General features: G+C 66.3%; 59 protein-coding genes and 1 tRNA gene (1 of these 60 running past the window's edge). 35 read left to right on the forward strand and 25 right to left on the reverse strand.

Features of this window, described 5'->3' with window-relative positions; genetic code table 11:
* The 5 genes from HPC46_RS24360 to HPC46_RS24380 form a co-directional block, all read right to left on the reverse strand.
* Positions 1-685 (reverse strand): DUF222 domain-containing protein (locus HPC46_RS24360; RefSeq protein WP_179474744.1); only part of this gene is annotated, 685 nt, incomplete at its 3' end.
* Positions 686-740: 55 nt separating this feature from the next.
* Positions 741-1178, reverse strand: coding sequence for a carboxymuconolactone decarboxylase family protein (locus HPC46_RS24365; protein WP_179474746.1), 438 nt, complete (start codon positions 1176-1178; stop codon positions 741-743).
* 2 nt (positions 1179-1180) lie between these two features.
* On the reverse strand, positions 1181-2035 hold the full coding sequence (locus tag HPC46_RS24370) for an NAD(P)-dependent oxidoreductase (RefSeq protein WP_179474748.1): 855 nt from the start codon (positions 2033-2035) through the stop codon (positions 1181-1183).
* Positions 2032-2781, reverse strand: a complete 750-nt coding sequence (locus HPC46_RS24375; protein ID WP_179474750.1) for an SDR family oxidoreductase — start codon at positions 2779-2781, stop codon at positions 2032-2034. Before HPC46_RS24375 ends, HPC46_RS24370 begins: the two co-directional genes overlap by 4 nt.
* A gap of 25 nt (positions 2782-2806) precedes the next feature.
* Complete coding sequence (locus tag HPC46_RS24380; RefSeq protein WP_179474752.1) at positions 2807-4273, reverse strand: aldehyde dehydrogenase; 1467 nt, start codon at positions 4271-4273, stop codon at positions 2807-2809.
* Between the two features lie 175 nt (positions 4274-4448).
* Here HPC46_RS24380 and HPC46_RS24385 point away from each other — a divergent pair, with 175 nt between their 5' ends.
* The 10 genes from HPC46_RS24385 to HPC46_RS24430 all read left to right on the forward strand — a co-directional run bounded on the left by HPC46_RS24385 (position 4449) and on the right by HPC46_RS24430 (position 13805).
* Positions 4449-5042, forward strand: a complete 594-nt coding sequence (locus HPC46_RS24385) for a TetR/AcrR family transcriptional regulator (protein ID WP_179474754.1) — start codon at positions 4449-4451, stop codon at positions 5040-5042.
* The gene (locus HPC46_RS24390; RefSeq protein WP_179474756.1) at positions 5039-6253 is read left to right on the forward strand and encodes a cytochrome P450; all 1215 of its coding nucleotides are present in this window, start codon (positions 5039-5041) and stop codon (positions 6251-6253) included. Before HPC46_RS24385 ends, HPC46_RS24390 begins: the two co-directional genes overlap by 4 nt.
* Positions 6253-7077 (forward strand): SDR family oxidoreductase, encoded by an 825-nt coding sequence (locus tag HPC46_RS24395; protein WP_179474758.1) that lies wholly within the window; start codon positions 6253-6255, stop codon positions 7075-7077. Before HPC46_RS24390 ends, HPC46_RS24395 begins: the two co-directional genes overlap by 1 nt.
* Positions 7074-8429, forward strand: a complete 1356-nt coding sequence (locus HPC46_RS24400; protein WP_179474760.1) for a lanosterol 14-alpha demethylase — start codon at positions 7074-7076, stop codon at positions 8427-8429. Before HPC46_RS24395 ends, HPC46_RS24400 begins: the two co-directional genes overlap by 4 nt.
* Positions 8430-8437: 8 nt before the next feature.
* Entirely contained in the window at positions 8438-8647 is a 210-nt protein-coding gene (locus tag HPC46_RS24405) for a ferredoxin (RefSeq protein WP_005139096.1), read from the forward strand.
* Between the two features lie 2 nt (positions 8648-8649).
* Positions 8650-9189, forward strand: coding sequence for a nuclear transport factor 2 family protein (locus tag HPC46_RS24410; protein ID WP_179474762.1), 540 nt, complete (start codon positions 8650-8652; stop codon positions 9187-9189).
* A gap of 170 nt (positions 9190-9359) precedes the next feature.
* Entirely contained in the window at positions 9360-10493 is a 1134-nt protein-coding gene (locus HPC46_RS24415; protein ID WP_179474764.1) for an NDMA-dependent alcohol dehydrogenase, read from the forward strand.
* 85 nt (positions 10494-10578) lie between these two features.
* On the forward strand, positions 10579-12492 hold the full coding sequence (locus HPC46_RS24420) for an oxidoreductase (RefSeq protein WP_179474766.1): 1914 nt from the start codon (positions 10579-10581) through the stop codon (positions 12490-12492).
* A gap of 19 nt (positions 12493-12511) precedes the next feature.
* Positions 12512-12943 (forward strand): nuclear transport factor 2 family protein, encoded by a 432-nt coding sequence (locus HPC46_RS24425; RefSeq protein ID WP_179474768.1) that lies wholly within the window; start codon positions 12512-12514, stop codon positions 12941-12943.
* On the forward strand, positions 12936-13805 hold the full coding sequence (locus HPC46_RS24430; RefSeq protein WP_179474770.1) for an SDR family NAD(P)-dependent oxidoreductase: 870 nt from the start codon (positions 12936-12938) through the stop codon (positions 13803-13805). The genes HPC46_RS24425 and HPC46_RS24430 overlap by 8 nt, the downstream gene beginning before the upstream one ends.
* Before the next feature lies 1 nt (position 13806).
* Here the strand turns inward: HPC46_RS24430 and HPC46_RS24435 are convergent, their stop codons facing one another.
* Together HPC46_RS24435 and HPC46_RS24440 are read right to left on the reverse strand one after the other, a co-directional pair.
* Positions 13807-15756, reverse strand: coding sequence for a glycosyltransferase family 39 protein (locus HPC46_RS24435; protein ID WP_179474772.1), 1950 nt, complete (start codon positions 15754-15756; stop codon positions 13807-13809).
* A 4-nt stretch (positions 15757-15760) separates the two neighbouring features.
* Positions 15761-16981, reverse strand: a complete 1221-nt coding sequence (locus HPC46_RS24440; RefSeq protein ID WP_179474774.1) for a glycosyltransferase — start codon at positions 16979-16981, stop codon at positions 15761-15763.
* Positions 16982-17090: 109 nt separating this feature from the next.
* Here HPC46_RS24440 and HPC46_RS24445 point away from each other — a divergent pair, with 109 nt between their 5' ends.
* Complete coding sequence (locus HPC46_RS24445) at positions 17091-17495, forward strand: HIT family protein (RefSeq protein WP_179474775.1); 405 nt, start codon at positions 17091-17093, stop codon at positions 17493-17495.
* Here the strand turns inward: HPC46_RS24445 and HPC46_RS24450 are convergent.
* Together HPC46_RS24450 and phoP are read right to left on the reverse strand one after the other, a co-directional pair.
* Positions 17492-18931: a sensor histidine kinase gene (locus tag HPC46_RS24450; protein ID WP_179474777.1), complete on the reverse strand. Its 1440-nt coding sequence runs from the start codon at positions 18929-18931 to the stop codon at positions 17492-17494. The two genes, HPC46_RS24445 and HPC46_RS24450, sit on opposite strands and share 4 nt — an antisense overlap.
* Before the next feature lie 39 nt (positions 18932-18970).
* Positions 18971-19693: a two-component system response regulator PhoP gene (gene phoP, locus HPC46_RS24455; RefSeq protein WP_179474779.1), complete on the reverse strand. Its 723-nt coding sequence runs from the start codon at positions 19691-19693 to the stop codon at positions 18971-18973.
* Positions 19694-19821: 128 nt separating this feature from the next.
* Here phoP and HPC46_RS24460 point away from each other — a divergent pair, with 128 nt between their 5' ends.
* Both HPC46_RS24460 and HPC46_RS24465 read left to right on the forward strand, forming a co-directional pair.
* Positions 19822-20568: a hypothetical protein gene (locus HPC46_RS24460; RefSeq protein ID WP_179474781.1), complete on the forward strand. Its 747-nt coding sequence runs from the start codon at positions 19822-19824 to the stop codon at positions 20566-20568.
* A 45-nt stretch (positions 20569-20613) separates the two neighbouring features.
* A tRNA-Thr gene (locus HPC46_RS24465) sits at positions 20614-20685 on the forward strand.
* 101 nt (positions 20686-20786) lie between these two features.
* Here HPC46_RS24465 and HPC46_RS24470 read toward each other — a convergent pair.
* Positions 20787-21194, reverse strand: coding sequence for an HNH endonuclease signature motif containing protein (locus HPC46_RS24470; RefSeq protein WP_179474783.1), 408 nt, complete (start codon positions 21192-21194; stop codon positions 20787-20789).
* A gap of 104 nt (positions 21195-21298) precedes the next feature.
* On the opposite strand from HPC46_RS24470, the gene HPC46_RS24475 reads away from it, so the two are divergent.
* Positions 21299-21619, forward strand: a complete 321-nt coding sequence (locus HPC46_RS24475) for an EthD family reductase (protein ID WP_179474785.1) — start codon at positions 21299-21301, stop codon at positions 21617-21619.
* A 15-nt stretch (positions 21620-21634) separates the two neighbouring features.
* Here HPC46_RS24475 and HPC46_RS24480 read toward each other — a convergent pair whose 3' ends face one another.
* Both HPC46_RS24480 and HPC46_RS24485 read right to left on the reverse strand, forming a co-directional pair.
* Positions 21635-22081 carry a hypothetical protein gene (locus HPC46_RS24480; protein WP_179474787.1) on the reverse strand — a complete coding sequence of 149 codons (447 nt, stop codon included), beginning with the start codon at positions 22079-22081 and terminating at the stop codon, positions 21635-21637.
* 141 nt (positions 22082-22222) lie between these two features.
* Complete coding sequence (locus HPC46_RS24485) at positions 22223-22798, reverse strand: TetR/AcrR family transcriptional regulator (protein ID WP_179474789.1); 576 nt, start codon at positions 22796-22798, stop codon at positions 22223-22225.
* A 51-nt stretch (positions 22799-22849) separates the two neighbouring features.
* On the opposite strand from HPC46_RS24485, the gene HPC46_RS24490 reads away from it, so the two are divergent.
* Positions 22850-23734, forward strand: coding sequence for an SDR family NAD(P)-dependent oxidoreductase (locus HPC46_RS24490; RefSeq protein ID WP_179474790.1), 885 nt, complete (start codon positions 22850-22852; stop codon positions 23732-23734).
* Positions 23735-23983: 249 nt separating this feature from the next.
* Here the strand turns inward: HPC46_RS24490 and HPC46_RS35790 are convergent, their stop codons facing one another.
* Positions 23984-24415, reverse strand: coding sequence for a hypothetical protein (locus HPC46_RS35790; RefSeq protein ID WP_179474791.1), 432 nt, complete (start codon positions 24413-24415; stop codon positions 23984-23986).
* Between HPC46_RS35790 and HPC46_RS24500 the strand changes: the two genes are divergently transcribed.
* Positions 24399-25709 carry a cadherin-like domain-containing protein gene (locus HPC46_RS24500; RefSeq protein WP_179474792.1) on the forward strand — a complete coding sequence of 437 codons (1311 nt, stop codon included), beginning with the start codon at positions 24399-24401 and terminating at the stop codon, positions 25707-25709. The genes HPC46_RS35790 and HPC46_RS24500 overlap by 17 nt on opposite strands.
* Before the next feature lie 12 nt (positions 25710-25721).
* Here HPC46_RS24500 and HPC46_RS24505 read toward each other — a convergent pair whose 3' ends face one another.
* Entirely contained in the window at positions 25722-26141 is a 420-nt protein-coding gene (locus tag HPC46_RS24505) for a hypothetical protein (protein WP_179474793.1), read from the reverse strand.
* A gap of 142 nt (positions 26142-26283) precedes the next feature.
* Here HPC46_RS24505 and HPC46_RS24510 point away from each other — a divergent pair, with 142 nt between their 5' ends.
* Entirely contained in the window at positions 26284-27888 is a 1605-nt protein-coding gene (locus tag HPC46_RS24510) for a S53 family peptidase (RefSeq protein ID WP_407665558.1), read from the forward strand.
* The gene (locus tag HPC46_RS24515; protein WP_179474795.1) at positions 27879-29765 is read left to right on the forward strand and encodes a zinc ribbon domain-containing protein; all 1887 of its coding nucleotides are present in this window, start codon (positions 27879-27881) and stop codon (positions 29763-29765) included. The genes HPC46_RS24510 and HPC46_RS24515 overlap by 10 nt, the downstream gene beginning before the upstream one ends.
* A gap of 18 nt (positions 29766-29783) precedes the next feature.
* Here HPC46_RS24515 and HPC46_RS24520 read toward each other — a convergent pair whose 3' ends face one another.
* Complete coding sequence (locus tag HPC46_RS24520; RefSeq protein WP_179474796.1) at positions 29784-31085, reverse strand: ammonium transporter; 1302 nt, start codon at positions 31083-31085, stop codon at positions 29784-29786.
* Positions 31086-31197: 112 nt separating this feature from the next.
* Complete coding sequence (locus HPC46_RS24525; RefSeq protein ID WP_179474797.1) at positions 31198-31698, reverse strand: DUF427 domain-containing protein; 501 nt, start codon at positions 31696-31698, stop codon at positions 31198-31200.
* A gap of 26 nt (positions 31699-31724) precedes the next feature.
* Here HPC46_RS24525 and HPC46_RS24530 point away from each other — a divergent pair, with 26 nt between their 5' ends.
* The gene (locus HPC46_RS24530; RefSeq protein ID WP_179474822.1) at positions 31725-32141 is read left to right on the forward strand and encodes a YkvA family protein; all 417 of its coding nucleotides are present in this window, start codon (positions 31725-31727) and stop codon (positions 32139-32141) included.
* A 98-nt stretch (positions 32142-32239) separates the two neighbouring features.
* The gene (locus HPC46_RS24535) at positions 32240-34558 is read left to right on the forward strand and encodes a xanthine dehydrogenase family protein molybdopterin-binding subunit (RefSeq protein ID WP_179474798.1); all 2319 of its coding nucleotides are present in this window, start codon (positions 32240-32242) and stop codon (positions 34556-34558) included.
* Here HPC46_RS24535 and HPC46_RS24540 read toward each other — a convergent pair.
* Both HPC46_RS24540 and HPC46_RS24545 read right to left on the reverse strand, forming a co-directional pair.
* Positions 34555-35031 (reverse strand): (2Fe-2S)-binding protein, encoded by a 477-nt coding sequence (locus HPC46_RS24540; RefSeq protein WP_179474799.1) that lies wholly within the window; start codon positions 35029-35031, stop codon positions 34555-34557. The genes HPC46_RS24535 and HPC46_RS24540 overlap by 4 nt on opposite strands.
* On the reverse strand, positions 35024-35899 hold the full coding sequence (locus tag HPC46_RS24545; protein WP_179474800.1) for an FAD binding domain-containing protein: 876 nt from the start codon (positions 35897-35899) through the stop codon (positions 35024-35026). The genes HPC46_RS24540 and HPC46_RS24545 overlap by 8 nt, the downstream gene beginning before the upstream one ends.
* Positions 35900-36095: 196 nt before the next feature.
* Here HPC46_RS24545 and HPC46_RS24550 point away from each other — a divergent pair, with 196 nt between their 5' ends.
* Both HPC46_RS24550 and HPC46_RS24555 read left to right on the forward strand, forming a co-directional pair.
* Positions 36096-37667 (forward strand): LCP family protein, encoded by a 1572-nt coding sequence (locus tag HPC46_RS24550; RefSeq protein WP_179474801.1) that lies wholly within the window; start codon positions 36096-36098, stop codon positions 37665-37667.
* A 10-nt stretch (positions 37668-37677) separates the two neighbouring features.
* Positions 37678-38589, forward strand: a complete 912-nt coding sequence (locus tag HPC46_RS24555) for an NAD(P)-dependent oxidoreductase (RefSeq protein ID WP_407665559.1) — start codon at positions 37678-37680, stop codon at positions 38587-38589.
* On the opposite strand, the gene HPC46_RS24560 is transcribed toward HPC46_RS24555, so the two are convergent.
* The gene (locus HPC46_RS24560) at positions 38572-39402 is read right to left on the reverse strand and encodes an SDR family oxidoreductase (protein ID WP_179474803.1); all 831 of its coding nucleotides are present in this window, start codon (positions 39400-39402) and stop codon (positions 38572-38574) included. The two genes, HPC46_RS24555 and HPC46_RS24560, sit on opposite strands and share 18 nt — an antisense overlap.
* 445 nt (positions 39403-39847) lie before the next feature.
* Here HPC46_RS24560 and HPC46_RS24565 point away from each other — a divergent pair, with 445 nt between their 5' ends.
* From HPC46_RS24565 to HPC46_RS24585, 5 genes are read left to right on the forward strand one after another with little or no spacing between them, the layout of a single operon-like run.
* A complete protein-coding gene (locus HPC46_RS24565; protein WP_179474804.1) occupies positions 39848-40162 on the forward strand; it encodes an intersectin-EH binding protein Ibp1 in 315 nt (104 codons plus the stop codon).
* Between the two features lie 51 nt (positions 40163-40213).
* The gene (locus HPC46_RS24570) at positions 40214-40600 is read left to right on the forward strand and encodes an intersectin-EH binding protein Ibp1 (RefSeq protein WP_179474805.1); all 387 of its coding nucleotides are present in this window, start codon (positions 40214-40216) and stop codon (positions 40598-40600) included.
* Between the two features lie 28 nt (positions 40601-40628).
* Complete coding sequence (locus HPC46_RS24575; RefSeq protein WP_179474806.1) at positions 40629-41066, forward strand: hypothetical protein; 438 nt, start codon at positions 40629-40631, stop codon at positions 41064-41066.
* A 31-nt stretch (positions 41067-41097) separates the two neighbouring features.
* Complete coding sequence (locus HPC46_RS24580; RefSeq protein WP_005139050.1) at positions 41098-41262, forward strand: hypothetical protein; 165 nt, start codon at positions 41098-41100, stop codon at positions 41260-41262.
* A gap of 3 nt (positions 41263-41265) precedes the next feature.
* On the forward strand, positions 41266-42723 hold the full coding sequence (locus HPC46_RS24585) for an alpha,alpha-trehalose-phosphate synthase (UDP-forming) (protein WP_179474807.1): 1458 nt from the start codon (positions 41266-41268) through the stop codon (positions 42721-42723).
* On the opposite strand, the gene HPC46_RS24590 is transcribed toward HPC46_RS24585, so the two are convergent.
* Both HPC46_RS24590 and HPC46_RS24595 read right to left on the reverse strand, forming a co-directional pair.
* Complete coding sequence (locus tag HPC46_RS24590) at positions 42724-43638, reverse strand: 3-oxoacyl-ACP reductase (RefSeq protein WP_179474808.1); 915 nt, start codon at positions 43636-43638, stop codon at positions 42724-42726.
* Positions 43639-43651: 13 nt separating this feature from the next.
* Positions 43652-43843 carry a ferredoxin gene (locus HPC46_RS24595; RefSeq protein ID WP_005139047.1) on the reverse strand — a complete coding sequence of 64 codons (192 nt, stop codon included), beginning with the start codon at positions 43841-43843 and terminating at the stop codon, positions 43652-43654.
* Between the two features lie 175 nt (positions 43844-44018).
* Here HPC46_RS24595 and HPC46_RS24600 point away from each other — a divergent pair, with 175 nt between their 5' ends.
* Genes HPC46_RS24600 through fadD17 form a run of 3 tightly spaced genes read left to right on the forward strand, consistent with a single transcriptional unit; the run spans position 44019 to position 47866 of the window.
* Positions 44019-45203: an acyl-CoA dehydrogenase gene (locus HPC46_RS24600; protein WP_179474809.1), complete on the forward strand. Its 1185-nt coding sequence runs from the start codon at positions 44019-44021 to the stop codon at positions 45201-45203.
* 33 nt (positions 45204-45236) lie between these two features.
* Complete coding sequence (locus HPC46_RS24605) at positions 45237-46334, forward strand: acyl-CoA dehydrogenase family protein (protein WP_179474810.1); 1098 nt, start codon at positions 45237-45239, stop codon at positions 46332-46334.
* Between the two features lie 8 nt (positions 46335-46342).
* A complete protein-coding gene (gene fadD17 / locus HPC46_RS24610) occupies positions 46343-47866 on the forward strand; it encodes a long-chain-fatty-acid--CoA ligase FadD17 (protein WP_179474811.1) in 1524 nt (507 codons plus the stop codon).
* On the opposite strand, the gene HPC46_RS24615 is transcribed toward fadD17, so the two are convergent.
* Positions 47863-49419: an acetolactate synthase large subunit gene (locus HPC46_RS24615; protein WP_179474812.1), complete on the reverse strand. Its 1557-nt coding sequence runs from the start codon at positions 49417-49419 to the stop codon at positions 47863-47865. The two genes, fadD17 and HPC46_RS24615, sit on opposite strands and share 4 nt — an antisense overlap.
* Before the next feature lie 99 nt (positions 49420-49518).
* Here HPC46_RS24615 and HPC46_RS24620 point away from each other — a divergent pair, with 99 nt between their 5' ends.
* The gene (locus tag HPC46_RS24620; protein ID WP_233716644.1) at positions 49519-50223 is read left to right on the forward strand and encodes a helix-turn-helix domain-containing protein; all 705 of its coding nucleotides are present in this window, start codon (positions 49519-49521) and stop codon (positions 50221-50223) included.
* Here HPC46_RS24620 and HPC46_RS24625 read toward each other — a convergent pair.
* Positions 50174-50566, reverse strand: a complete 393-nt coding sequence (locus tag HPC46_RS24625) for a VOC family protein (protein ID WP_179474813.1) — start codon at positions 50564-50566, stop codon at positions 50174-50176. The two genes, HPC46_RS24620 and HPC46_RS24625, sit on opposite strands and share 50 nt — an antisense overlap.
* 261 nt (positions 50567-50827) lie before the next feature.
* Between HPC46_RS24625 and HPC46_RS24630 the strand changes: the two genes are divergently transcribed.
* Genes HPC46_RS24630 through HPC46_RS24640 form a run of 3 tightly spaced genes read left to right on the forward strand, consistent with a single transcriptional unit; the run spans position 50828 to position 52466 of the window.
* Positions 50828-50983, forward strand: coding sequence for a hypothetical protein (locus HPC46_RS24630; protein ID WP_179474814.1), 156 nt, complete (start codon positions 50828-50830; stop codon positions 50981-50983).
* Between the two features lie 11 nt (positions 50984-50994).
* The gene (locus tag HPC46_RS24635) at positions 50995-51951 is read left to right on the forward strand and encodes an amidase domain-containing protein (RefSeq protein WP_179474815.1); all 957 of its coding nucleotides are present in this window, start codon (positions 50995-50997) and stop codon (positions 51949-51951) included.
* A complete protein-coding gene (locus HPC46_RS24640; RefSeq protein ID WP_179474816.1) occupies positions 51951-52466 on the forward strand; it encodes a hypothetical protein in 516 nt (171 codons plus the stop codon). Before HPC46_RS24635 ends, HPC46_RS24640 begins: the two co-directional genes overlap by 1 nt.
* Here the strand turns inward: HPC46_RS24640 and HPC46_RS24645 are convergent.
* Together HPC46_RS24645 and HPC46_RS24650 are read right to left on the reverse strand one after the other, a co-directional pair.
* Entirely contained in the window at positions 52463-53584 is a 1122-nt protein-coding gene (locus tag HPC46_RS24645) for an NAD(P)H-dependent flavin oxidoreductase (RefSeq protein ID WP_179474817.1), read from the reverse strand. The genes HPC46_RS24640 and HPC46_RS24645 overlap by 4 nt on opposite strands.
* The gene (locus tag HPC46_RS24650) at positions 53584-55236 is read right to left on the reverse strand and encodes a medium/long-chain-fatty-acid--CoA/3-oxocholest-4-en-26-oate--CoA ligase (protein ID WP_179474818.1); all 1653 of its coding nucleotides are present in this window, start codon (positions 55234-55236) and stop codon (positions 53584-53586) included. The genes HPC46_RS24645 and HPC46_RS24650 overlap by 1 nt, the downstream gene beginning before the upstream one ends.
* Before the next feature lie 68 nt (positions 55237-55304).
* On the opposite strand from HPC46_RS24650, the gene HPC46_RS24655 reads away from it, so the two are divergent.
* On the forward strand, positions 55305-55313 hold the start of the coding sequence (locus tag HPC46_RS24655; protein WP_179474819.1) for a crotonase/enoyl-CoA hydratase family protein. Its footprint extends 792 nt past the window's final position; only the first 9 of its 801 coding nucleotides appear in the window; it begins with the start codon at positions 55305-55307; its stop codon lies beyond the right edge, outside the window.

Genomic DNA, 55313 nt, shown 5'->3' on the forward strand with positions numbered 1-55313 from the left:
ACATGCCGGGCGCGGCGTACTTGGCGTTCCACGCGTCAAGCTCGGCCTGCAGTTCCGGGTCGGCGACCAGCTTGCCCTCACGCATGCCATCGGCACGTTGCCGGCCCCACGTGAAGCCGCGTTTGCGGGCCCGGTCCTCATCAGAGAACGTGCCGTCAGGATTGAGATGCAATGCCATCCGGTGGGCGATGCGCTCCAGCTGATCCGGGCGCACGTTGACCGCATGGGTGGCCAGCGAGCGTTCGGCCTTCTCCCGTTGCGCCGGAGACACGTGATCGGGCAGATCCCGAAAGAACCTCTGAATCACCCGCAGATGCTCACCATCGAGCTGCCCGGCATGCCACGCCTGCGACGTTTCCGGCAACACCGGCGCCAATGGCTCCCCGGTCAACGTCGTGCGCGGCGCCAACTGCCCGGCATCACGCATCCGCCGCCGCGCCTCGGTCGGGCTGACCCGCAACACATCGGCCAACGCGATCCCCACCGGCGGACACCCCTGGAACTGCTCCAACCGGGACACCCAGGACAGCGACACCGCCGCGAGCAGCCGCCGCACCGTCTCGAGCTTCTCGACCGCCACAAATCGCTGCGCCGGGGACAACGCCTCGATATCGACCGCACCCAAGGCCTCGGCCTCACCGGCGAGCGCCTCTAGCTGGCTACTCGAACATACGTTCGAACTCATGAATCAGAGACTACTCCAGACCACCGACAAAAAGCGGCGCGCCCGGGACGTGAAGTCAGTCGTCCAGCGTCTTGCCGCTGTGCATCTTCAGCGCGTCGTTGACGTTGGCCTTCTTGTCTTCGCCCTTACCCGCCTCGGCGGCCTTCTTGCGTTTGGCCGTGACCTTGGTGACAACGCCGTCGAGCTTCGAACCCAGTGGGAAGCCGAGGTAGTGCGTCAAGAAGATCGCCATCTCCTTGAGTTCCTCGGGGGTGAGTTCCTCATTGTGCAGGGCGGCATTGGCCTGGATCTCGGCGAGGTCGGAGATGCCGAGCGCGGTGACAACGGTCAGCGTCATGATCCGCTTGTCCCGCATGGTCAATCCCGGCCGCGTCCAGATCGTGCCGAACAGGTGGTCCGCCGTGAGCGCGAAGTAGTCCCCCGGCGAGTCCGGCATCTCCCAGCCGTAGACCTCGTTCATCTTGTCCAGGCCCTTGCGGCGCAACTCGTCCATCGTCACTCCTTCGTGTAGGGAACACCGAGCCCGGCGGCCAGGTCCCGTAGTGCGATCTCGGCCAGCGGCAGCTCGACGCCTGCGGATTCACCCAGAGCGAGAGCCAGTTTCAGGTCTTTTTCGGCCAAGCCGCGGGTATGCATGAACATGTCGTAGACGAAGTGTTCCGGCTCGAGCGGTTTGGTGTCGTCGCGGACCATGATCGCACCGGGGCCACCACTCTGGGCGTCGCTGTGCCGCACCACGCGACCGAGTTTCTGCAGGTCGATCCCGGCCGCTTCGGCAAGCTTGGCCGCCTCACACGCGGCGGCAAAGCCGATGAAGGTCAACATGTTACGAGCCAACTTCATCCGGGTTCCAGCTCCGGGCTCACCCGCACGGACCACCATCGAGGCCCATTGCTTGAAGACGGGCTTGACGATGTCGTACGCCTCGTCGTCCGCACCGACCATCACGGCCAGCTCGCCCTTGTCGGCAGCGCCGGCGCCGCCACTGACCGGGGCGTCGACGATGTGAATACCCCTGGGCCGCAACTGCTCAGCCAGTTCGGCGGCGGTGCCCGGCTCGATCGTCGAATGGATCGCGATGACCGTTCCAGGCTTGGCGTGTTCGGCGAGCTGGCCCACCACATCGCGCACCTGCTCGTCGTTGAGCACGGTCACTTCGATGACATCCGCCGCGGCAACATCAGCCACATTGTCTGCCAATGTGGCGCCGAGTTCGGCCAGCGGCGTCATGGCCTCGGTCCGCACATCGAAAACGATGAGCCCACCCGGCCACTCGACCAGCCGCTTGGCCATCGGCGCACCCTGGTTTCCCAGACCGATGTAGCCGACCTTGACGTCACTGGAGCTCATCGGAAAATCTGTCCGCCGTCGACATTGAAGATCTGGCCGGTGATCCACTTCGCCTGATCCGACAGTAGGAACAGGCACATGCCCACCAGATCGTCGACTTCACCCATGCGCGACAACGGAATTCCCTTGACGATGTCGGCAACCATCTCCTGAGGAGTAGTAGTGCGGTTAGCCTCGGTGTTGATCGGGCCGGGCGCGATCGCATTGATGCGGATGTTCTGGCCGCCGAGCTCGGTGGCCAGCTGCTGGGTGAGGCTGTTGACGCCTGCCTTGGCCAGGCCGTAGAAGTTCGAGTACAGCCATGCCGCCGTGGACGATTGGTTGATGATCGCGCCGCCGCCACGCTTGGCCATCTTCCGGTACACCGCGCGGGTACACACCAGCGCGCCGTCGAGGTTCACGCTCATGAACTTCTTGTAGTAGTCCCAGTCGACGGTGATCAGGAAGTCCAGCTTCATCCCACCGAAGATCGCGGCGTTGTTGACCAGGTAGTCGATGCCGCCGAACTCGGCCAGCGTCGCGTCGGCCATTGCCTTGGCCGAAGCCGGGTCGCTGACGTCGACGGGCAGCGCCAGCGCGGTGCCGCCCTCACCTTTGATCCCGTCGGCGACCTTCTGCGCGCCTTCGATATTGATGTCGGCGACAACCACCGCCGCGCCCTCACGGGCGATCGCTTCGGCATAAGCCTGACCGATACCGCCACCAGCGCCGGTGACGATGGCAACCTTCTCGTCGAACTGTCCCATGTGCATTCCTCTCTCGGCCACCGGATTAGACCGCTGTGGCAATGACTTTCAGCTCGAGATATTCCTCGAAGCCGGCCAGACCCATCTCGCGGCCGACCCCGGACTGCTTGTAACCGCCGAACGGTGCATCCGCGGAGTACCACACCCCGCCGTTGACGTTGACCGTGCCGACCCGCAACCGGTCGGCGACGGATTGCGCGCGCTCCAGATCGCCGCCGAACACGGTGCCCGACAAGCCGTATGGCGAATCGTTGGCGATGCGGATCGCATCCTGGTCGCCGTCGTGGGCGATGACCGTCAGCACCGGGCCGAAGATCTCCTCGCGCGACACACGGGCGCTGTTGTCCAGGCCGGCGATGACCGTCGGCTCGATGAAGTATCCGGTGTCGCGATCGGCCGGCCGGCCACCACCACACGCAAACCTGCCGCCCTCGGCGATCGCAAGGTCGAGATAGGACTGCACCCGATCGCGCTGACGCTCGGAAATGACCGGCCCGCAGATGGTTCCGGGGTTGGTCGGGTCACCGGGCTTGAGGCCGCCCATGGTCGCCGCCGCCGCTTCGACCGCTTCGTCGTAGCGTGCCCGCGGCACCACCAGGCGGGTGGTGATCGCGCAGCCCTGGCCGGCATGCATCGAGGCGGTGAACGCCGCCATCGAGCACGCCCCGGCCAGGTCGGCGTCGTCAAGCACCAGGAATGCCGACTTGCCGCCGAGTTCTAAGAAGACCTTCTTGATGGTGGCCGCGCCGGCGGCCATCACCGCGCGGCCGGTGTTGGTGGAGCCGGTGAACGACACCATGTCCACCCGCGGGTCGCTGGACAGCAGCGCCCCGACCGCGTGGTCGTTCGAGGTGACGATGTTGACCACGCCCGGCGGGATATCGGTGTGCTCGGCGATCAGTTCACCGAGTACCGCTGCGCACCAAGGGGTATCGGGAGCAGGCTTGAGCACGATCGTGTTGCCGGCGGCCAGCGCGGGGCCGAGCTTGGCCAGGTTGATCTGGTGCGGAAAGTTCCACGGGGTGATGGCGCCGACGACGCCGACGGCCTCGCGCGCGATGGTGCGCGCAGTCTTGATGCCCATCGGCGAGGCGACGCCGAGATCTTGGCGCCACGAGTAGTTCTCGGCGGTGTCGGCGCAGAAGGACAGGTCCTCGACCGGCCCCTCCAGTTGGGCGGCGGAGGTCAGCATGCGCGGCGCACCCACCTCGGCCATGGTCATCTCGCGCAGCTCCTCGACGTGCTCTTTCATCGCTTCGCGGAGCTGGCGGATGCTGCGCACCCGAAGTTCGGTGTTGGTGGACCAGTCGGTGGTGTCGAAGGCGCGGCGCGCGGCGTCGATGGCCCGGCCCATGTCCTCGGCGTCACCGTCGGCCGCAGTGCCCAGGACTTCCTCGGTGGCCGGATTGATCGTCGGATATCTGCCGTTGCCACCCGGCACCAGCTTCCCGTCGATGAAGAGATCGCTGTTCCCATCGGCCGCAATCGCCATCCCGATTCCCGTCTGCTTCGTTGGACACGTGTCCGAGATTCTGTCTTCCGCACCATAACCTCCGACGCGTCCGTGGTGCAAGGTTCTTCCGGCAAGCCGGTGTCAGTATGGCCGTTGAACTGGTAATTCCCGGATTCTCTTGCCTATCCTGCCCGCATTCCGATAACTTGGACATGTGTCCAGCGATGCTGTCCTTGCCGTCACCCCAGATGGTGATGACGCGCCGCGCAATCGCCGCCAGGAAGAAACCTTCCGCAAGGTGTTGCGCGCCGGCATGGAGATGCTGCGTGAAACGTCGTACGCCGACCTGACCGTGCGGTCCGTCGCGGCGCGCGCGAAGGTGGCACCGGCCACGGCGTACACCTACTTCTCGTCCAAGAACCATCTGATCGCCGAGGTGTACCTCGACTTGATGCGTCAGGTCCCCTACTTCACCGACGTCAACGACACCCGCCTGCACCGCGTCCGGCAGACGCTGCGCAGCCTGGCACTGGTGATCGCCGACGAGCCCGAGTTCGCCGCGGCGTGCACCACCGCCATGTTGAGCAACGACGCCGGAGTGCATCCGGCGCGGGACCGCATCGGCGCCGAAATTCACAAACGGATCAAGTCGGCATTGGGGCCGGACGCCGATCCACAGATCGTGTCCGCATTGGAGATGACGTACTACGGCGCGCTCGTACACGCCGGCAGCGGAACCATGAGCTACCGACAGGTCGCTGACCGGATCGGCTATGTCGCGGGACTTATCTTGGGAGAGAACCAATGAGCGTGCAGAGTCCAGACGTGGTGCTGGATCCCTACAACTACGACTTCCACGAGGATCCCTACCCGTACTACAAGCGGCTGCGCGACGAGGCCCCGCTGTACTACAACGACGACCTGAAGTTCTGGGCGCTGTCCCGGCACCAGGATGTGTTGCAGGGCTTCCGTAACAGCACGACGCTGTCCAACAAGTACGGGGTCTCGCTGGACCCGGCATCCCGCGGCCCGCACGCCTCCAAGACGATGTCGTTCTTGGCCATGGACGATCCGGCTCACCTTCGACTGCGCACCTTGGTCTCAAAGGGGTTCACCCCTAGGAGAATTCGCGAGCTCGAGCCCCGCGTCACCGAGATCGCCGTCAAGCACCTCGACACCATGCTCGAGAAGGCCGCCGCCGGTGAAACCGTGGACTACGTCGATGAGTTCGCCGGCAAGCTCCCGATGGACGTCATCTCCGAACTCATGGGCGTGCCCGAAGCCGACCGTGTTCAGGTCCGCGCCTGGGCCGATGGTGTGATGCACCGCGATGAAGGCGTCACCGACGTGCCGCCGGAGGCCGTCGAGGCGTCGCTCAACCTGATCGTCTACTACCAGGCCATGGTGGAAGAGCGGCGCAAGAGTCCGACCGATGATTTGACGACGGCCCTGCTGGACGCCGAGATCGACGGTGACCGGCTGACCGACGACGAGGTACTGGGCTTCATGTTCCTGATGGTGATCGCCGGCAACGAGACGACCACCAAACTGCTTGCCAACGCCGCGTTTTGGGGACACAAGAACCCCGACCAGCTGGCCCCGGTCTACGACGACTTCGCCCAGATCCCGCTGTGGGTCGAGGAAACGCTGCGCTACGACACCTCCAGCCAGATCCTGGCCCGCACCGTCGCCGGCGAGCTGACCCTCTACGACACCGTCATCCCCGACGGCGACGTGCTGCTGCTCCTGCCGGGATCGGCCCACCGCGACGAGCGAGCGTTCGCCCACCCCGATGACTACATCATCGGCCGGGACATCGGCGCCAAGCTCCAGAGCTTCGGCAGCGGTGCGCACTTCTGCCTCGGCGCCCATCTCGCCCGCATGGAGGCGCGAGTTGCCCTGGAAGAGTTGTTCAAACGCATCCGCGGCTACGAAGTCGACGAGGCCAACTCGGTACGCGTCCACTCCAGCAATGTCCGCGGATTCGCACACCTACCCATCACAGTAAAGGCGCGTTGATGCCCCGTTTCGCTCCCCTTCCCGACCGCAGGCCAGCCATCGTCGCCGGCGCCTCGTCCGGTATCGGCGAAGCCACCGCCATCGAACTCGCCTCCCACGGGTTCCCGGTCGCACTCGGCGCACGCCGGGTCGAGAAGCTCGACGACATCGTCGGCAAGATCAACGCCGACGGCGGCGAAGCGGTCGGCTTCCACCTCGACGTCACCGACCCCGACTCGGTGAAATCGTTTGTCGCGCAGTCGACCGAGGCGCTCGGCGACATCGAGGTGCTGGTTGCCGGCGCCGGCGACACCTACTTCGGCAAGCTCGACGAGATCACCAGCGACGAGTTCGACTCACAGCTGCAGATCCACCTGGTCGGCGCCTTCCGGCTGGCCAACGCCGTGCTGCCCGGGATGATGGCACGCCAGCGCGGCGATCTCATCTTCGTCGGCTCTGATGTCTCGCTCCGGCAGCGCCCGCACATGGGTGCCTACGGTGCGGCCAAGGCCGCGCTGGTCGCCATGGTGACCAACTTCCAGATGGAGCTCGAAGGCACCGGCGTGCGCGCCTCGATCGTGCACCCCGGCCCGACCAAGACCTCGATGGGCTGGAGCCTACCCGCAGAGAAAATCGGTCCGGCACTTGAGGATTGGGCCAAGTGGGGGCAGGCCCGGCACGACTACTTCCTGCGCGCGGCCGACCTCGCCCGCGCCATCACGTTCGTCGCGGAGACGCCCCGCGGCGGCTTCATCGCCAACATGGAGCTCCAGCCCGAAGCTCCACTGGCCGACAACAAAGACCGTCAAAAGCTCGCTCTCGGCGAGGAAGGAATGCCGTCATGACGATCACAAAAGAAGTACAACGGGTTTCGGGCGGCGATGAAGAACACGGCCACCTCGAGGAGTTCCGCACCGACCCGATCGGGCTGATGCAGCGCATCCGCGACGAATGCGGCGACCTCGGCTGGTTTCAGCTCGCCGACAAACAGGTGATCCTGCTGACCGGCTCGGAGGCCAACGAGTTCTTCTTCCGCTCTTCCGATGCCGACCTCAACCAGGCCGAGGCCTACCCGTTCATGACGCCGATCTTCGGCGAGGGTGTGGTGTTCGACGCCGACCCCGAGCGCCGCGCGGAGATGCTGCACAACACCGCCCTGCGCGGCGAGCAGATGAAGGGTCACGCCGCGACCATCGAGGCCGAAGTCCGCAAGATGATCGCGAACTGGGGCGAGGAAGGCGAGATCGATCTGCTGGAGTTCTTCGCCGAGTTGACGATCTACACCTCGACGGCGTGCCTGATCGGCCTCAAGTTCCGCAACCAGCTCGACTCGCGGTTCGCGAACTACTATCACCTGCTCGAGCGCGGCACCGACCCGCTGTGCTACGTGGATCCCTACCTGCCGATCGAGAGCTTCCGCATCCGTGACGAGGCGCGCGCCAGCCTGGTGAAGTTGGTCCAAGAGGTCATGGACGGCCGAATTGCCAACCCGCCCACCGACAAGAGCGATCGCGACCTGCTCGACGTGTTGGTCTCCGTCAAGGACGAGGACGGCAATCCGCGCTTCTCGGCCAACGAGGTCACCGGCATGTTCATCTCGCTGATGTTCGCCGGGCACCACACCAGTTCGGGCACCTCGTCGTGGACGCTCATCGAGCTGCTGCGCAACCCGCAGTTCTACGCCAAGGTGCAGCAGGAGCTCGACGAGGTGTATTCCGACGGCCAGGAGGTGAGTTTCCATGCGCTGCGCCAGATTCCGAACATCGACAACGCGCTCAAGGAAACCCTGCGGCTGCATCCGCCCCTGATCATCCTGATGCGGGTCGCCCAGGACGAGTTCGAGGTGCAGGGTTACCGGATCCACAAGGGCCAGATGGTGGCCGCGTCGCCGGCGATCTCCAACCGCCTGCCTGAGGACTTCCCGAACCCGGACGCGTTCGACCCCGACCGCTACGAGAAGCCGCGCCAAGAGGACATCGTCAACCGCTGGACCTGGATCCCGTTCGGCGCCGGCAGACACCGGTGCGTCGGTGCCGCGTTCGCGCAGATGCAGATCAAGGCGATCTTCTCGGTTCTGTTGCGGGAGTACGAGTTCGAGATGGCGCAGCCGCCCGAGTCGTACCAGAACGACCACTCCAAGATGGTGGTTCAACTGGCCAGGCCCGCGAAGGTCCGCTACCGCAAGCGCACGTCGTAGGAGTCGTCATGGGTTGCTACCGCATCGAACTCGACGAGGACCTGTGCCAGGGCCACGCCATGTGTGAACTGGAGGCGCCGGACATCTTCACAGTGCCCAAGCGCGGCCCTGTCGAGATCGTCGACCCCGAACCGCCTGACGACATGCGCGACGACGTCGAACGAGCCATCGAAATGTGTCCCACCCGAGCACTATCCCTCGTAGAGAAAGAGAACTGACAATGGCGTCACGAGAACAACTCGACGACTGGGTCCAGCGCTGGCTGCAGGCCAACAAAGACTCCGAGAAGGCCGGCGATTGGACGAACCTGGCGGAGTTCTACACCGACGACGCAACCTACGGCTGGAATATCGGGCCCAAGGAAGACGTCATGTGCGTCGGCAAGGACCAGATCCGCGACGTCGCGCTCGGCCTGGAGATGGAAGGCCTGGAGAACTGGGTCTACGAGTACCAGAAGGTTCTCGTCGACGAGAAGCAGAACGAGATCGTCGGCTTCTGGAAGCAGATCGCGAACAAATCCGACGGCACCCGTGACGAGATCTACGGCATCGGCGGCAGCTGGTTCCGGCTGAACGACAACCTGCTCATCGAGTGGCAGCGCGACTTCTTCGACTTCGGCCACGTCCAGAAGGCCTTCGTCAAGCTCATCTCCTCCGGCGACCTGACCCCGACCATGCAGAAGCGCATCGAGCGCAGCGTTGCGGGCGAGAAGCTGCCCGGCTACTACCCCCTCGGTGAGGCCCCGGTTCCGATCTGGTGAATACTCGACAGGCGTCAAGTTTTCGGCCCCGGCGGTGACTTAGACGGTGACGGAGGTCATAATGGTCCGCAGGACAGGAACACGTTCTAATTTTGGCCTAGATTGACCATCCGGCACGGCCGGCCGCCCTGGAAAAGACCGGGGTCGGGTTTTGCGAGTGGAGGTTCGCTGTGAAGACTAAAGGTGCTCTCATCTGGGAGTTCAACCAGCCGTGGTCGATCGAGGAAATCGAGATCGGCGATCCGGTCAAGGACGAAGTCAAAATCCAGATGGAAGCTTCGGGCATGTGTCACTCGGACCATCACCTGGTCACCGGCGACATCCCGATGGCTGGATTTCCCGTTCTCGGCGGCCATGAAGGCGCCGGCGTCGTCACCGAGGTAGGCCCGGGCGTCGACCACATCGCCCCCGGCGATCACGTCGTGCTGTCGTTCATCCCGTCCTGTGGTGAGTGTCCGGCCTGTCAGGAGGGGCTGCGCAACCTCTGCGACCTGGGTGCGGGACTGCTGGGCGGCACCGCGGTGTCCGACGGCACGCATCGCATCCACGCCGTGAAGAACGGCCAGCCGGTCATCCCGATGACCCTGCTCGGCACGTTCAGCCCGTACATGGTGGTGCACAAGAGCTCCGTGGTGAAGATCGATCCGTCGATCCCGTTCGAGGTCGCCTGCCTGGTGGGCTGCGGCGTGACCACCGGCTATGGCTCGGCCGTCCGCAGCGGTGACATCCGGCCGGGCGAAGACGTGGTGATCGTCGGTGTGGGCGGCGTGGGCACCGGCGCCCTGCAAGGTGCCCTGAATGCCGGCGCGCGCAACATCTTCGCCGTCGACCCGGTCGAGTTCAAGCGCGACAACGCGCTCAAGTTCGGCGCCACGCATGCCTATCCCGACATCTTCAGTGCGATGGCGGGCGTCGCGGAGGTCACCCAGGGTCGGATGGCGCACAAGACCATCGTGACCGTCGGCGAACTCAAGGGCGAGGACATCGACCACTACATGAACATCACCGCCAAGGGCGGCACCGTGGTGGCGACGGCCGTGGCCAACATGGCCAGCAACGACGTGAAGCTGAATCTGGCGATGCTCACCCTGATGCAGAAGCGCCTGCAGGGCACGATCTTTGGTGGCGGCAACCCGCACTACGACATCCCGCAACTGCTGTCCATGTACAAGGTGGGCCGCCTCAACCTCGACGACATGGTCACCCGGCAGTACAAGCTGGAGCAGATCAACGACGGCTACAAGGACATGCTCGAGGGCCGCAACATCCGCGGCGTCATCCGCTACACCGACGAAGACCGCTGACCTACTTGTCCCTTACGGACCTTCCGGGCCGTGCCCGCCTTGCCCAATGGCGCGGGCACGGCCCGGAATTCATTGACCCGCGACCATGACCGGCTTCCCGAACCTGTTGCGTCCCGGCCAGATCGGCTCGATGACTCTGCGCAACAGGCTCGTGATGTCTCCGATGGAGACCATGTACGGCAGCCCGGACGGGCTTCCGTCGGAACGCACCCGCGACTACTTCGCCGCCCGCGCCAAAGGCGGCGTCGGACTGATCACCGTGGGCGCCACCGGGATCGACCACCTGCAACCCGAGACTCCCGGCGGCTTGCACCTCGGCACCGACGAGGCCGTCAGCGCGCACCGAGCGTTGGTCGAGGCCGTCCACGAGCACGGCGCCAAGATCCAGCCGCAGATCGTGCACTCCGGCCCCGACGGGCTCGGCCCGGAGATGCACGGAGTCACGTCCTTCGGCCCGTCGGTGATCCCGTCCTATCTGACCGGCCGCCCGTCGGCCGAGGTGACCGGCGCGCAGCTGATGGCGATCATCGACCTGTTCAAGGCCGCGGTGCGCCGTGCCGCCGAGGCGGGCTACGACGGTATCGAGCTGCATGCCGCGCACGGTTACATGTTCCTGGGTTCTTTTCTTGCCCCGCAACGCAACCGGCGCACCGATGACTACCGCGGCGACTCCACGCAAGGCCGGATCCGGGTGGTGCTGCAAACGCTGGCGGCCATCCGGTCCGAAATCGGCGATACCTTGCCGATCACCCTGCGGATATCCGGCTACGAGCGGGTCGCCGGTGGCCGCCCGAGCTACGAAACCGCCCTGGTGGCACCACAACTGGTAGCCGCAGGAGTGGATGCCTTCCACGTCAGCGGCGGCGTGATCGACCGCCTGGTCACCGGCATGGTCAACGCGGCCGACGACGGTGACGCGCTCAACGTGGGCGCCGCCGCCGCGGTCAAGCAGGTGGTCGATGTACCGGTGATCGCCGTGGGCCGCATCCACGATCCGGCGCGGGCCGAGCAGATCCTGGCCGACGGCCGGGCAGATTTCATCGCCATGGGACGGCCGATGCTGGCAGACCCCGAGCTGGTGGCCAAGCTGCAGACCGGTCAGGCCGACCGGGTGCGCCGTTGTATATCGTGTGAGAACTGCATCGACGCAATGGAACAACGGTTCTCGGTCGATTGCGCGGTCAACCCCCGTACGGGTAAAGAACGGGAGCTGGCGCTGCGCCCGGTCACGCAGGGCAAGCGCGTCATCGTCATCGGCGGCGGCCCGGGTGGCTTGGAGGCCGCGCGAGTGGCAGCGGAGCGCGGTCACCGGGTCACGTTGTTCGAGCGGACCGCACACCTGGGTGGCGCGCTGGTGTTGGCGTCGATCGTGCACCCGGAGAATGAACCGTTCCTGCGGTATCTGCGTGGCGAAATCGCTCGCAGCACAGCGTCTGTCGAGCTGTCACATTCGGTCGACGCCGACGAGATCGCCGCCCTTGATCCCGAGGCGGTGGTCGTGGCCACCGGGGCCAAAGCGCATACCAGCCCGGCCCTGGACGAATTGCTTGCCGGCCAGAGCGGGCCGCCCGTGGGCCGGCGGGTCATCATCGTCGGCGGTAGCCTCGCGGCGATCCAGATCGCCGAATTTCTCGCAGTACGAGACCGATTCGTCACCGTGCTGGAGGCGGGTCGCACCATCGCCCCTGAGGTCGGCCTCAAACGGCGCACCGAACACATGGACCGGCTCGATCGCCTGGCCGTTCCGATTCACGTCCGCACGGAGGTCCACGAGATCACTGACGGCGGGGTGTCGTTCACCCCGTACGGCGGCACTCGGCGAGACCTGGCCGCCGACAGTGTGATCGTCACCGGTCGCCCCGAGGCCGACACCGCACTGTTCGACGCGCTCACCGACCGGTTGCCCGGCGCCAAGGTGCACGCCGTCGGGGACTGCACCGGACTGGGACTCATCCGCAAAGCCACCGAAGATGGCGCTCGCGCCGCGTGCAGTATCTGACAACGAGAGAGAGGGAGCTATGACCACCACCGAACAGACGCCGGCACTGACCGCCTCGCAGTCATCCTGGAAGTGCGTGATGTCGCACGACCGCGAAGGCTGGCTGGCCCTGATGGCCGACGATGTCGTGATCGAGGATCCGATCGGGCAGGCCATCACCAATCCCGACGGCAACGGTGTGCGGGGTAAGGCGGCTGTCGCCGATTTCTATGACGCCAACATCGCGGTCAACAACCTTCGCGTCACGTGCGAGGAGACCTTCCCATCCAGCTCACCCAACGAGGTGGCCCACATCCTGGTGCTACGCAGCCAGTTCGAGGGCGGTCTGACGAGCACGGTGCGCGGTGTGTTCACCTATCACGTCAACGACGCCGGCCTTATCGCCAACATGCGCGGCTACTGGAACATGGACGGCATGCAGTTCGGCCAGTCTTCGCCCGAAGGTGAATGACCGGCCGCTAGCGGGATTCGGCGCGGTTGTCGTCGGCGGCTCGCGAGGTATCGGTGCAGCCGTCTCGGCATTGCTGGCCGAGTGCGGTGCGGGTGTGGTGGTCAACGGCCGCGATGCGGCCGCCGCTGAAGTAACCGCTGACACCATCGTTCAGGCCGGCGGACGGGCCGTGCCACACACCGGTTCCGGCGCCGACGAGGCGGTCGCCGAGGACCTGATTGCGCTGTGCGAGAAGGAATTCGGTGCTGTCGACGCGTTGGTCAACTGCGCCGGTGCGCCCGAGCCGCCCGGATCGTCGATCCTGAGTGTCACACCGGCCGAGTTTCGCGAGCTCCTCGACGTCCACCTGGGTACCACGTTCGCGACCTGCCGAGCGGCAGCACCGAGAATGGTGGCCCGTGGCCGCGGCGCCATCGTCAACACCAGTTCCTTTGCGTTCCTCGGCGATTACGGAGGTACCGGCTACCCGGCCGGCAAGGGCGCGGTGAACGGGCTGACCATGGCGATCGCGGCGGAGTTGGCCGAACACGGGGTGCGCGCGAACGTGGTGTGCCCGGGTGCGAAGACCCGACTGTCCACCGGACAGGACTTCGAGGACCAGATCGCATCCCTGCACCGACGAGGCATCCTCGACGACGTCAGCGCGCAGGGTGCGCTGGACGTCGCGCCACCCGAGTACGTCGCCCCCCTGTACGCCTACCTGGTCAGTGACCTGGCCCGGCACATCACCGGCCAGATCCTGATCGCCACAGGCGGTTTCGTTGGCCGCTTCGACCGGCCATCCCCCGCGTTCATCAACTATCGCGATCACCACGACAACCCGCCATGGTCTATCGACGAGATCGCGGAGATGCTGGCCTGAGCTACGCCGTCAGGTCGTAGACCAGCACCCTGCCCACACGCTGGGGTGTGAAGTTGCGCTGAACCCATTGCTGGATAAGCGCATTGGTGTCCAAGTGTCCCCACTTGTCCTCGTGGATCGGGTTGGTGACGATGAAGTAGTGAATCCGCTTCGACAACGCGAGGCGCAGGAATGCATCGGGCGTCGGCGAGGGATCGGTGCCGTTGAAGCCGCCGACCGGCATCACCGGGTAGCCGCTGGCGAGTTGATAGCCTGCCGCACAGACTGATCCGACCGTGGCCGCCACCCAGGTGTAGCGCCCGGCGTTGGCATCGAGCAGGTCGACCAGTCGACGGTCGGGTACGCCCGAGTCGAGCAGCGTGCATCCCACCAAATGCGTCCCGCCACCGGGAGCGCCCGCCGGCAACAGGAATCCGGGACCGCTGGCAGCAGTGATCTCGGCCCGCTGGACGGGCCCGACGCCCTTGGTCATCGCGGTGACGAGGCGGGGAACCGGCCCGGCGATGGGCATCGCGCCCTCGTTGCCGCGGACCACTGTGGTGACGCTGTAGGCGGCCGGGCCGCCGAGAGCGACCAGCGCCGCGAGTGCTAGGACCGCGGGTCTCGGAATCGCTGAACCGGCCACCGCGGCCATCAGTATGCACGCGCCGATCGCGACTGCCCACCACAGCCACGGGTGGTAGCCGGGCACATGCCGCAGCACCAGCACCGATGTCACCGCGGTCGACACGACTGCGGCAACCAATACCCCTTTGGCCCAATACCGTTCACGCTCCTGCCAGAACACCGTCGCACCGATGCCGACGATCGCCGCGATCGAAGGTGCCAATGCCACCGTGTAATACGGATGGAAGATGCCGGCCATGAAGCTGAACACCGCCGCGGTGGTCAGGAGCCACAGCACCCACACTCCGGTGGCTGCCCGCTGGGGACCGCGCCGCGCGAGTAGCGCGATCGCAAAGACCAGGGCCGCGGGTAGCAGCCAGCCGATACCCCCGATCTGTTCGGGTTCGAACAACCGGCCGATGCCGGGCTGGCCCCACGGGTGCACCGACGTCCGACCGCCCAGGTGAACCGGTGAGATGAAGCCCGGCGAGCCGGTGCTGCCCGGCTCGTCGCCGTTGAGCCTGCCGATGCCGTTGTACCGCAACGTCAGCTCGAGGACCGAATTGGTCTGCGTCCCGCCGATCCACGGCCGCTTGTTCGCCGGCCACAGCTGCACCAGCAGCACCCACCAGCCCGCAGCCAGCACAGCGGCACCCAGCCCGAGCAGCAGCTGCCGGGCCCGGTCGAGCAGCGCTCGCGGCCCGCCCAGCAGATAGGTGATCGCCAGCGCCGGCATCACCAGCACCACCTCGAGCTGTTTGGTCAGGTAGCCCAGCCCCAGGCATGCGCCGCAGAGCAGCAGCCAGCGCAACCGCCCGTCGTCGACTGCGCGCAGCAGCGCCCAGACGGCGGCGATCATCAACAGGACCAGTAGGGCATCGGGGTTGTTGAACCGGAAGATCGTCACAGCCACCGGGGTCAACGCCAGAACGGTGCCGGCGATCAATGCGGCCGCCTCGCCGAACGGCCGGCGCACGGTGTCCCACAACAGCGCGACCGAACCGACCCCGACGAGTGCCTGCGGTACCAGGATGCTCCACGAGTTGAGCCCGAACATGCGGATCGCCAGCGACGGAAGCCACAGCGACAGTGGGGGTTTGTCGACGGTGATCGAGTTGGCGGCATCCGAGGAGCCGAACAGGAACGCCTTCCAGGATTGGGCGCCCGCCTGTGCGGCCGCGGAGTAGAACGCGTTGGCCCAGCCCGAGCCGTCCAGGCCCCACAGGTAGAGCGCCGCCGTTCCCGTCAGCAGCGCCAGCAGCGCCCACCGGAGCGGGCTCAGCTGTGTGGGGCGCGGAACAGCCTGAGCGGTGCCGATTTTCGGCAGGTCGGTCGCGACGGTCATCGCATCAGCGGGCCGATGCGCCGAACACCCGGCGCAGCGCGACGAAGCGCACGAAGGTGGCGACGAGATTGGCCACGACCAGAACCGAGAGTTCGACACCCTTGCCGACGGTCGGATCGAAGCGGTGCAGCAGGTAGAGCGACCCACTGGTGATCGCCAGTCCGAAGCCGAACACCAGCAGGCCGTGTACGTGGTGGCGTGCGGCACCGGCGCGCCCGCGGATGCCGAAGGTGAAGGCGCGGTTGGCAGCCGTATTGGCCAACGCGGTCAGCAGCAGTGCCGTCAGGTTGGCAGCCTGCGCGCCGAGTGCGGGGTGCAGCGAAAGGTACAGCAGTGCAAAGGCAATGGTGCTGGCGACGCCGATCAGTCCGAAGCGCACCATCTGGCCGACCATGCCACGGGGCACCCCGGGCACCAGCGGCTCACGGCCCAGGGCGGCCTGCAGGTCCCGAAGCGGCAGCGTGCCGGTGGTCAGCGCCCGGCCTACTCGCCAGCAACCCTTGAGGTCCTCGATCGCGGTGGCCACGATGTCCACCCGGGAATCCGGGTCGTCGATCCAATCAACCGGTACCTCGTGGATCCGCAGGCCGGCCCTCTCGGCCAGCACCAGAAGCTCGGTGTCGAAGAACCAACCGGTGTCGACGATCAACGGCAGCAGCCGGCGGGCGACGTCGGTGCGCATCGCCTTGAAGCCGCACTGGGCGTCGGAGAACCGGGCGCCGAGAAGCCCGCGCAGCAGCAGGTTGTAGCCGCGGGAGACAACTTCACGCTTGACGCCGCGCACCACCCGCGACGATGCGGCCAGCCGGGAACCGATCGCGATGTCGGAGTGCCCGGACACCAGCGGAGCCACCAATGGCATCAGCGCCGACAGATGAGTGGAGAGATCGACGTCCATATAGGCGACGACGTCGGCCGGTGAGGCCGCCCACGCGGCGGCCAACGCTCCGCCGCGACCCTTGCCGTCGAGATGGATCACCTCGACATCGGGCAGCTCGTCGGCGAGCTGGTGAGCAATCGCCAGGGTGTTGTCGGTGCTTGCGTTGTCGGCCACCATGATTCGCGCACGGTAGGGAACCTCGTCGCGCAGGAACTCATGGAGCCGGCGGACGCAGGCGGCCAGGTCGTCCTGCTCGTTGTACACCGGGATGACGATGTCGAGAATGTAGCGACCCCCGAGGCTGATCTGCGCGGTGCGCTGCGCGGCCGGCAGGGTGTCGGTCATGCACACGATGCTCGCGGCCCAAGCTGCCGTCACACTGGGCCGGGTCTGAGGAGTTCCTGTGAGCCAGCTTCGTGAATCGGCGCAGTCGGCTCCTCATATGCTTGGCGCCATGGCCTCCGTCTTCACCATGATCATCAACCGCGAACTGCCGGGACGATTCGTCTACGAAGACGACGAGGTCGTCGCGTTCCTGACGATCGAGCCGATGACGCCGGGCCACACGCTGGTCGTACCCCGGGCCGAGGTCGACAACTGGCAGGACGTCGACCCCGCCTTGTTCAACAAGGTGATGGCGGTGTCGCAGCGGATCGGTAAGGCCGTATGCGCGGCGTTCGGCGCCGAACGGTCCGGGCTGATCATCGCCGGACTGGAAGTCCCGCACCTGCACGTGCACGTGTTCCCGGCGCGGAATCTGTCGGACTTCGGATTCGCCAACGTCGATCGCAATCCGTCACCGGCGTCGCTGGACGATGCACAGGCCAGGATCAAGGCAGCGCTGGCCGAACTCGACTAGACCGCGGGGGCGACCGGCGCCGGCACGTCGACGATGCGCGGCAGGCTGACCCGGAAGCAACAGCCCTGCCCCGGCGCGGTCCGCACCGTGACTCGGCCGCCGTGCGCGTACACCAGCGAGTCGACGATCGACAGGCCCAGCCCGGTGCCGCCGCTGGTGCGGGTGCGCGAGGAGTCGGTGCGATAGAACCGCTCGAACACGCGTTGGGCGTCCTCAGGTGTCATGCCCGGACCCTCGTCGACGACCTCGAGCACCGCATCGTCGTCCTCGGTGCCCACCCGAACGGCGATCCGCGCGGTCTCCGGGGTGTGCTGCAACGCGTTGGCCATCAGGTTGCCGAGCACCTGACGCAGCCGGGCCTCGTCGCCGAGGACTTCGGGGGTGCCGGGGCCGTCGAAGACCTCCATGCTGATGGTGCGCTTCGGGGCGATGGATTGGGCGTCGTGCACGGCGTCGGTGGCGAGCAACAGGAGGTCCACCCGGCGCTGCTCGAGCGGACGCTGAGCATCGAGGCGGGCCAGCAGCAGCAGGTCGTCGACCAGCAACCCCATCCGCCGGGATTCGCTCTCGATGCGCGACATCAGCATTTCGACGTCGCGGGCGGCGCCTTGGCGGTAGAGCTCGGCGAATCCGCGGATGGTGGTCAGCGGGGTGCGCAGCTCGTGGGAAGCGTCGGTGATGAATCGCCGCATGCGTTCCTCGGACGTCCGCGCCTGTTCGGCAGACTCCACCGATGACGCCATCGCGGACTGGATCTGCGAGAGCATTCCGTTGAGGGCCAGCGACAGCCGGCCGACTTCGGTACGCGGATCCCGTTCCGGCACACGGCGATCGAGCTGTCCGGCAGCAATCGCGGCGGCGGTCTTCTCGACTTCGACAAGAGGCCGCAGGCTGCGGTGCACCACCCAGTAGCCGGCGACGCCGAGGATCACCAGCACCGCGGTGCCGATGGCGACCTGCGACCAGGCCAGGCTGCGCACAGTGGACTGGATGTCGGACATGTCGATGGCGACGGTGGTCAATTCACCGTTGGGCCCCTGCACCGACACCGCACGCCATTGGACGTGGGAGTGGTCCAGCGAGCCGACGGTCACCGGCGAGGAGCCCACGTCGTTGTCGTCGGGGAGAGCCGGCTCGGCGTCGCGGTCGTTGACGGCCATCCAGACGTGGCCGTCGGCGTCGACCCCGCGCACATAGAAGTTCGACGGCGGGCGGGCCGGGTTGGGGCCCTCATCGGGTGGGGGCATCCGGCGCGGGGCCTGGGCCCAGCCCCGGGAGGCGTCGAGCAGGGTCTGGTCGGCACGGTTGACGAGATCGTGCTGCAGGGTGGAAGTGACGGCGATCCCGGAGGCCAACAGTCCGCAGCCCACGAGGAGCAACATGGCGGCCACCAGGCCGACTCTCAGTGGCAGCGCTCGGTGGTAGCGGCTGGGCATTTCTCTATTGTTCGCGCCGTCCGGCGTGTCCCGCGGCGATTACCGCGGCTCCCGCAGCACGTATCCGACCCCGCGCAGGGTGTGCAGGAGGCGCTTTTCCCCGGTGTCGATCTTGCGGCGCAGGTAGGAGACGTAAGACTCGACGACGTTGACGTCACCGCCGAAGTCGTAGCGCCACACGTGGTCGAGGATCTTGGGCTTGGACAGGACGGTCCCGGCGTTGATCACGAAATATCGGAGCAGCGTGAACTCCGTCGGTGACAGCGAGACCGGCTCGCCGGCCTTCCATACCTCGTGGGTGTCCTCGTCGAGTTCGATGTCGGCGAAGCTCAGGCGTGAATTGCGCGGTTCTTCGATGCCCTTGCCGGCGCGGCGCAGGATGACGCGCAGCCGGGCGACGACCTCTTCGAGGCTGAAGGGCTTGGTGACGTAGTCGTCGCCGCCGAGGGTGAGCCCGGCGATCTTGTCCTGCAGGCTGTCACGGGCGGTCAGGAACAACGCCGGGGCGTCGATCCCGTCGGCGCGCAGCCTGCGCAGCACGCCGAAGCCGTCCATGCCGGGCATCATCACGTCAAGGATCACCGCGTCGGGACGCACCTCCCGGGCCCGGTCCAGGGCTGCCGGCCCACTGGAGGCGGTGTGGACCTCGAAGCCCTGGAACTTCAGGCTCACTGATAGGAGTTCGACGATATTGGTCTCGTCGTCGACGACGAGGACACGTGCCTCGGGTCGGATTTCCGGGGGTGATGCGGGTGCGGCCATGCTGCCAATTTCCTCTCACATTGTTGAACTGGGGCTGCCTAGGCGCTGTGAGATTCCTGTGAGTTGGGCTGTGCGTCGATTGACCGATACCTCCGGTTACAAACTTCCCGCGCTCATACACTTGTGAGATGGACCTGGCGAAGACCGTGGTTGGGATCGCGACCACACCGGTGCGGGTGGGCCTGGCCGCGGCGGAGACGGGCCTCGACATCGCCAAAGCGGGCCTTGACCTCACCAAACGGACCCTCGGGGAGGCCGGGGTCCCGGCGTCGCCGAACTCGGTCGCCCAGATGTTCGGCCTCGAGGACACCATCGCCCGGGCGAACAAGCTCGCCCAGCTGCTCGACGACGACGCCCCGCTGGGCCGGGCGCTTGCGCCCGATGGTCCGCTGGATCGGCTGATGCGACCGGGCGGGCTGATCGACCGGGTCACCGCGCCGGATGGTGTGTTGGACCGGCTGACCGCCGAGGGCGGCGGGCTGGAGCGGGCCCTGGCACCGGGCGGCTTGGTGGACCAGTTGCTCGACGACGACGGCCTGATCGAGCGGATCCTCGGCGAGGAGGGGCTCGCGGACCGGCTGATGGCCGAGGGCGGGCTGGTCGAGAAGCTGACGGCGCGCAACGGCCCGTTGGAGCAGCTGGCCGACGTCGCCGACACCCTGAACCGGTTGGCGCCGGGGCTCGAAGCGCTGGCGCCGACGATCGAGACCCTGCGCGAGGCGGTCACGACGCTGAGCCTTGTGGTCAACCCGCTGAGCAATATCGCCGACCGCATTCCGATCCCGGGCCGCCGGCGCAGCTACTCCCCGCCGCGTCCGGTGAGCTCTGAGCGGGTCCGCAGCGACCGGTTGGTCATCGACGACGACGATCAGTGAGTTCGCTAGTCTGTTAGTCGAGTCGAGCCTTTGGTGCCGACCAATGCCTCCTTAGCTCAGTGGTAGAGCAACATACTTGTAATATGTAGGTCATCGGTTCAATCCCGATAGGGGGCTCGTAGCTTGTCAGCATACGAGCATTTCAAGAGATATTTCTAATCTCGCGTCCATCGACGTCGCCCGACTAACCAACAATTCAGCCAATCCACAGCAAACAATCAGAACGACTGGCCGTCGGCGTAGCGCTGCCGACGGTAGAAGCGGCCGTTACCGCGATTTCTCGCCTTATAGGTCGGCAGCTGGCTGTCGCAGTTAGGGCAGATGAGCCTCAGATTCGGGCGAAAGTTGTTGGTTGCGTTTCCATCGACGTGGTCGAGGACCAGTGCGAGTGTCGCGCCGTTCCAGTTGGCTGCCATTCCACAGATGGCGCAGCATCCACCCTGCTGCGCGTAGATGTAATCCCGGACATAGTGGCCTTGGTATGACGTACGGCCGCATACGCCAGTCTCGAGCCAGGTTTTCAGGAGCAACGTCCGGCGTTGCGACTGTTGACACGCATTACTGCAGTAGACCTTCGCCTGTCGGCTCTGAACATCGACTCCACACCCGACACATTTGATCGACATAAGGTGACGTTAGCCCCAGCTACCGACAAGGCCGATACGCCGAAATCCCGTGCAACCACTAATGTCTGAACACGTATGGATTGCCCGCGCGAGAGGCCGAGTCGATGTCCGAAACCAAGATCACCGTCATCTACGACAACCCCACCGACCCCGAGGCGTTCGAAGCCGCGTACCCCGCAGAGCAGCTCGAGGCGGCCCGCCGCATCCCTGGCTACATCCGATTCGAAGCGTCGAAGGTGTGGCCGAAGGAGGATGGGAGTCCGACTCCCGCCCATCGGATGATCGACCTTTACTACCCCGACTACGACGCCGCCAGCGCGGCGGTCGCCACGGCGGAATTTGGCGCGTTCTTCGAAGCCATGGGACGACTGTCCACCGGAGGCGTGCGAGTTCTGTTCTCCGACATCGAGATTCCGCAACAGTGAGGTGAACTCTCGCGCTCAATACCCGATTTCGTCGCAGATCGGCGGGATGATGATCAGCGATCCGCGCGGAGTGCAGAACGGCCGAGGCCCAGCCGGGGGCGGCGGTGGCGGCGCAGGACTGAACTGCGGTGGCGGTGCGGCCTGGTGCGGAGCGCCACGCCACGGGTAGATCACGTTGGTCGTCACGTCGACGATGCCCTCGGAGTTCCAGTACCAGTCGTGGCATACGTTCCAGTCCCAGCTCAGGACTTGACTGCCCGGAATCGCCGGATCACCAGGACACCAATGGGTGCACGTCAGCCCTGATGGGCAGTTGCCACCTTGATAGCTGGGGCCGGTCTGCGCGTGAGCGGTGGCCGACGTCCACCCACCAAGGGCGAGTCCGCCGGACACGATCACGGCAGTACCGGCGGACATCAACGCCGCAGCGATGGTCCGCTTCCGATTGGCAGTGGTCTTCATCCTGTGATCCTTCTGGTGGCGCGCCGCAGTGTGTGGCGTCGTGACAGCAAGTCCACAAGCGGCGATCCGCTACCGATCCCAACAAAGTGATGCGGTTCCCGTGATGTCGCTGTGCGTTTGCGACGAAGAGCGCAGGTCGCCCTAGCCCTGGTCGCCCACCGCCATCGCGAGGAGCATGTCGACCAGTTCGTCGGCGTCGGTCTGCCACTTGTCGGTGCGCAGCAGACCGCTCGCCTCCAACCCCGCAGCGCCGTGAACGCCGGTCAGGAGGATGGCCGAGCAGCGCTGGGCGTCCTCCTCCCCGACGACTGCGGCGACGATGACCAGGAATTCGTCGCACATGCTTTGCGCCGCTCGGACCACGGCCGTCGGGTCCCCTGCCGGCGCGCTGAACATCAGTTGATAGAGGTGGGGCTGCCGGCGACTGATGGTGATGACGTGCTTCAGTGCCGTGCGCAGCGTGTCGGCGGGTGACAGTCGCGAGTCCGTCAGCAGCGCGTGCATGTGGTCTCCGATGCGCTGCCAGCTTTCGGCCGCGACGGCGGTGAGCAGGCTTTCCTTGTCGGCAAAGTGCCGGTAGGGCGCTCCGCGGCTCACCCCGGCACGGGCACCTACCTCGCGTAGCGTGACCGCGGCGGGACCACCGCTGTCGAGCAATTCGGCGGCGTCGTCCAGAAGGGCGCGGCGGGTCGCGGCCGCAGACTCGATGCGACTCATCCGTCACTCCGTTCTGTTGACACTGTCATCTGAAGCGGTAGCGTCATTGAGATGACAGCGTCACCTGAGATCCAAGAGATCGCCATCGTAACCGGTGCATCGACCGGCATCGGCGCAGCCACGGCGCGGGAACTGGCCCGGCAGGGGTTCCATGTCCTGGCCGGGGTCCGGCGCGACGTCGACGCCGAGGCAATCCGAGCGACGGGTATCGAGCCGCTGATCCTCGACATCACCAACCCTGAGCACATCCAGGCGTTGGCCACTCGTGTGCAGGGCGACTCGCAGGGCCGCGCGGTACGGGCGCTGGTCAACAACGCCGCGATCCAGGCCAACGTACCGATCGAAGCCTTTGCGCTCGACCAGTGGCGAGCCATGTTTGAGGTCAACCTGTTCGGCCAGGTCGCGGTGACGCAGACACTACTGCCTGCCCTGATCGCCAGCCGAGGCCGGATTATCAACATCAGCTCCGTGGGCGGAAAGGTCGCCATGGCTGCGTACGGTCCCTACGCCGCAACGAAGTTCGCATTCGAAGCCGTCAGCGACTCCCTTCGCCGTGAGCTGTCACCGCACGGCGTGCATGTGATCGTCATCGAACCCGGTGCGGTGCGCACCGCGATGCTCGGGCGGGCGATCGCCACCGCCGGGGAGCTGGTGTCAGCCATGACCCCCGAGCAGCGGCAGCGCTACGGCGCATTGGTACACGCCGTCAACGAACAGGCGATCTCATCCACGAAGTCCGGTGTGCCCGCCCAGGCCGCGGCCACCGTGATCGCCAAAGCCATTGCCGCGCGCAAGCCGCGGACCCGCTACACGGTCGGCCGCGAAGCCGCATTGCTCACCATGGTGCGCTTCCTGCCCGACCGGGTACTCGACCGCGTCCTGGCCGCTGCCCTGCGTCCGCACTACCCCAAGCTTCCTAGCGTGTACGACGCTTGAGTGGTGACCGACTTCGACGTTCCCCGCACCAAGTCATCCGTGATCGGTTCCTCTGCGGCCAACATCGAGCGAACTTCGGCGCTAAACATTCCATCCCAGCCCGAAATAAGCTTAGAATTCGCTGAGACAGCAAACGGGTGTCAGATCGCTTCGCGGCGATTGACACCCTGACCGGGGGGTTTGCCTGAAGTTCGCCAACTTCACGGGCAAGTCGGAACTGCGTGAAGGTGGTGCGTCAATGGCGAACGTTCAGCGTGGTGCAAGGGCAGGAATCGCTGCCCTTGCCCTGGGGCTCTCACTGGCGGGCCCCGGCATCGCCGTTGCCAGCGCCGATGACACCGACCACAGCTCTGCATCGGACTCGTCGAGTTCGGCAACGTCGAGTTCTGGGTCTGCAAAGAAGGCGACCGGGCATACCGCGCGCGGCCCGAAGTCCACCGCTTCGTCGTCCGCGACAAGCAAGTCGTCGGCGTCATCGAAGAAGACCGCCGTAGCCGCGTCGTCGACGGCATCCGGTTCGTCCGGTCGCTCCGAGGCGACGTCCCGCCGGACGTCGAGCAACTCCACGACATCGTCAACGAACGACACAGCCGCTGATACGACCTCAACCGGCGACGCGACAGCCAACGAGCAGACGTCGACCGACACCACGACCAGCACTCCGGTGACGGCGAGTGACACCGCCCAGATCACCGCGGCCAAGACGAGCGCCAGCAAGACCGCCTCGGCCAACGCCGATCCGATCACGGCGCTGCTCAACGCCATTCAAGACTCATTCGGGGCCGCGGGCCTGCTGATCCGCCGCTCGTTCTTCAACGAGGCGCCCAGCGTCTCGGTGGTCCAACTCACCGGCCAGGAGACGGGGCAGATCACCGGCGAGGTCGATGCGGTCGACCCCGAGGGCGACCATCTCGTCTACAAACTGACCCAGCAAGCGCACTACGGCACCGTCACGCTCAACCAGGACGGCACCTACACCTACGACCCGACGCCCGGCGGCCAGTGCAGCACCACCTGCATCGACTCCTTCACCGTCTCGGCAACCGACACCGGGCCGCACATCAACCTGCTCAACTGGTTCCGGACCGCCAGCACCTCCGCGGCCGGCGGCATCTATCAGCAGCCCGCCGGCACCCCGCGGATCACGTTCCAGTTCAACTACGGGTCCGGCTCGCAGTTCTGGTCGAGCGCGGCGCGTGCTGAGCTGGCAGCGACGGCCATCTACCTGTCGAGCTACTTCGTCGCCCAGCACGACGTCACGATCACCTACAGCGTCACCGGTGAGTACTCGCTGTTGGGCGGGACGCTGGCGTCGGCCGGCAGTGATCTGCTCAGCGAGGACGACGGCTTCTACGACACCGTGGTACAGCACAAGATCCTGACCGGCGACGACGCCAACGGGTCGGCCGCCGACGGCACGATCAACTGGAACTTCGGCTACGGCTGGGGTTACGGCGCCACGGTGCCCGCCGGAAGCTACGACTTCCCGTCCACGGCCATGCACGAGTTGACGCACACGTTCGGCTTCATCTCCGTCGTCGACAGCGCAGGCAACAACACGGTGCCGAACTGGACCACCTTCGACAGCTTCATCGTGAACAAGAACGGCACGTCGGTGTTCAACGGCGACGTGTTCAACACCGCCTACAACTCGAACCTGACCGGCGGCGACACCGGACTGTACTTCGGCGGCGCCAATGCGAAGGCAGCCAACAATGGCAACCCGGTGCCGCTGTACACCCCGAACCCTTGGGAGTCCGGCAGCTCGATGTCGCACCTGGACGACGACACGTACACCGGCTCCATGGAGAAGCTGATGAACGCAGCGTCCGACACCGGACTCGGCGTCCGGACGCTGAGTGCCATCGAGATCGGCATCCTGAAGGACCTCGGCTACACGATGGTGTCTCAATCCACCGGTGCCGCAGTCCTTTTCCTCGGCCTGATGCTCGTCCGCCGGAGAAAGCAGCGGTAGCCGCTCGCGAGATCAGTTACTGCCGGGACAGGAAACGGTGAGGAACACAGTGGTGTTGGCGGGCGGATTGTCGCCGCGCAACCCGTCGACACCGGTGATCTTGCATTCCGACAGCGGCCGGTCGGTCCCACTGCCTGCGGCGTAATTGAACTGGACGATATAGCCCTGGCTCTGCAGCGCCAGCATGCCGTCCGCGGCGTTCTGGTTCTGATTGAAGGCTCGCGGCGGCATCTGGATGACGCCCTTCTCCGTGGGCGAGGGCATGGGCTTACTGGTGGCCGAAGACGTCGTGCTGGACGGGCTCTCCTTGGCGGACTGCCCGCATCCGGCTGAAAGGGCCACTGCCCCAACGATTACGGCGAAGCCAGCGGCCAGGACGAGCTGCCGAGAGAACATGATCGATCGACTGATGTCGTCTGCGCCGTTACCCATGATCGGCAACCTAACCTCCGCTGAGGCAGTTGCGAAACAGTAATCGACCGTTGCAGCGGTGGTTCGGACAGAATTCTTCCGCGCGCAACCTTGCAGACATCACCATCCGCGCGCCACGCCGCTGATATCGTCGGGCATGTCGATGACGACGCGGGCTACCAAGTGGCTGTCGTTGGGCGCTGTCGTTGCCGCCGCCGGCCTGAGCTTTGCCACCGGCCAGTCCGACCAGCCGGTGGTTGCGGCCGGGACGATCACCGGGCCCTACGCATTGCTGCTGTCCGCCTCCACCGACCTGGGTCCCGCCCGAGGCGATCTCGTCCAGCTCGTGGCGGGCTTGCACACCGACTCGCGGCCGGCGACGCTGTTCGACTGGGCGCAGCAGCGCGGTTTGTCGGTGCAGTGGCGCTCGGGTGATCGGTGGGCCGCGGTGTCAGGAGCACCCGGAGCCGTCGGTGCGGCGTTCGGCGTTGCCGTACACGACTACCGTGGCCGACAGGGTCAGGCCTTCTACGCCTCGCCCCAGCAGCCGGCGATCCCCGCCGCGGTCGGTGGTGAGGTTTCCGAACTCGGCCGAATCCTCGGCCACATACCGCATTACGAATCGGTGCCCGTCATCGTGCCGCTGGATGTGCCCGACCAGGGCCTCCCCCCTGCCGGACTGCTCCGCACCTACAACGCTGCGCCGTTGCACGCCGCCGGGCACACCGGTAAGGGCACCACCGTCCTGGTGTTCTCCTTCGACGGGTTCGACCAAGAAGACCTGGACCTGTACGCGACGTCCTTCAATCTGCCCAAGTTCACCCCGGAACTGATGGGCGACATGCCTTCCGAGCGCACCGGCGAGGCAACGATGGACCTGGAAGCCATCCACGCGGTCGCACCCGATGCCAAGAAGGTTCTGGTCAACGCGCGCAGCACGGTCTCCGGCGATGCCACCTATCAGAAGATCGGCGCCTTGATGGAAGAGGCCGACCGGCGTTATCCCGGTGCGGTGTGGAGCTTTTCGATCGGCTGGGGCTGCGACAAGATCGCAACCGCGGCCGACCTGCTTCCGGTGCGCTCCGCCCTGAACACCGCGCTTCGGCACGGCACAACCGCGTTCAATGCCAGCGGCGACCTCGCCGGCCTGGAGTGCAAGGGCGGCCACAACTGGTCCTCGCCACCGGCGCCCGACGATGTCGGTCTGGACTCGGTGGCATCACTGCCCGAGATGACCGACGTCGGCGGCACCACCTTGTCGACCGACGCCGAAGGCCACTGGCTCGCCGAACAGTCGTGGTTTGCCCCGGCGATCTCCCAAGGCACCGGCGGTGGGGTGTCCAACCTGTTCGAACGCCCGCCATGGCAATCCGAATTGCGGATCGCCGCACCCCCGAACCGCCGGCTGACACCGGACATCGCCGCAGTCGCCGACCCGTACACCGGCGTCCGGATCGTCTTCAGACGCCAGCACGTTGTGGGTGGCGGCACCTCGTTGGCCGCGCCGATCTGGGCGGGTCTGACCGCCTTGATGAACGACTACCTCATTCGTAACGGGGGCGCGCCGATCGGCGAGTTGAATCCACTGCTCTACGAAATCGCACAGGGGGCAAGGCTTCCTGCATTCCGGGATGTGACCCTCGGTGGCAATGCGGTCGACAACGCGGGGCCGGGCTACGACCTGGTGACCGGGCTCGGCACACCCGACGTGGATCACCTGGCCCAGGACATCCTCGCGTTGCAGAGATGTGGTGTCGGATGCGGGTGACCGTGGATTGCCCGGCCTGCGGCACCGAGGTGCCCGCCGGAGTGTTTTGCGGGACGTGCGGTGCGCACCTCAACCCGCAGCCAGGAGATGGCCCACAGTGGTTGCGCCCCAGGGTTTTCTGCGCCGCTCCTGGCGAACATGTGTTACGTCCCGCTGTTGCCAGCTCGCTGTTCCCGCATCTGTCCCAGTTCTCTCGCACCCCGTTCAATCTCGGGCTGGTCCTGGTCGTCGTCGCGATGGCGGTAGCCGTGCAGCTCCGCCTGCCCGGGGCGTTGGTGACCGTCGCGGCGCTCGGCCTACCCCTGCTGTTCGTGATCTACCGCCACCAATCCGGTGTCTACCGGGATATCCCGCGTAGCTCCCTGGCGATCACCGTCGCGCTCGGAATCGCGATCGGCGTGAGCTGGGTGCTCTTGACCGGCGACCTGGTGATCCGGGAAACGGGCGCGCCATTCGACGCAGGAATCGCCGGCAATCGGGTACTGCGCGACGGTCTGGGCGTGGCCGAGGGCGGCGCCCTGCTGATGATGATCCCCGCGGTTGTGGTTCGGTTGGTCCGACCGGGCACCCGGGAATCGTTGAACGGCTTTGTGATCGGTGTGCTGTCCGCCCTCAGCTTCACGGCTGCGGCGACCTTCACTCGGCTCGCGCCACAGTTCGCCGCGGCCACCGTGGCCAAGAACCGGCCGGTCGAGTGGCTGCTCGTCGAAGCCGGCATCCGTGGCGTGACGATACCGCTGACTGCTGCCTGTGCCGGCGGATTGCTCGGTGCCGCACTGTGGTTCAGGCGTCCAACCGGCCATGCGCAGCTGCGGCGCTCGCTCGTGAACGCGGCGCTGGCCCTGTTCGGGATCGCCGTCCTGGGGGTCTACGCGATCGTGGGCATCACCGATGTCGCGGGACTGCCTCAAGAGACCATGCTGGCCTGGCATGTCGCGATGGTGTTGGTGGCGCTGCTCGCACTGAGGTTGGGCCTCCAGCTGGCACTGTTACACGAGGAGCCCGGCCCGATACGAGGCGAACCGCAGCTGTGCTTACACTGCCGAAACGTGGTGCCGGAGATGGCATTCTGCCCCGCCTGTGGCGCGGCCACGCATGCTTCGTCGGCGAAGTCCCGTGCCGAGCGCCGCGCGGTCGTGCCTGAGCCCGGTCCTTTGGATGCGGCGATCTGGCCGGGCTATGGGGTTGCGGCGCAAGCCTATACGGCGGGGTCGTTGTCACGGACCACAAGCACCCGCGTCTTGAGCATGTGGGTGGTGGCGATCCTCGTGGTGACCGCACCCCTCATCACCCTCTCGGCGAGCATTTCCGAACCCGCTGTCGTCTACAACTGCCCGCCCGATTGCGGTCGCCCGCCCAGTGGGACGCCGGTGGCGGCGCTGCCCCGGTTCACCGCCGCCGATGGCGCGTTCTCGGTGTCGTACCCCGCTCCCGGTTCTGCCTACGACATCACCACCACCCCTGACGGCGTGACGGCGCGCTACACCGGGGGCGACGGCGGAACGTTGAAACTGTGGAGCCAGCCCGCAGGCGGTAAGTCCGCCAGGGAAGTCGCCGAGGCATTCCTCACCGTGCGCTACCCGGATGCCCGCACCGCCTATGAGGTCCCCAACGCCATGGTCGGGTACCAATCCGGCTATGGCGAGGTCGCCGACATCTGGCCGCAGGACGGTGACGCCAGCTACCGGCATCTACGGGTGGTCATCTTGGTCGCCGTCAAGCACGATCTCGCGCTCATCGCGGGCGCGATCGGGCCGTACCGCGAGTTCGGCCCCAAGTTCGGCCCCGGTCGGCCTTCGGGAGCCAACCTCGAACTCGCCATGGATCTGGACAAGTACGTCAACAGCTTTGCCTGGCGGGGCGACCCGCCCCGCTGATCAGCGGCAGCGGTTCGACTACTCCTCGTCGGCGGTGTCCGAGCGGGGCCGCTGGTCACCGAACAGCGGTCTGCGCAGCGGCTGATGCCCGTGGACGCCCTCCGCGTACGCCGATTCCGCGTGCTGGGTGAAGTCAACGCCCGCGGTCTCGTCCTCGGGACTCAGCCGGAATCCGATGGTCCGGTCGATCAACTTGGCCAGCAGGAACGACATCAGGAAGGCGTAGATCGCCACGACGACCATCGCGAGCGCCTGCTTGCCCAGCTGGGCCAGCCCGCCGCCGTAGAGCAATCCCTGCGGTCCGCCGGTCATGACCGCGGTGGCCAGGAAGCCGATCAGCAGCACGCCGACCACCCCGCCGACGAAGTGCACGCCGACCACGTCGAGGGAGTCGTCATAGCCGAACCGGAACTTCAGCCCGATCGCGAACGAGCAGACGATGCCCGCGGCCAGCCCGACCACCGCGGCACCGAGGGTGTTCACCGTCCCGCAGGACGGGGTGATCGCCACCAGCCCGGCGACCACACCGGAGGCGGCGCCGAATGTCGTCGGGCGCCCGTCTCGGATCTGCTCGACCGACAACCAGCCCAGCATGCCCAGGCAGCCGGCGACCAGTGTGTTGAGGAAGATCGCCGCTGCCGTGCCGTTGGCTGCCAGCGCGGAGCCGGCGTTGAAGCCGAACCAACCGAACCACAGCAGCCCGACACCCAGTAGGACGAAGGGCAGGTTGTGCGGGCGCATCGCGTCGACCTTGAAACCAATACGCGGCCCCAGCACCAGGGCCAGTGCCAGCGCAGAAGACCCGGAGACGATCTCGACGACCAGCCCGCCCGCGTAGTCGAGCACACCCATTTTGAACAGCCAGCCGCCCGGCGCCCAGACCCAATGCGCCACAACGGCATAGACCACGATGGACCAGACGGGAACGAAGATCATCCAGGCGGCGAACTTGGCGCGGTCGGCGATCGCGCCGCTGATCAGCGCGGCGGTGATGATCGCGAAACTGAGCTGGAAGGTGGAGAAGAGCAGTTCGGGGACCGAGCCGTGCACCGTGCTCGGGCCGATGCCCGCCATCCCGATGTGCGATAGATCGCCGATGAAGCCGCCAAGGCTGGTCCCGGAGAACGCCAGTGTGTAGCCGACGAGCAGCCACGCCACTGTGACGAGCGGGATCGCGATGAAGCTCATCATGATCATGTTGAGCACGCCGGTGGTGCGGACCATGCCGCCATAGAAAATGGCCAAACCCGGGGTCATCAACAAGACGAGCGCTGTGCTGGCCAGCAGCCACGCGGTGGCGGCGGGATCGATCGCATCCAAAGTCCGGCTCCTTCGACGGTCCCGACGAGAATGTCGGCGTGGTGTTTCGCGGGTGCGGCAATCATGTTTCCGGCGTGTTTCGGCGGCGGGCCGCCCGGGGATATGTAGGGCGCTACCAGCCCATCGAGCCGGGCACTCCCTTGAAAGGCCCTACCACCTGGCTGGTGATCCAACCGCCGTAGAACCCGCCCGGTTGGGGCACGACGGTTTCACCGTCGACGGTGCATCGGTCGACCAGGCTGGCCATCACCGCAATCGCTCCGGCGATCTCAGTGAACGCCGGCGTCGGCCGGGGATACGTCCATGCCGCCCGTGCGGCCACAGCCACGCCAGACACCAAATCGAAGTAGTGCGCCTGGCCTTTCCATTCACACATCGACGCGCCCGGCGCATCGCGCAGCACGCCCGCTTCGAAGGCCGCACGCGGTAGGTAATACGTCGGTGGATGGCTGGTTTCGAGCACCCGCCAGCTGAACTCCGTGGACGCAATCACCCGCCCACCCAGTTCGACGGAGATGGCACCGGCGAACGACTCGAGGCGGGGTGGGCGCGGGTAGTCCCACACCGATTCCTGGCCAGGGCCTGCGCGCTCCGGTGTCGGCCAGGGATTCATGTCTCGACAATACGAAGATGGACGGCATGCTCGACCAGTGGTGGATGATCCCGGTCTCCGCCGGCGCTGCCCTGGTCATCGTCTGGCTGGCCCTTGCACTTGCGTTGTGGCTGTTCAAGCCCGACGAGGTCGGGATCGCGGACATGCTTCGCCTGCTGCCGGATGTGCTGCGGCTGCTCAAACGCCTGGCGTCCGATCCGACGCTGCCCCGCCGGATTCGCGTCGTTCTCGCCGGCCTGCTGATCTTCCTGGCCTCACCGATCGATCTGATTCCCGACTTCATCCCGGTACTCGGCTATGCCGACGACGTCATCCTCACCGCCCTGGTGCTGCGCTGGGTCGCCCGTACCGCGGGTCCGCAGGCCCTGGCAACCCACTGGCCGGGAACGCCCGTCGGGCTGGCCGCGCTGCGCCGGCTGTGCGGATTGCCCGAATCGGAATGACCTTCGCCTGACGGGCGGGGACCACTTGGGTACGCTCTGCTGAGCGACTGCTTAGCTGTCGCGTACCGGCTTGCCGACGACGCATTGGAGCTCACGCAATGGCCGCACCTGTCACCCGTTACGCGGGAACGCGTGTCCCCCGGGTCGAGGACACTCGCCTGCTCACCGGGCACGGCACCTATGTCGACGACATTGTCCGACCGGGCATGCTGCACGCCTGCTTCGTGCGCAGCCCGTTCGCGCACGCTCGGATCAACAGCCTCGACGTCTCGGCCGCGCTCGAGCTGCCCGGTGTGCACGCGGTACTCACCGCCGCAGACCTGAACGCGGACGTCAAAGAGGCCTGGCACGCAGTGGCGGGCAAGGACGTTCCCGACACCCCCCGACCGCCGCTGGCCGACGGTGAGGTGAAGTTCGTCGGCGACCCCATCGCCATCGTCATCGCCGACAACCGCTACATCGCCGAGGACGCCGTCGAACTCGTCGACGTCGATTACGACCCGCTGCCCGCGATCGCCGATTTCACCCAGGCGATCAACGCCGAAGCGGTGGTCCACGAGGCCTACCCCGACAACGTCGCAGGCGGCCTGGCCGGGGCACCGCCGGACGAGGAGGCCTTCGCCGCAGCGGCCTACGTCGCCGACGAGCAGATCTATCAGCAGACCCACGTGCCGGTACCCATCGAAACCCGCGGCCTGGTCGTCGAATGGGTAGCCGCCACACAGGAACTCACCCTGTGGGCTTCCACCCAGACCCCGCACGAGTTGCGGGCGTTCGCCGCGCGGCTGCTCGGCATCCCGGCGCACGGGGTCCGGGTTATCACCCGGGACACCGGCGGTGGATTCGGCCAGAAGGTCGTCCCGATGCGCGAGGACATGTGCATCATGCTTGCCGCCCGCAAGGTGCCCGCGCCGCTCAAGTGGATCGAGGACCGCCGCGAGAACCTGATGTCGGCCGGACAGGCCCGCCATGTCGACGGTCGGGCACGAATGGCGTTCGACGCCGACGGTGCAATCACCGCCGTCGCGATCGACTTCCTGCAGGACATCGGCGCCTACCCCACGCCCTATCCGGTGCTGACCACCGCGGCGATCGGGATGTTCTTCCCCGGCCCGTACCGGGTCCCCAAGGCCAGCTTCAACTACAAGACGGTGTTCACCAACACCAGTGGTCTGGCCGCCTATCGGGGGCCCTGGCAGTACGAAACCCTCACGCGGGAAATACTTCTCGATATTGCGGCCCGCAAGATGGGCATCGACCCGGTCGAGTTGCGGCGCAAGAATTTGCTGCGCCGCGACGAGATGCCGTACTTCAACCCCAACGGCATGCCATATGACCACGTCGCCCCGATGGAGACCTTCGAGCAGGCGGTCAAGATCCTCGACCACGAGGGGTTCCGCAAGGAGCAGGCCGAGGCGCTGGCCCAAGGCCGCTACATCGGACTCGGGTTCTCGGCCTATATCGAGCCGACGGGTGCGGCGACCGGTCACCTGGCCACCGAGGGTTGCACCATCCGGATGGAACCCACCGGCAAGATCAACGTCTACGTGAACGGCGGATCGAGCGGCAACAGCATCGAGACCACCGTCGTTCAGCTCACCGCCGACGCCCTGGGCGCCGACATCGACGACGTGTCGACGATCCAGGGCGACACCGCCGTCACCCCGTACGGTGCCGGCACACAGGGCAGCCGCAGCGGGCCGATGACCGCGGGCGCGGTCAACGAGGCGGGCACGATCCTGCGCAACCAACTGGTGGCGATGGCGGCCCACCAACTCGGTGTCGAGGAGTCCGATATCGAGTTGGCCAACTCGAAGGCCACATCGCGCGAAGATGCGACGAAGAGCGTCAGTTTCGCCGATCTCGCCTACCGCTCCTACTACGAGCCCCAGCAGCTCGCGCCAGGTATGGCGGCCACTCTGGAAGCGACCGCCCGCTTCACCTCGCAGACTATGATCCACTGGGCCAACGCGACTCACGCCTGCACCTGCGAGGTGAACGTGACCACCGGCCGGGTCACCCTGACTCGCTACATCGTCAGCGAGGATGTCGGCCCGATGATCAATCCCAACATCGTCGAGGGGCAGATCGCCGGCGGGACCGTGCAGGGCATCGGTGGTGCGCTGCTGGAGAACCTGGTCTACGACGATGACGGAAACCCGTTGTCCACCACGTTCGTCGACTATCTCCTGCCGACCGCCACCGAGGTGCCGCCCATCGAGTACGGCCACGTGGAGGTGCCGAGCCCGGGGGTCGGCGGCTACAAAGGTTGCGGTGAGGGCGGGGCCATCGGCTCAACCCCCGCGGTGATCAACGCGATCAACGACGCCCTGGCCCCGCTCGGGGTGACGGTCACCAAGCTGCCCGCGACCCCGTCGCAGATCGTGGCGCTGATCGAGGCGGCCGCAGGCGATTAACCCTGGCCTGTTTCGGCAGCCTGGTGCACCGCGTTGACGATGCCCTGATAGCCGGTGCAGCGGCAGAAGTTGCCGGACAGGCCCTCGCGGATCTCCTCATCGGTGGGATGCGGGTTGTCGCGCAGCAGTGCCGTGATCGACATGACGAAACCCGGTGTGCAGAAACCACACTGAAGCCCATGGCAGTCGCGCAGTGCGGCCTGCACCGGCGACAGCTCGCCGTCGGCTGATGCCACCCCCTCCACGGTCGAGACCTCGGCTCCTTCGGCCTGCACCGCGAACACCAGGCAAGACCGCACCGCCGCCCCGTCGAGCAATACTGTGCAGGCGCCGCACGAGCCGTGCTCGCAGCCCAGGTGCGTACCTGTCAGACCGCAGCGTTCGCGCAGAAAGTCAGCCAGGGTCAGCCGCGGCTCGACGATCGAATCGACGGGAACTCCGTTGACCGACACCGTGATCGGACGCTCATGCATCGAATGCCTCCTTGACCGCGGCCGACCACGCCTGCGCGGTCATCGCCGCGCCGACCCGTCGCCGATAGTCGGCCGAACCCTGCAGGTCGGCCGGGATGTCGTCGAGTTCGCTCATCGCGAGCTCACCGATCTCTTCGGCGGTGATGTCACCGACCGGACGACCCGTGATCGCCGCCTCGGCGGCCGACGCCCGCCGCGGTGTGGCGCTCAGCGCCAGCAATCCGATGCCGCTGCGACGCACCCGGTCGTCGTCGTCGAGTTCGATGGCCACCGCCGCGCCGGCGATCGCGAAATCGCCATGGCGGCGAGCGAATTCCTCGATCCCGAACCCGACGCGGCCCGACCAGATCGGGAAGCGCACACCGAGCAGGATCTCGCCGGGTTCCATCGCGGTTTCCCACACGCCCGCGAAGAAGTCACCGGCCGCGATCTCGCGCCCGCCCGATGTCGACACCGTCTCCATCGTGGCGTCCAGCGCCAGCGCGACGGCCGGATACTCCGCGGCCGGGTCGGCGTGAGCGATCGAGCCGCCGATGGTGCCCCGGCTGCGGATCTGGAAGTGGCCGATGTGCGGGGTGGCCCGGGTCAACAGTGGCACCGCCGCGCGCACCCGCTCGTCGGCGCCGACCGTGGCATGGGTGGTGCCGCCACCGATCCGCAGCACGTCGTCGCGCACCTCGATGCCCTTCATCTCGCCGAGCCGCGAGATGTCGATGAGGTTGTCGAAGAACGCCAGACGCATCGACAGCATCGGTACCAGGCTTTGTCCGCCGCCCAGCAGCTTGCCGTCGTCGCCGAATTCGGTCAGCATCTGCGCCGCCTCGGCGACGCTGTCCGGCCGGTGATAGTCGAACGGGGCCGGCTTCATCGGCAGCCGCCGCTGCGCATAATGCTAAGCACGTGCACAGCATAGCGGGCAGCGCAAGGCCTGCGATTTCGGTGCGGTTTCGTTCGCTCAGCGACGGTTCACGCGCCGAAATCGCGGTGGACGGAACCCGCTGTGTCCAGCTTGGCCACCCGGCCTAGCTGGGGCCTGGCCAGCAATTGCCCGCATACTGTCGATCATGGATCCGTCGCCGCCCCCGCGAGCGGCCACTGCGGGCAACCGCCACGGCCGCCATCGAGGGCCGTCCAATACCGGCCGGCGGGCGTTGAAGATCATCTCCCGATCGGCGATCGGGCTGGCCTCTGCGGTGGTCGTGATGCTCACCGGTCTGGCCTATTCGCAGGCGCACGGTTTACTCAGCGGAATCACGGTTTCACAAGCGCTGGGCTCCGACGAGCCGCGCTCCAGCGGCGGTGCGATGAACATCCTGCTGATCGGGCTCGACTCCCGCAAGGATCAACAGGGCAACGAGCTGCCCGATGAACTCCTGGACAAGCTGCACGCCGGCGACTCCGACTCGGGCGGCTACAACACCAACACGCTGATCCTGGTGCACATCAGCGCCGACGACCACGTCGTCGCGTTCTCGATCCCGCGCGACGACTACGTGGCCGTCAGCGGCATCAAGGGCTACAGCCACATCAAGATCAAGGAAGCCTACGGGCTGACCAAGGCCCAGACCGAGCAGAAGCTGGTCGACGAGGGCATCGGCGATCGCGCCGAGTTGGAGCGCGCGGGACGGGAGGCCGGCCGTAAAGCGACGATCCGCGCGGTGCGCAATCTGACCGGCCAGCCCATCGACTACTTCGCCGAGGTCAATCTCGCGAGCTTCTATCATCTGGCCGACAGCCTCGGCGGCGTCGACGTTTGCCTCAATCACGCCGTGCACGACGACTACTCGGGAGCCAACTTTCCGGCCGGTCCGCAGCGACTGAACGCCGAACAGGCTCTGGCGTTCGTCCGGCAGCGGCACGGCCTGGAGAACGGCGACCTCGACCGCACCCACCGGCAGCAGGCCTTCCTGCTGTCGGTCTCACACGAGTTGCAGCAGTCCGGTTCGTTCACCGACCTGGACAAGTTCAAGCGATTGATGGACGTGGCCCGCCAGGACATCGTGCTGTCGGAAGGCTGGGGCGAGGACCAGTTCCGCCGGATGGCCGCCCTGGCCGGCGGCAACGTCGAGTTCCGCACACTGCCGGTGGTGCGCTACGACAACATCAACGGCCAAGACGTCAACATCGTCGATCCGGCCAAGATCCGTGCCGAAATCGCAAGGGCGATCGGTGGCGACTCCGCCACCGCGACCACGACCACTGTCCCGCAACCGATTCCACCACCCAACCCGCAAACCGTGGTCAGCGTCGTCAACGCCAGCGACACCTCGGGGTTGGCCTCACAGGCGGCGTCACTGCTGGGCAAGCACGACTTCACGATCGACGAGGTCCGTGACCGCGAGTCGGGCGAACCGATCGACACGGTGATCACCTACGGCCCCGGCGGAAAAACCGACGCGCAGTCGGTGGCCACCATCCTCGGCGTCGAGAACGCACCGCAGGCCACCCTCGCACTGGCCGCCGACCACGTGCGCGTCGTGCTCGGCCAGGGCTACGACGTCCCGCCCGATCAGCCGCAGTCCGAGGACTTCGTCTCGACCTCGACGTCCCACCGCAGCTGGTCGGAGATGACCGTCACCCCGACTCCCGACCAGGGCGCCCCGATCGACGGCGGCCAGGTTCCCTGTGTCAACTAAGGCTGGTGCCGTGTCAACTAGCTTGGATGCCATGCGCATCGGAGTCATCGGACTGGGGAATATGGGCGCGGGAATCGCCGCGAATCTGATCAAGGCCGGACACGAGGTGACGGTCTACAACCGCTCCCGCCCGAAGGTGGATGCGCTGGCGGCGCAAGGCGCCCGCCCGGCCGACACCGTCGCCGACGCCTGCGGGGGTGACGTCGTGCTGACGATGCTCGCCGACGACGACGCCGTTGCGGCCGTGGCGTTCGGCGACGGCGGCATCATCGCCTCGGCCGGGCCGCAGACCGTCCACATCTCCTCCAGCACGATCAGCGTCGGCCTGTCGAAGCGCCTCACCGAGGCGCACGCCGCCGCGGGCCGAGCGTTCGTGGCGGCCCCGGTGTTCGGCAGGCCGGAGGCCGCCGCTGCCGCAGCCTTGTTCGTCGTCGCCGCCGGACCGGTCGCCACCGTCAACGCGATGACGCCCGTCTTTGATGCGATCGGCCAACGCACGTTCGTGGTCGCCGAGGACCCGTCGGCAGCCAATCTGGTCAAGCTGAGCGGCAACTTCCTCATCGGCTCGGTGATCGAGTCCCTCGGCGAAGCGATGGCGCTCGTGGTCAAGGGCGGCGTCGACCGGCATCAGTACCTGGACATCCTGACGTCGACGTTGTTCTCGGCCCCGGTGTACAAGACCTACGGAGGCCTGATCGCCGACGAACAGTTCGAACCGGCCGGCTTCGCAGCGCCATTGGGGCACAAGGACATTGGATTGGTGCTGTCGGCCGCCGAGGAACTACGGGTGCCGCTGCCGATTGCCAGCCTGCTGCGCGATCGGTTCCTGCGCCTGCTCGCCGAGGGCGGCGAGCACCTGGACTGGTCGGCGATCAGCGGCCTCGCGGCCGCCGATGCCGGCGCCTCAGACCACTCCGCGTAGCGCGTCGGCACCCAGCGCTGGCTCGAGCATCGCCCGGTAATCCGGTCCGCGGCGCAGGTTCTGCCCCCCGTCGACGCCGATGATCTGCCCGGTGATCCACTGGGCGGCATCGCTGAGCAGGAACAGCGTCATGTTCGCGACGTCTTCGACCTCGCCCGGGCGCGGCAGCGGGGTGCAATCCGCGTAGTCCCCACTGATATCGGGTGAATCGAGAACCAGCTGCACCAGCTCGGTCTTGATCAGACCGGGCCGGATGCCATTGACCCGCACCCAGGACGGCCCGAGTTCGTCGGCGGCCAGCTTGAGCAGATGGTCCAGGCCCGACTTGGTGACGCCGTATGGGCCGAACCAGCGGTGGGTGTTGCTGGCCGCGATCGAGGAGATCCCGACGAAGGAACCCCCGCCGCCGCGCACCATCTCGCGCGCGGAGTGCTTGAGCACGTACATCGAGCCGTTGATGTTGAGGTCGACCGTCGCACGCCAGGCCTCGGAGTCCATCTGGGTGATCGGGCCGATGGTCTGCGAACCGCCGGCGCAGTGCACGACGCCGCTCAGCCGGCCGTTCCATGCCGTGGCCGCATCGACGACCGCGGCGACTTGATCCTCGTTGGTGACGTCGGCGGGCTCGTAGTTGACGTTGCCTTTCGGTGAGACGGCCTTGATCTCGTCGACGGCCGCGGCGAGGCGATCGGCGCTGCGGCCGACGATCATGACATTGGCGCCGGCCTTGGCCAGCCCCTCCGCAATGCCTTTACCGATACCGCTGCCACCACCGGTGATCAGGTACGTCCGATCCTCGAACGAGAGCTGCACGCCGACTCCTCACGCAAAACTGGAACAAGTTCTACGTATAGAACCACGGTGTCGCGCCGCGGCATAGACCCCGTCCCACTAGCGGCACTACCCTGCCCCGGCTCGATTTCCGATCGCTGCCAGCGAACATCTGACAATCCCCAAATCCGCCCTATTGACCGTCGGCGCCAATCCCGCCGAGGGCGGCGGCATTGCGCCACTCAAGCGGCCATACCCGGTAATTCCGTTAGGGCGATGCCATTGCCGATATCGCGATTGCCGGTCCTTACAGACCCTTGTGAACAGCGGTCATGTGACTGAGAAACGGTTCACGAAGAAATATTGACTGCCCTGTAACACGCGCGCGCTGACGTTCGATAAAACCGCCGAACAACCACGGGACGGGGATGGCAGCAATACACTGCCCTGACACGGCCACTCAGCAAACCTAGTAGAAGGCACGATCATGGCAAATCTGAAGAATTCCGCGCGGCGCCTGGCCTTGGCCGGCGGCTTCGCGCTCGCGGTCGCGGCGGCTCCGGCGCTGGCCGTTTCGGCCCTTCCGTCGACCGGTTCCGTCGCGGCCTGCCCGCCCGGCCAGGTGGTCAACCCGGCGACCGGCGGGTGCGAAGTGCAGGCACCGACTGGCCCGCAGGGCGGCCTGCCCGAAGTGCAAGGGATACCTTGCACAGGCGCAAACACCGGTCAGTGCATAGGATTGCAGGAAGAGCAGCAGGCTCCCGCGCAACAACCCCGCTCCACAGTCTCGACCAGTCCGTAGAACGGAGGGCCGGCTTCGGAACTCCGTCAACTTCTCTAGGAAGTGTGAAGTATGGCGATTTCCTCCTCAGTCGGCCGCCGCATTCTGCTCGCAGGCGGTTTCAGCATCGCGATCGCGGCCGCGCCCGCCGTTGCCTTCCTCGCGGCTCCGGCGGGTGCACCGGCCGGTCCAGCCATCGCTTGCCCGGCCGGTGAGTCGGAAGACCTCTACACCGATCAGTGCGTTCCGGAGATGGTGCCGAACCAGCCGGGTGGCAATTACCCCACGCCGACGAGCGGCGGCGGTAACGTGACCTACTCGACGCCGGGCGACCCCAACAGCCTGCCCGAGGTTCAGGGCATCCCGTGCACGGGCGCCAACACCGGCCAGTGCATCGGGCTCCAGGAGAATCAGGTGCCCGCCGTCACGCCGCATTCGAGTATTTCGTCTAGCCCGTAGTCGAACGGGCGGATCAGGGAGGGCAACGATGCCGGTCCAATCCACCTGGGTGGTAAAGCTGTTGACCGCGAGCGCGTTTGCGCTCGCGGTTTCCACCGCTCCGCTGGCTCACGCCGAAGGCGGCGGGATACCCGAGCCCGGACCGGGTGGCCCCCAGCCGGTGGCGTCGCAGCCAGGTGGAACGGCCGGCTGCGAGTCGGGCGAGTCGCTGGACCCGTCGACCGGCAACTGCACTCCGACCATGACCCCGGTCGCCACCACCAACGGTGACGAGGCGTTCGACGATCTGCAGCCGCGCACCACACAGGACATGTCGTCCACCGTCGAGACAGGTGTCGGAGCCGACCTGGTCCCCAACATCAACGGCACCCCGTGCACCGGCTACTGGGAGTCGGCGGCCTGCTACGAGACCAGTCAGGACGAGGTTGCCGTCCAGCCCAAGTCGACGCTCTCCTCGAGCCCGTAGCTGATATTTGCCCCTTCGCTAAGGTTGAGAGATGCCTGCAAAATCTGATCCCACGGATATCGACGACGTGGAGCCGCTGGCCGACAGCACCGCGCGCCAAGCCCGGCGAGTCGTGGCGGCCTATGCGAACGACGCCGACGAGTGTCGCGTCTTCTTGTCGATGCTCGGCATTGGGCCGTCAAAGCTCGAGGCATAGCCCGTGGCCGGGAGCCAGAAAGCCCGCTCCGGAGATGCTGATTTCGTGGTGGTCGCCAACCGGCTGCCGATCGACATGGAGCGGCTGCCGGACGGCAGCGTGACCTGGAAACGGAGTCCCGGCGGTCTGGTCACCGCGCTGGAGCCGCTGCTGCGCAAGCAACGTGGCGCCTGGATCGGCTGGCCGGGCATTGTCGACGGGCCCGAGGAACCCATCGTCGAGGAGGACCTGCAGCTCTTCCCGGTGCGGTTGTCTGCCGACGACGTCGCCGAGTACTACGAGGGTTTCTCCAACGCGACACTGTGGCCGCTGTACCACGATGTGATCGTCAAGCCGATCTATCACCGCGAGTGGTGGGATCGCTACGTCGACGTCAACCGTCGCTTCGCCGAAGCGACGTCGCGCGCGGCGGCCGAGGGTGCCACGGTGTGGGTTCAGGATTACCAGCTGCAACTCGTGCCCAAGATGCTGCGAATGCTGCGGCCGGACCTGACAATCGGCTTCTTTCTTCACATTCCGTTCCCGCCGGTGGAACTGTTCATGCAGATGCCGTGGCGGACCGAGATCATCGAAGGCCTGCTCGGCGCGGACCTGGTCGGGTTCCATCTTCCCGGCGGCGCGCAGAACTTCCTGTTTCTTTCCCGAAGGCTGGTCGGCACCAATACATCTCGAGCCTCGGTTGGCGTCAGGTCACGGTTCGGCGAGGTACAACTGGGCGACCGCACGGTCAAGGTGGGCGCGTTTCCGATCTCCATCGATTCCGCCGACCTGGACCGCAAGGCGCGCACCCGCGACATCCGTCGAAGGGCGAAGGAGCTGCGCGCCGAGCTCGGCAACCCCCGCAAGATCCTGCTCGGCGTCGACCGGCTGGACTACACCAAGGGCATCGATGTTCGGCTCAAAGCGTTTTCGGAGTTGCTCGCCGAAGGCCGCGCCAAGCGCGACGACACCGTGCTGGTGCAACTGGCCACCCCGAGCCGTGAGCGGGTGGAAAGCTACCGGGTGCTGCGCAGCGAAATCGAGCAGCAGGTGGGCCACATCAACGGCGAGTACGGCGAAGTGGGCCACCCGGTGGTGCATTACATCCATCGTCCGGTGCCCCGCGACGACCTGATCGCATTCTTCGTGGCCGCTGACGTCATGCTGGTGACACCGCTTCGCGACGGGATGAACCTGGTGGCCAAGGAGTACGTCGCCTGTCGCAGCGATCTCGGCGGCGCCCTGGTTCTCAGTGAATTCACCGGTGCCGCAGCCGAACTCCGTCAGGCTTATTTGACCAACCCGCACGATCTCGAAGGGGTCAAGGACACCATCGAGGCCGCCGTCAATCAGACTGCAGAAGAGGGGCGCCGCCGGATGCGGGCGCTACGCAGGCAGGTATTGGCCCACGATGTCGACCGGTGGGCGCGGTCCTTCCTCGATGTGCTGGGCAACGCGAACAGTCCGGGCGACCCCGACTGATCAGTCGCCCATCAAGCCCATGACGCCGAACGTGCGGTCCGGATCGCGATCAGCAAAGTACGCGCCCATCGAGGCACCCAGCGTCGAGGGATCCCACGCAGCTCCGTCGGCATCGAACCGGTGCTCGGCGGTGGGAGCGGCGACCAGCGTGACCGACGGCCCGTAGACGATGAACACCTGACCGTTGACCTTGTCCGAGGCAGGCGAGGCCAGGAACCGCACCAGCGTCACCACGTGTTCGGGTGACAACGGGTCGACCTCGCCCTCGGCGAGCTCGGGAACCTCGCCGAACACGTCGGCCGTCATCGCGGTGCGCGCCCGCGGGGCGATCGCGTTGGCTCGCACGCCGTAACGGCCGAGTGCCCGCGATGCGGTCAGGGTCAGCGCGGTGATGCCCGCCTTGGCGGCGCCGTAGTTGGCCTGCCCGATCGGCCCGGACAACCCGGCCTCCGAGGTGGTGTTGATGATGCGGCCGTAGACCGTGCCGTTGTTCTCCTTGGCCTGGTTGCGCCAGTAGGTCGCGGCATTGCGGGTGAGCAGGAAGTGCCCCCGCAGGTGGACCGCGATGACCGCATCCCAGTCCTCGTCGGTCATGTTGAACAACATGCGGTCGCGGGTGATGCCGGCGTTGTTGACGACGATGTTCAGTCCGCCGAGCCCGTCGGCGCAAGACACCAGTTCGTCGGCGGTCGAGCGCTGGCTGATATCGCCGGCAACTGCCACGCCCTTGGATCCGGCGGCGGCGATCTCGTCCAGCACGTCGGATTCGTCGAGTGCCTTGGGCATGTCGTTGACCACGACCGTCGCCCCGGATTTGGCCAACCCGACGGCCTCGGCGCGGCCCAGGCCAGCGGCGGCACCGGTCACCACCGCTACCCGTCCGGACAGATCAATCGCGTCGTCTTGTGCAGTCAACTTACGAATACCTCTAGTCTTTGCGGGTCAGGGCGGCGCGGGGGCATTCGGCGATGGACTGCTCGGCCGCATCCTCCCGGTCCGCGGGGATCGGGTCCTTGGTCACGATGACGTAGTCCTCATCGTCGAGTTCGAACAGGTCCGGCGCGATTCCCACGCAGACAGCGTTACCTTCACAACGATCGCGATCGACTTCGACTCGCACGACAACCTCCTTGGCTGACAGACCCCGGCGGCGGGGCGTTCGCAGCACCACGATACGACCTGATGGAGCGACACCTGGTCTGAACCGGCGCTGGACCACAAGACTAGAACGTGTTACAACCAGGAGTGTCGGCGGGTCGCCGACGGCGACGAACTCCAACGAAGGATCAAGTGCGATGCGGATCAGTTACACCCCTGAACAAGAGGAGCTGCGCCGCGAACTGCGGGCCTATTTCGGCAAGCTGATGACCCCTGAGCGCCAGGAAGCGCTGATGTCGACGACCGGCGGCGAGATCGGCACCGGCAACGTCTACCGCGAGACCGTGTCCCAGATGGGCAAGGACGGCTGGCTCACCCTGAACTGGCCGACGGAGTACGGCGGCCAGAACCGCGACCCGATGGACTCGCTGATCTTCACCGACGAGGCCGCCATCGCGGGCGCGCCCGTGCCCTTCCTGACCATCAACAGCGTCGCGCCGACGATCATGGCGTTCGGCACCGACGAGCAGAAGTCGTTCTATCTGCCCAAGATCGCCGCCGGGGATCTGCACTTCGCGATCGGCTATTCCGAGCCCGGCGCCGGCACAGACCTGGCGGCGCTGCGCACGACCGCGGTGCGCGATGGCGACGACTACGTGGTCAACGGCCAGAAGATGTGGACCAGCCTGATCCAGTACGCCGACTACGTGTGGCTGGCGGTGCGGACCAACCCGGAGGCCAAGAAGCACCGTGGCATCTCGGTGCTGATCGTGCCGACCACATCCGAGGGCTTCTCGTGGACGCCGGTGCACACGATGGCCGGTGTCGGCACCAGCGCCACCTACTATCAGGACGTCCGGGTGCCCGTCTCCACTCGCGTCGGTGAGGAGAACGGCGGCTGGAAGCTGGTCACCAATCAGCTGAATCATGAGCGCGTCGCCCTGGTTTCGGCCCAGCCGATCTTCCTGGCACTCAACCAGGTTCGCGAGTGGGCGCAGAACACCAAGGATGTCCACGGCAATCGCCTGGTCGACTCGGAGTGGGTGCAGCTCAACCTCGCCCGCGTGCTGGCCAAGGCCGAGTACCTCAAGCTGATCAACTGGGAACTCGCCTCCGCCAAGAGCGGAACGCTCAGCCCGGCCGACGCCTCGGCGGCCAAGGTCTTCGGCACCGAGCTGGCCACCGAGGCCTACCGGCTGCTGATGGAAATTCTCGGGCCCTCGGCCACGCTGCGCCAGGATTCCCACGGAGCGCTGCTGCGCGGTCGTGTCGAGCGGATGCACCGCGCGGCCCTGATCCTCACCTTCGGTGGCGGCACCAACGAGATCCAGCGCGACATCATCGGCATGGTCGCGCTGGGCCTGCCCCGAGTCAACCGCTGACCACCGACAGACCTGAAGAGAAGTAGGACCGAAATGGATTTCACCAGAACAGAAGCCGCGCAGGATCTCTCGGGTCTGGTCGGCACCATCGTCGACGCGGTGTGCACACCGCAGCATCAGCGTGAGCTCGACAGCCTCGAGCAGCGCTTCGATACCGAGCTGTGGCGCAAGCTGATCGACGCCGACATCCTGTCGACGGCGGCGCCGGAATCGGTGGGCGGCGGCGGCTTCGGCGTGCTGGAGCAGACGGCGATCCTCGCGGCACTGGGCCGCCAGCTCGCCGCCGTGCCGTATCTGGAGTCGGTCGTCTTGGGCGCCGGCGCGCTCGCCCGGTTCGGTAGCCCCGAACAACGTGAGGCGTGGGCGGCCCCGGCGGTGGCCGGCGAGAAGATCCTGGCCGTGGCCCTCGACGGGGAATTCGGCCAGGGCCCGGTGCAGGCGACCGCCGCCGGCGACGGGTTCAAGCTGACCGGTACCCGCACCCAGGTCGAGTTCGGCCCTGTCGCCGACGCGTTCCTGGTTCCGGCTGAAACTGATTCCGGCACAAAGGTCTTCATCGTGGCCGCCAGCGACGCGGGGGTTTCGGTGACCCCGCTTCTGACCACCGGCAAGACCAGTGCGGGCGAGCTCGATCTCGCCGGTGTCGAGGTCGGGGCCGATCGGGTCGTCGGCGACGGCGACGTCCTGGCCTGGTTGACCACACACAAGACATTGGGCCACACAGCCTTCCAGCTCGGTGTGCTGGAGCGTGCGCTGGAGCTGACGGCCGAGTACGCCCGCACCCGTGAGCAGTTCGACCGCCCGATCGGCAGTTTCCAGGCGGTTTCGGCACGGCTGGCCGACGACTACATCGACATCAAGGGCCTGGGGCTGGCACTCGTTCAGGCGTCGTGGCGGCTGTCTGAGGATCTGCCCGCCGATGTCGAGGTGGCCACGGCCGCGTTCTGGGCGGCCGAGGCCGGGCATCGGGTGGCTCACACCACCGTGCACGTCCACGGCGGAGTCGGCATCGACACCGACCACCAGGTCCACCGCTACTTCATCACCGCCAAGCAGATCGAGTTCGCACTCGGCGGCGCCACCGCGCAGCTGCGTCAGATCGGCCGCGAGCTGGCCGACACGCCGGCTTGAGCGGACCCGTGAGCGACGAGCAGACCGTCACCGATCTGCTCGTGCGGTTGGCCGACGTCGACGATCGCGGTATCCACGCCGACGACGGCTCGTATTCGACCTGGCGCCAACATATTCAGGATGCCGCCGACCTGGCGGCAGCGTGCAAGGCCAGACTCGATCCGGCGAAGCCACCGCACATCGGCGTGCTGCTCGGCAACACGCCGTTCTTCTCCTCGTTGCTGGTGGCGGCCGCACTGGCCGGGCTGGTCCCGGTCGGGTTGAACCCCACCCGCCGCGGTGAGGCGCTGGCCCGCGACATCCAGAAAGCCGATTGTCAGTTCGTCCTCGCTGACGGTGACCTCCAAAGTTACGGCGCCGGTTTCGTCCCCGAGGGCATGGCCGTCGTCGACGTCGGATCGTCCGCCTGGGCCGATGAGCTCGGCCAGTTCCGCGGCTCACCGGTCACGTTCGCGCCCAGCCACTTCGACGATCTGTTCATGCTGATCTTCACCTCGGGCACCAGCGGCGATCCGAAGGCGGTGCGCTGCACGCACGAGAAGGTCGCATTTCCCGGAGTGATGCTGGCCGAGCGGTTCGGGCTGGGGCCCACCGATACCTGCTACCTGTCGATGCCGCTGTTCCACTCGAATGCGGTGATGGCAGGCTGGGCGGTCGCGGTCGCCGCCGGGGCATCGATTGCGTTGCGGCGCAAGTTCTCCGCCTCGCAGTTCATTCCCGACGTCCGGCGGTTCAACGCCACCTACGCCAACTACGTCGGCAAGCCGATGTCCTACATCCTGGCCACCCCGGCGCAGCCTGACGACGCCGACAATCCGTTGCGGATCGTCTACGGCAACGAGGCCGCGCCGCGCGATATCGACCGGTTTGCACAACGTTTCGGCGTGATCGTCGTCGACGGATTCGGCTCCACCGAGGGCGGGGTGAACATCGCCCGCACCCCGGACACCCCCGAGGGCGCGCTGGGTCCGCTGCCCGAAGGCCTCGAGATCATCGACGTCCAGACCGGGCAGCCGTGCCCGCCCGGGGTGATCGGCGAGCTGGTAAACCTCACCGGCCCAGGCAATTTCCGCGGCTACTACAACGCCCCAGATGCCGAAACCGAGCGGATGACCGGCGGGATCTACCACAGCGGAGATCTGGCCTACCGGGACGACGCCGGCTACGTGCACTTCGCCGGCCGGCTGGGTGACTGGATGCGGGTCGACGGCGAGAACCTGGGCACCGCGCCGATCGAGCGCGTGCTGATGCGCTATCCCGATGTGACCGAGGCCGTGGTGTATCCGATCCCCGACCCGTCGGTCGGCGATCGGGTGATGGCCGCGCTGGTGCTACCCGAGGGTACGGACTTCGATCCGGCGGCCTTCCGCGAATTCTTGGCTGCCCAGAACGATCTCGGACCCAAGCAATGGCCGTCGTTCGTGCGGGTGAGCACCGCGTTGCCGAGCACCGAGACGTTCAAGATCATCAAGCGCAGGCTGTCCGCCGAGGCGCTGGAGTGCGCGGACCCGGTGTTCGAGATCCCGCGTTAGGACGCGATCGAGGGCATGACCGCCTCGATCAGGTGGGGTCCCGGCTCGTCGAAAGCCCACTGCAGGGCATCGGCAAGCTCCTCGGCCGTGCCAACCCGGCGGGCAGGCACCCCCATACCTTTAGCGATGCGCACGAAATCCAGTGTGGGTCCGGTCAAATCGAGAAGCGCCTCAGCCTTGGGCCCTGGGCCCGCCCCGGCCGCCTCGGCGCCGACCCGCTGCAGTTCGATCCGCAGGATGTCGTAGGCGCGATTGGCGTAGACGACCGTGGTGACGTCGAGGCCCTCGCGGGCTTGGGTCCACAACGCCGAGATGGTGTACATCGCCGAACCGTCGGACTCCAGGCACAGCACCGGATGGTCCGGCGCGGCGATCGCGGCTCCGACCGATACCGGCAACGCATAGCCGATCGCACCGCCGGTGAGGGTGAGCCAGTCGTGTGCCGGGGCGCCCGCCGTCGCCTGCGGCAGAAGGACTCCCGACGTGTTCGCCTCATCGACGACGATGGCCCGTTCGGGCAGCAACGCGCCGATGACATCGGCTGACGTCATCACCGTGAGCGGCCCGCTCGGCAGGGCCGGTCGCGACGGCGCCGCGGTGGCCGCGATCTCGCCCGGTGCGACCTTGTCGGCCAAGGCCTCCAATGCGGCGGCGGCGCCGACCGGGCCGGCCAAGGTATGCACCGCGCAGCCGTCGGGCACCAGGTCGCTGGCCTTGCCGGGATAGGCGAAGAACGAGACCGGATGGGGTGCACCGGCCAGCACGAGGTGCCGGGCACCGGCGAGCTGGGCGACGGCGGCCTCGGCGAAATAGGCCAGCCGCTCCACGGCCGGCACCCCTGCCCCGCGCTCGAGTCGGGCCGGAAACGTCTCGCACAACACCCGCGCGCCGCTGGCCTGTGCGAGCCGGACCGCCGCGGACAGGCCGGCCACACCGGTGGCGTCGCCGCCGACCATGATCACCGTCGGCTCGCCGGCGCGTAGTACGTCCGCTACCTGCCCCAGATCGATGATCGCCGAATCCGGCTGTCCCGCAGAACTGTCCGGAGTCGACGCGCCCTCGTTCCAGGAGACGTCGGCGGGCAGGATCAGGGTGGAGATGTGCCTACCGGCGCGTGCCGTCGCGATGGCCTCAGCGGTATCGGCGGCCACATCGGCGACCGCCAGGCTGCGGCGCAGCCAGCCCGACACGGTGCCGGCCACCGAGTCGATATCGGACTCCAGCGGCGCGTCGTACTTCTTGTGATAGGTCGCGTGATCACCGACGACGACCACCATCGGCACATGCGCCCGTCGCGCGTTGTGCAGGTTGGCCAGCCCGTTGCCCAGTCCTGGACCGAGGTGCAACAGCACTGCAGCGGGCTTGCCGGCAATGCGCGCGTACCCGTCAGCGGCGCCGGTGGCGACCCCTTCGAACAGTGTGAGCACACCGCGCATCTTCGGCACCATGTCCAGTGCGGCGACGAAGTGCATCTCGGAGGTGCCGGGATTGGCGAAGCACACATCAACGCCACCGTCGACCAACGTCGTGATCAGTGCCTGTGCGCCATTCACCCGACCGAGCTTAATCAGCGAGGCGCCCTAGTTGTCGCGGATCGTGTCCGGAGTTGTGTACCCAGACCGTTGTCGGTGAGGTTGGCTACGGTCGGATACATGGGCTATCGCGAGGTCGCGCCCGCGCTACCGCTGCGGCCGCTGGTCGAATGCGTCTGGCGGTCCGACGGTCACAGACCTACTCACGTGCTGCCCGACGGGTGCATGGATCTGATCGAACTGAACGGCTCGATCGTGGTGGCCGGTCCGGACACCGCGTCCTTCGTCAGCGACCACGAATCGGTCGAGGTGACAGGCATGCGGTTCCACCCTGGTGTACTGCCCCGGTTGCTCGGCGTGCCTGCGGCCGAGCTGCTCAACGATCGAGTTCCGCTGGCCGAGCTGCGCCCCGACGTACGCGGCTCGCTCACCGACGTCACTGGACAACTACTCAACGGCGAACCCACCAAGGAAACAGCACCCTGGTCCCTCCCGCAGCTCGGGGCAGTGACCAATGCGCTGGGACACGGCGCCGCAGTGAGTGATGTCGCCAGTGAAATCGGTTGGTCGACAAGACATTTACAGCGACAATGTGTCAACGTGTACGGCTATGGCCCGGCCATGCTGCGACGGGTCCTGCGCTTCAGACGGGCGGTCGCGATGCTGCGTGCCGAGGCCTCCGTCGCTGAAACCACCGCTCGAGTCGGCTATGCCGACCAGCCACATCTGCACCGGGAGGTGCGCACATTCTCCGGCCTGCCCGTCGCGGCGGTCGTCATCCCAGCGCCCCAAACAGATCAACCGTCGTGCCGTCTGGGTCCGTGACGCTGGCGTAGCGCTGGCCCCACGGCGCATCGAATGGCTCGAGTGCGCCGAGATGTCCGGCGTCGACGACGCGGGCGAACAGCTCGTCGACCTCGGCCGGCGAACGCAGCCCGAAGGCCAGCGCCACCCGTCCCGCGGAGGTGGGGGGCGTCCACCCCGGATGCATCCCCGCGATGATCTCCTCGGTGTCGAATGCCAACCGATTCCCACCCGGCAGTTCTATTTCGACATGCGGCCCGTCCGGGTCCGGCACACCTAGGCCGAGCAGCCGGTAAAAGGACAGCGAACGAGGCAGGTCGCTCGGCACGATTTCGATGACGGTCGATGTGATGGCGATGTCCATGACTGCACGTTATGGCCCCTTCCCCGGCAAGTCGTGAACAAATCGGACAGGTTGCAGCGCGGGCGAGCTGCCGCGGATCGGGTGAATAGACGTGCCGAGTATTCGTCCTAGACTGAGCCGATGCCGGCTTTCGAAGTTTGCGACGAGGGCTTACATGCACTTGCTGGACAGTGCTCGGTCGACGCAGCGCGCTTAGCCAGCCAGGTCCCCACCGGACGGGTGGGACCGCCAGCGCAAGCAACAGCGGCTGCGGTCGGCAGCGTGTATAAAGCGGTTGGGACCGCGGCAGCGGCCATGGCCAGCCGCGTCCAGGCCACGGGCGACAAACTGATCACTGCTGCGGCGCACTACGTGAACACGGAGGACAACTCCGCACAGCGTCTCGCGGCGCTGGGCGACGGAACGGTTCCCGGGTGAAAGTGCGCGGCATGGCTGACAGCTTGCAGGAAGCGGCGACGATTGCCCGCCGTGGCGCCGATCAACTCGGCTACCTCAAAAGCCAGGCGATCAATGCCGTCAACGCGGCGCGCGAAGCCAATTTCACCGTGAGCGAAGACCTCTCGGTGGTCGACACCAGCGGGTCCAGGCCGCCGCGAATCTTTGCTGCACAACAACATGCGGCGACACTCGCGACCCGGGCGGCCGCACTGCGTACCGCTGACAACGAGGTCGCCGCGAAGATCGCCAGCGCCACAGCGGAACTCACCAATCACGACTTCAGCGAGACCGCCCAGGGGGTGGACTTCACAACCGGACCCGCCGATCCATACGGAACCCTCTCGGAGGCACGCAGACGCGCACTCGAATACGCCGACCGATGGGCCGGCAATGCCGACGATCGACATCGTTCGAATCCCGACTATGAGAACTTCGGAGACGGCGGCGGGGACTGCACCAATTTCGCGTCACAAGTCATGCGGGCCGGCGGATTTCACGACGTCGGGGATGGCATCGACGACTGGCACCGCGGCGACGCGGACGACTGGTACTACAACAACGGCCTGCACTTTCCGGGTAACACGAACTCCAACACATGGTCGGTTGCCCAAGCCAACCGCGACTTCATCGTTGACTCGGGCCGTGGCCACGTGGTCGGTACTGCACCAATGCCGGCCAACATCGCCGCGCTCGATCCCCTCGCGCCATCGAAAGCTGGGCTCGTGCCCGGTGATCTCATCTACTATCACGACACGGCCACCGGAACCATCAATCACACTGCCGTCTATGTCGGACAAAAGATGCAGAACGGCACCCTCGTGGATGTGGTGGACCAACATGCCATGGGCACCAACAACTTTCACGACGACTGGATGCCAGACAACGGCGGCTTCAACGGCGGCAACGCATCGGTCGAGTTCGTCCACCTGACCTACCCCGGAGAGTGATGAAGATGCTGGCTGCCAAAACCACCCGCTTAATCGTGGTGGTCACTCTTGCAGTCGCGCTCCTCTGTCTGGGCGGCGCTGCCCTGTGGTATCTGTACGCGACAGAAGACGTCAACCCCTACCCGATGAAGGACTACAACGCCGCAACACAACAGAAAGCCGCCGAAGCCGTTGTGGCAGGACTCAACACCCACAATCCCGACAACGTCAATCTCATGCGCATTGACGGGCAGCCTGAATCAGATGCCAACCTCAAGGCGATCACTGCAAACATCACGCCGATGCTTCCCCCGCCCGGCTGTCAGTACGCCCTGGACGGAGTTGAAGACAAAGGTCGGCAAGATCCTGCCGTCGTGTCCTGGTACCACCCCAGCCAGGCCCGCGGCTTCGATATGAAGCTGCAGCAACTCTGCCCCGGACAACCACCGACGCCGCGCACTATCCGCGTCATCGCGATCCCATCGGGAATGGGCGGCTACTGGACCGAAGCTGCCCTACGAGACGAGACGCACTAACTGTCGCGGATCGTGTCCAGTTTCCGGCTTGCCGCCTCGAAGCCGTCGACCAGCTCGGCGATGATGTCGGCGACCGGCCGGATCTCGTTCATCCGCCCGACGATCTGGCCGACCGGCATCGCGACCGTCGTCGGATCCGACGATTCGCTCATCCGCTGGTGCGCCTCGCTGACGAGAACGTTCTGCAACGGCATCGGCAACGGCTCAGGAGCGCCGTCGGCATCCCAGGCGTCGGTCCAGCGACTCTTGAGCAGCCGGGCCGGCTTCCCGGTGTAGATCCGGCGGCGCACGGTGTCGGCCGACGTCGCCGTCAGCATCGCCTCCTGGATCACCGACCGCCCGGACGGCAGCCGGACGCCGAGGTCGTATTCGGCCGAGGTCAGGAACGCCGAACCCATCCACACACCTTGGGCGCCCAGCGCAAGCGCGGCGGCGACCTGGCGGCCGGTACCGATGCCACCCGCGGCGAGTACCGCGGCGCGGTCGCAAACCGCGTCCACGATCTCCGGCCAAAGCACCATCGAGCCGATCTCGCCGGTATGTCCACCCGCCTCATGGCCTTGGGCCACAACGATATCCACGCCGTTGTCGACATGCCGCTGAGCATGTTTGGCCGAACCGGCTAGGGCCGCGATCGGTACTCCGGCTTCGTGAACCTGGTCGATGACGTCCTTGGGCGGCGAGCCGAGGGCGTTGGCGATCAGCTTGATCGGGTGCCGCAGCGCGACCTCCACATGCGAGCGCGCGACTGAGTGCAGCCAGCCGAGCGTGCCCTCGTTGCGGGCGAGGTCGTCGGGAAGCGGTGGCACACCCAGGTCGGCCATCGTCTTGGCGACGAAGTCCCGATGCTCCTGTGGGATCAGCTTGTTGATGTCGACCGACGAGCCTTCGGTGGGGATCTTCGCCGGCATCACGACGTCGACGCCGTACGGCTTACCGTCGGTGTTCTCGTCCATCCACTGCAGCACGGCCTCGAGGTCGTCGGGGTCGTTGAACCGCACGCAGCCCAGCACGCCCATGCCGCCGGCGCGGCTGACCGCCGCGGCGACCTTCTCCGACGGGGTGAAGACGAAGATCGGGTACTTGATGCCGAACCGATCACAAAGCTCTGTGTGCATCAGCTGGACGCGCCCACGTGCTTGGCGTGCACCTCGTCGGCCGGCCGCGCCTCGGTCTGATCCTTGGCCCACTTGTAGTCCGGCTTTCCGGCCGGTGAGCGCTTCACCTCGTCGACGATCCACAGGCTGCGCGGCACCTTGTAGCCGGCAATCTCCTTGCGCACGAAGGTATCCAGATCGGACAGCGTCGGACGGGCACCCTTGCGGGGAGCCACCACGGCGGCGACATGGTTGCCGAAGCGGGGATCGGGCACCCCGACGACCAGGGCGTCGAACACGTCCGGATGGCCCTTGAGTGCGGCCTCCACCTCTTCGGGGTAGATCTTCTCGCCACCGCTGTTGATCGACACCGAGCCACGACCCAGCATCGTCACGGTGCCGTCCGCTTCGACCTCGGCGTAGTCGCCGGGGATCGCGTAACGCACGCCGTTGTAGGTCTTGAACGTCTCGGCGGTCTTCTTCTCGTCCTTGTAGTAGCCGACCGGGATGTTGCCCTTCTTGGCGATCACACCGCGGACTCCGGAGCCGGGCTTGACCTCGTTGCCGTCCTCGTCGAGAACGACCGTGCGATGGTCGATGGTGACCCGAGGGCCGCCCATGTGGTGCTCCCCCTTGGCGACGATGCTGGTGCCGCCGAAGCCGGTCTCCGAGGATCCGATCGAGTCGGTGATCACCCGGTTGGGCAGCAGTTCGAGCAGCTTCTCCTTGAGGCTGGTGGAGAACAGCGCCGCGGTGCTGGCCAGCAGGAACAGCGAGGAGAGGTCGTACTCCTTGCCACTGTCGATCGCGGACTGCAGCGCATCCAGAAGCGGGCGTGCCATCGCGTCACCGGTGAAGAACAGCAGGTTCACCTTGTGCTCGTGGATGGTGCGCCAGACGTCGTCGGCGTCGAATTCCGGTGACAGCACGGTGGTTTGGCCGGAGAAGATGGACATCCAGGTCGCCGATTGAGTGGCGCCGTGAATCATCGGCGGAATTGCGTAGCGCACCATCGGCGGATTGGTGACCGCAGCCCGGGACAGGTCGTACTCGTCCTTGACGAACTCACCGGTGGCGAAGTCGGTGCCGCCGAACAGAACCCGGTAGATGTCCTCATGGCGCCACATGACCCCCTTGGGGAAGCCGGTGGTCCCGCCGGTGTAGAGCAGGTAGATGTCGTCCTCGCTGCGCTCACCGAAGTCCCGCACCGGCGAACTCTCGGCGAGTGCGGCGTAGAACTCGACACCGCCGTAGCGGGCGAAGTCGTTGTCGCTTCCGTCTTCGATCACCAGGATCGTCTTGACGTCGGGGGTGTCGGGAAGCACGTTGGCGACGCGATCGGAGTACTGGCGCTCATGCACCAGTGCCACCATGTCGGAGTTCTCGAACAGGTAGCGCAGTTCGCCCTCGACGTAGCGGAAGTTGACGTTGACCAGGATCGCGCCTGCCTTGATGGTGCCGAGCATCGCGATGACGATCTCGATCCGATTTCGGCAGTACAACCCGACCTTGTCGTCCTTCTTGACGCCGTGGTCGATGAGGTAATGGGCGAAGCGGTTCGCCTTGTCCTCCAACTCGGCGAAAGTGATTCGGTCCTCACCGCAGATGAAGGCAACGCGGTCAGGCACGGCATCGATGGCGTGTTCGGCTAGGTCGGCTATGTTCAGGGCCACGGACCCAAATTAGAACGTGTTACATTTCCACACAAGTCTGTGGCAAAGATGCTGGAAGGCAGATACCTGTGAGCGAG

The sequence above is a fragment of the Mycolicibacterium vinylchloridicum genome (genome assembly GCF_013404075.1).
In the GTDB taxonomy this organism is placed as follows: domain Bacteria; phylum Actinomycetota; class Actinomycetes; order Mycobacteriales; family Mycobacteriaceae; genus Mycobacterium; species Mycobacterium vinylchloridicum.

Excerpts from the sequence above, each read along its gene's own strand:
- HPC46_RS24365 (WP_179474746.1), bottom strand. The coding sequence starts at position 1,178 with ATGGACGAGTTGCGCCGCAAGGGCCTGGACAAGATGAACGAGGTCTAC.
- HPC46_RS24370 (WP_179474748.1), bottom strand. The coding sequence starts at position 2,035 with ATGAGCTCCAGTGACGTCAAGGTCGGCTACATCGGTCTGGGAAACCAG.
- HPC46_RS24375 (WP_179474750.1), bottom strand. The coding sequence starts at position 2,781 with ATGGGACAGTTCGACGAGAAGGTTGCCATCGTCACCGGCGCTGGTGGC.
- HPC46_RS24380 (WP_179474752.1), bottom strand. The coding sequence starts at position 4,273 with ATGGCGATTGCGGCCGATGGGAACAGCGATCTCTTCATCGACGGGAAG.
- HPC46_RS24390 (WP_179474756.1), top strand. The coding sequence starts at position 5,039 with ATGAGCGTGCAGAGTCCAGACGTGGTGCTGGATCCCTACAACTACGAC.
- HPC46_RS24395 (WP_179474758.1), top strand. The coding sequence starts at position 6,253 with ATGCCCCGTTTCGCTCCCCTTCCCGACCGCAGGCCAGCCATCGTCGCC.
- HPC46_RS24400 (WP_179474760.1), top strand. The coding sequence starts at position 7,074 with ATGACGATCACAAAAGAAGTACAACGGGTTTCGGGCGGCGATGAAGAA.
- HPC46_RS24405 (WP_005139096.1), top strand. The coding sequence starts at position 8,438 with ATGGGTTGCTACCGCATCGAACTCGACGAGGACCTGTGCCAGGGCCAC.
- HPC46_RS24410 (WP_179474762.1), top strand. The coding sequence starts at position 8,650 with ATGGCGTCACGAGAACAACTCGACGACTGGGTCCAGCGCTGGCTGCAG.
- HPC46_RS24420 (WP_179474766.1), top strand. The coding sequence starts at position 10,579 with ATGACCGGCTTCCCGAACCTGTTGCGTCCCGGCCAGATCGGCTCGATG.
- HPC46_RS24425 (WP_179474768.1), top strand. The coding sequence starts at position 12,512 with ATGACCACCACCGAACAGACGCCGGCACTGACCGCCTCGCAGTCATCC.
- HPC46_RS24435 (WP_179474772.1), bottom strand. The coding sequence starts at position 15,756 with ATGACCGTCGCGACCGACCTGCCGAAAATCGGCACCGCTCAGGCTGTT.
- HPC46_RS24440 (WP_179474774.1), bottom strand. The coding sequence starts at position 16,981 with ATGACCGACACCCTGCCGGCCGCGCAGCGCACCGCGCAGATCAGCCTC.
- HPC46_RS24445 (WP_179474775.1), top strand. The coding sequence starts at position 17,091 with ATGGCCTCCGTCTTCACCATGATCATCAACCGCGAACTGCCGGGACGA.
- HPC46_RS24450 (WP_179474777.1), bottom strand. The coding sequence starts at position 18,931 with ATGCCCAGCCGCTACCACCGAGCGCTGCCACTGAGAGTCGGCCTGGTG.
- phoP (WP_179474779.1), bottom strand. The coding sequence starts at position 19,693 with ATGGCCGCACCCGCATCACCCCCGGAAATCCGACCCGAGGCACGTGTC.
- HPC46_RS24460 (WP_179474781.1), top strand. The coding sequence starts at position 19,822 with ATGGACCTGGCGAAGACCGTGGTTGGGATCGCGACCACACCGGTGCGG.
- HPC46_RS24470 (WP_179474783.1), bottom strand. The coding sequence starts at position 21,194 with ATGTCGATCAAATGTGTCGGGTGTGGAGTCGATGTTCAGAGCCGACAG.
- HPC46_RS24475 (WP_179474785.1), top strand. The coding sequence starts at position 21,299 with ATGTCCGAAACCAAGATCACCGTCATCTACGACAACCCCACCGACCCC.
- HPC46_RS24480 (WP_179474787.1), bottom strand. The coding sequence starts at position 22,081 with ATGAAGACCACTGCCAATCGGAAGCGGACCATCGCTGCGGCGTTGATG.
- HPC46_RS24485 (WP_179474789.1), bottom strand. The coding sequence starts at position 22,798 with ATGAGTCGCATCGAGTCTGCGGCCGCGACCCGCCGCGCCCTTCTGGAC.
- HPC46_RS24490 (WP_179474790.1), top strand. The coding sequence starts at position 22,850 with ATGACAGCGTCACCTGAGATCCAAGAGATCGCCATCGTAACCGGTGCA.
- HPC46_RS24505 (WP_179474793.1), bottom strand. The coding sequence starts at position 26,141 with ATGGGTAACGGCGCAGACGACATCAGTCGATCGATCATGTTCTCTCGG.
- HPC46_RS24510 (WP_407665558.1), top strand. The coding sequence starts at position 26,284 with ATGACGACGCGGGCTACCAAGTGGCTGTCGTTGGGCGCTGTCGTTGCC.
- HPC46_RS24515 (WP_179474795.1), top strand. The coding sequence starts at position 27,879 with ATGCGGGTGACCGTGGATTGCCCGGCCTGCGGCACCGAGGTGCCCGCC.
- HPC46_RS24525 (WP_179474797.1), bottom strand. The coding sequence starts at position 31,698 with ATGAATCCCTGGCCGACACCGGAGCGCGCAGGCCCTGGCCAGGAATCG.
- HPC46_RS24530 (WP_179474822.1), top strand. The coding sequence starts at position 31,725 with ATGCTCGACCAGTGGTGGATGATCCCGGTCTCCGCCGGCGCTGCCCTG.
- HPC46_RS24535 (WP_179474798.1), top strand. The coding sequence starts at position 32,240 with ATGGCCGCACCTGTCACCCGTTACGCGGGAACGCGTGTCCCCCGGGTC.
- HPC46_RS24540 (WP_179474799.1), bottom strand. The coding sequence starts at position 35,031 with ATGCATGAGCGTCCGATCACGGTGTCGGTCAACGGAGTTCCCGTCGAT.
- HPC46_RS24545 (WP_179474800.1), bottom strand. The coding sequence starts at position 35,899 with ATGAAGCCGGCCCCGTTCGACTATCACCGGCCGGACAGCGTCGCCGAG.
- HPC46_RS24550 (WP_179474801.1), top strand. The coding sequence starts at position 36,096 with ATGGATCCGTCGCCGCCCCCGCGAGCGGCCACTGCGGGCAACCGCCAC.
- HPC46_RS24565 (WP_179474804.1), top strand. The coding sequence starts at position 39,848 with ATGGCAAATCTGAAGAATTCCGCGCGGCGCCTGGCCTTGGCCGGCGGC.
- HPC46_RS24570 (WP_179474805.1), top strand. The coding sequence starts at position 40,214 with ATGGCGATTTCCTCCTCAGTCGGCCGCCGCATTCTGCTCGCAGGCGGT.
- HPC46_RS24575 (WP_179474806.1), top strand. The coding sequence starts at position 40,629 with ATGCCGGTCCAATCCACCTGGGTGGTAAAGCTGTTGACCGCGAGCGCG.
- HPC46_RS24580 (WP_005139050.1), top strand. The coding sequence starts at position 41,098 with ATGCCTGCAAAATCTGATCCCACGGATATCGACGACGTGGAGCCGCTG.
- HPC46_RS24600 (WP_179474809.1), top strand. The coding sequence starts at position 44,019 with ATGCGGATCAGTTACACCCCTGAACAAGAGGAGCTGCGCCGCGAACTG.
- HPC46_RS24605 (WP_179474810.1), top strand. The coding sequence starts at position 45,237 with ATGGATTTCACCAGAACAGAAGCCGCGCAGGATCTCTCGGGTCTGGTC.
- HPC46_RS24620 (WP_233716644.1), top strand. The coding sequence starts at position 49,519 with ATGGGCTATCGCGAGGTCGCGCCCGCGCTACCGCTGCGGCCGCTGGTC.
- HPC46_RS24625 (WP_179474813.1), bottom strand. The coding sequence starts at position 50,566 with ATGGACATCGCCATCACATCGACCGTCATCGAAATCGTGCCGAGCGAC.
- HPC46_RS24635 (WP_179474815.1), top strand. The coding sequence starts at position 50,995 with ATGGCTGACAGCTTGCAGGAAGCGGCGACGATTGCCCGCCGTGGCGCC.
- HPC46_RS24640 (WP_179474816.1), top strand. The coding sequence starts at position 51,951 with ATGAAGATGCTGGCTGCCAAAACCACCCGCTTAATCGTGGTGGTCACT.
- HPC46_RS24645 (WP_179474817.1), bottom strand. The coding sequence starts at position 53,584 with ATGCACACAGAGCTTTGTGATCGGTTCGGCATCAAGTACCCGATCTTC.